A 57,671-nucleotide genomic window follows, 5' to 3' on the forward strand; every position below is an offset into this window, starting at 1 on the left:
TCGGAAAAGAGGGTCGTTTATGTTTGAATATAAGTTTGTACAGGCAACTTTAGGAGGTTTTTTTACTGAAGCTAATCACCACGAAATAATAGATAAATATGCTAAAGAAGGATGGAGATTGGTGCAGGTTCTACCTATGTACTATAATTCACATGGAAAACCAACTGATTATGAAATAATATTTGAAAGGGAAGTAGGCAATTAAAAGACAAGTCGTTCTGACTGGTCTTTTTTTATTGAGTAGAAATTTGTATTAAAAAGGGAAAAAAAGGATAAGAGCAAAATATAGTCTTCTCATTGTTTGGAGAAGTAAAATATAGTAAAATTTGGGTATAGAACGAATGAAATATATCAATTCGTATCTGAAAAAATCGTGAAAAAGGATAAATGAAAATTATCCGAACATAGCTGGAGGACGGGCCGGGACAGTTGATAGCTGCTTACCCTGTTCCAGGCTTATTTTGGCCTTGTTCACTTTTTCACAAAGAAAGGTAGGGTCAAATGATGAAAAAAAAAGTAGGTTCTAAATTTCTCAGTTTGCTTTTAGTGGTGTGTTGTCTCAATTTGATGCTTTTACCAACAGGTATTTTAGCCGCATCAAATAGTAGCATCTTACCACCAAGCAATCTGACGGCTCAACTTACATCACCTGATGATGTAAAAGTAACATGGAATTCCGTATATGGAGCAAATGGCTACAATATATACGGAATAAGTGAGGGACAGCTTAAACAACTGGGAACGACTACATCTACATACTTCACTTTTAATGATCTTCCGGAAGGTACCTATACTTATGTGGTATCCACTCTCAGTGCAGCTGGTGAATCAGGGCCATGCGCACCTGTCTCTGTCGATATTGTTTACCCGGAAATGCAAGCACCCGATACACTTACCAATACTTTTCAGAATATCAACGACGTTACCTTAAATTGGTCAGCAGCATTATATGCACAAACGTATAATATCTACAAAATTTCAGCTGATGGAGAAAGAACTCTGCTTACATCTTCAACAAACCGTACATACACTTTAACCAATGTACCCGCAGGAAGTTGCAACTACGCTGTTACAGCAGTAAATTCTTTATATGGTGAATCTCCTCTCTCATCCGCTTTGGAAGTTAATGTAGTTTTTCCCGTCATAGCAGCGCCGGGCAATTTAACTTCAAAGATTCAAAATGGTACTGATGTTATACTGACCTGGAATTCAGCAACTTATGCTAACAGCTACAACGTTTACGAACTTATTGACGGACAGGAAGTATTGAAAGCAACGGCTAATACAACAACAATAACACTTGCAAATATACCTGCAGGCACTCACACATATGTTATACACTCGGTAAGCTCACGCTTTGGTGAATCCGTGGAAGGTAGCAGGGTCACCGCAACTCTGGGAGATGTTCTAATGCCGCCACCGGGTAACTTTTCCTGTACTGTAAACAATGATAAAGATATAGTTTTAAGTTGGGCAAGTGTGCCTAATGCAACAAACTACAGAATATATCAGGTAATAAACGGGGAAAAAGTTTTAAAAAGCACAGTAACCAGAACAACTGCAACTTTTTCCAATATGACTGCCGGCGACTATACCTATGAGGTTCATTCTTACTCCACTACTTATGGGGAGTCAAAAGAAGGAAATACGCTCACTGTAACAATAAAAGGACAGACAATGCTACCGCCTGCTAATTTACAGTACAGCCTTGCTAATCAGAATGACATAACATTAATTTGGACGGCAGCTGCAAATGCAAACAGCTATCAGATTTATCAGGTAGTTAACGGAGAAAAGCAGTTGAAAAAAACTGTAAGCACAAATTCAGTAACTTTCACAAATATGCCCGAAGGAGAGTACCATTATATCGTTACCTCGGTATCCACACTTTACGGAGAATCTCAAAGTGGGTCGGAAGTTACTTTTTCAATTGTTTTTCCTACTATGAAGGCACCGGAGAATCTGACTTACAAGATTCAGAATGTAAATAATGTTGTACTTTCCTGGAGTGCATCAGATAATGCCAACAGCTATAAAATTTATGAAGTAGCTGACAACCAAAAAACTCTCAAAACAACAGTTAATGTGTTAACTGCCACAATCTCGAATGTATCTGCGGGAGACCATACATATGAGGTTCACTCGGTAAGCAGTCGTTTTGGTGAATCTATAGAAGGCAGTCGAATTTCACTTGCAATAAAACAGGATATGGCAGCACCCTTAAATCTGGAATACAGTATTGCAAATGGAAATGATATTACATTGAAATGGGCAGCTGCAGATTATGCCACCAGCTACAACGTATATCAGGTGGTTAACGGACAAAAAGTATTGAAAAAGAATGTTACAACTACTTCTATTACATTTACAAATTTACCAGCCGGAGATTATGATTTTGTTGTTACTTCAGTATCCGGTGTATTTGGTGAGTCATCAAACGGATCAGAAATTAAATTTTCTTTAATTTTCCCGGTTATGAATGCTCCTACCGATTTGACATACGAAATTCAGAATGTAAATAATGTTGTACTTACGTGGTCGGCTGTTAATTATGCCTATGCTTATAAAGTATACGAGCTGGTTGGTGGAAAAGAGGTACTTTTGACAACCGCATATACACCAACAGCAAGAATATCCAATATAAAAGCAGGTGATCACACATACGTAGTTCACTCAGTAAGCAGTCGATTTGGTGAATCTCTTGAAGGAAGCAAGGTTTCAATGACTATAAAACAAGAAATGCTTGCTCCCACCGACTTGGTATATAGTATTGCTAACGGAAATGATGTTACATTGAAATGGACTGCTTCTCAATATGCAACCGGCTATAATATATATCAAGTGGTAAACGCAGAGAAAAAATTAGTAAAATCAGTTACAACTACATCCGTAACTTTAACAAACTTACTCGCCGGGGATTATCAATATGTAGTTACTTCAACGTCTACGGCATTTGGAGAATCCTCAAGTGGTGCAGAAATTAAGTTGTCTGTTGTTTTTCCGACAATGACTGCACCCGGCAATTTGACATATAAGATTCAAAATTCCAATAATGTGGTATTAACATGGGATGCAGTGAATTACGCTAACAGTTATAAAGTCTACGAAATAACAAACGGACAAAAGGTCCTTAAAACAACCGTTTATTATGCTACTGCAACTTTATCAAATATACTCCCGGGGGATCACACTTATGTGGTTCATTCAGTAAGCAATCGTTTTGGCGAATCTCTAGAAGGAAGTCAAGTCTCACTGAACATTAGTCAGCAGATGTTACCTCCTGATAATCTGGAGTATACTATTGTAAACGGTAATGACATTACATTAAAGTGGTCGGCAGCAGAGGCTGCAAACAGTTACAATATTTATCAGGTTATTGATGGGCAGAAGAAATTAATCAAGAATGTAACAACTACCACTGTAACATTTACGAATATGCCGGCTGGGGAGTATGACTATGTAGTTACTTCTTTATCACGGGTATTTGGAGAATCAGCAGGAGTATCCGAAGTTAACTTTTCATTAGTATTTCCGATTATGGCTGCACCGGATAATCTTATACAAAATATTGTAAATGGTAATGATATAGTTCTAAAATGGAATTCTGCAAATTATGCAACCGGATATAACGTATATCAGATAGTTGACGGGCAAAAATCTTTGGTGAAAACTCTTACCGGAAGTGTTACTACATTAACATTTTCAAATATGCCGTCAGGAAATTATCGTTATCAAGTTAATTCATACAGTACAAGATTTGGTGAGTCACCGGAAGGAAGTTCTGTAAACTTTCAGTTAATCTGGCCTATAGTTGAACCTCCGGTTATCACGTATAGTATTTACGATGTAAACAATATTACACTATCCTGGAAGGCATCAAGTTGGGCAAATGAGTATCGTGTGTATGAGATTAATGGTGGAGACAGACAGTTGCTTTACAAAGGTACTGCACTTAGTTTTAAGATATACAATTTGTCTGAGGCTATTCATACTTATGAAGTTACTGCATACAACACACGTTTTGGAGAATCAGAACCGTCCAACAGAATAACAGAGAATATTATTTTTCCTGAAATGCAGGCTCCTAAAGCAACGGTAAAGGTATTGGATTCAACAACTGCTTCGATATCTTGGAGTTTTGTTACATATGCAAATGGCTACAATGTTTATGAATTAGTAGATGGAGCACCTGTTTTACTTGTAAAGAACCTGAATAATCTTTCCTATCAGGTTAACAATCTTTCGTACAAAGATCATCAATTTTATGTTACTGCATACAGTAATTCCTTTGGGGAATCAGAACCTTCAAATATTGTGACAGCCATACTTATTGTTGATACAAAAGCACCTGTTACAACTTCAAATGCACCAGCCAATTGGGTTAACAAGACTCCTGTAGTTGTAACCTTAACTGCAACGGATAATATGACTGGTGTAGCAAAAACATATTATTCGTTGAATAATAGTGATTTTATTGAAGGAACTACTGTTACAGTTGATAAAGCAGGAGTTAATAAAATTTCATTCTATTCTGTTGACAAGGTTGGAAATAAAGAGGAGGTAAAAACTGCAGAGGTGAAGATTGATAATACCGCACCTGTTTCCACAGCAAAAGTACCTGCCGATTGGTCAAAGGAAGATGTGACAGTTACACTAACTGCAAAAGACGACCAGAGTGGGGTTGCCAAAACATATTATTCAGTAGATGAATCAGAATATCTGGAAGGAACCTCCTTCACAGTAAAAGGTGATGGGATTCACAAAATAAGCTATTATTCCGTAGACACAGCAGGGAATAAAGAAGAAGTGAAAACAGCAGAGGTGAAGACAGACAACACCGCACCTGTTACCAATGCAAAAGTACCTGCCGATTGGTCAAAGGAAGATGTGACAGTTACACTAGCTGCAACAGACGACCAGAGTGGGGTTGCAAAAACATATTATTCAGTAGATGAATCAGAATATCTGGAAGGAACCTCCTTCACAGTAAAAGGTGATGGGATTCACAAAATCAGGTACTATTCAGTAGATGTTGCCGGAAACAAAGAAGAGGCAAAAACTGCAGAGGTGAAGATTGATAATACCGCACCTGTTACTACTGCAAAAGTACCCGCCGATTGGTCAAAGGAAGATGTGACAGTTACACTAACTGCAACAGACGACCAGAGTGGGGTTGCCAAAACATATTATTCAGTAGATGAATCAGAATACCTGGAAGGAACCTCCTTCACAGTAAAAGGTGATGGGATTCACAAAATCAGCTATTATTCCGTAGACACAGCAGGGAATAAAGAAGAAGTGAAAACAGCAGAGGTGAAGACAGACAATACCGCACCTGTTTCCACAGCAAAAGTACCCGCCGATTGGTCAAAGGAAGATGTGACAGTTACACTAGCTGCAACAGACGACCAGAGTGGGGTTGCCAAAACATATTATTCAGTAGATGAATCAGAATATCTGGAAGGAACCTCCTTCACAGTAAAAGGTGATGGGATTCACAAAATAAGCTATTATTCCGTAGATACAGTAGGGAATAAGGAAGAGGCAAAAACTGCAGAGGTGAAGATTGATAATATTACACCTGTTACCACTGCAAAAGTTCCCGACGATTGGTCGAAGGAAGATGTGACAGTTACACTAACTGCAACAGACGACCAGAGCGGAATAGCAAAAACATATTACTCAGTAGATGAATCAGAATTTATTGAAGGAGCCTCCTTCACAGTGAAAGGTGACGGATTACACAAAATCAGTTATTATTCAGTAGACGCTGCGGGCAACAAAGAAGAGGTAAAAACAGCAGAGGTGAAAATTGACAATACCACACCTGTTACCACTGCAAAAGTACCTGCCGATTGGTCAAAGGAAGATGTGACAGTTACACTAACTGCAACAGACGACCAGAGTGGAATTTCAAAAACATATTATTCAATAGATGAATCAGAATATCTGGAAGGAACCTCCTTCACAGTAAAAGGGGATGGGATTCACAAAATCAGCTATTATTCCGTAGATACAGTAGGGAATAAGGAAGAGGCAAAAACTGCAGAGGTGAAGATAAAGAAATCAGAGCCTGTTATAACTTTGGATTTATCCGATGAATACAGTATTTGCACAAATTTGAAACTATCTTATAGTATAGAGAAAAATGGTTATGAAATAGTTAGTGAAAAAATGGTAGTATTTGGTCCTAATGAAACTACTGGAAAAGTTGTAAAGAACAACACTTGCATCAAATTGGATAAACCCGGAAAATACACTGTTACAGTGACAATTAAAGATGCAGATGGTAATATCACTACAGTTGAGAAGCAATTTGAAGTTTATCTGCCTGCAGTTGTCATCGTAACTCCTTGTGTTGTTGTTTTTAATAAAGGTGTACTTACCGTTAACGTTTTGGTACCGGGGCTGGGATGCAAAAAGGAATTTGACCTTGATACTGCTACACTCAACGGAGTAAAAGCTCTTTCAGATAACAAGGGTTATTATATGCAAGCAAAACTCGGACAGTTTAAATTTGACAGATCCGATTTTAAGTGGACTTTCTCATTAAATACTACTATGGAGTTCCGTTGTTACGTAGATGGTTATTTAGTTATCGGACGTACTAATGTAATAGTACTATAAAAAATCTTTTTGGTATTTTAAATTTGCTTCCTTATCGGTTTATCGTGGATGTAACTGATAAGGAAGCATTTTTTATTATTATAATCAAAGTTTTGATTACAATGGGTATTATATGATACAATGTATTAAAATGGATAATTTGAACGTTGACAATTGGATAATTTAGCTTAGTTATACATTAGCAACATATACGAATAACATTTGTTGTACTTTCCCTTTGCTCTCCTTTTTAAAATAAAAAGAGATTCTCTCTTCTTACATTCCCCATGAAATTCGGTAGTAAATTCAAAATTATCCAATATAGCATACAAATAAGTAGGTTTAAGGACTTTAGGTATCCTTTTTGCCTAAATTTTATTATTGGGGGGTGAGTTCTGCAATTTTTACAAAAGATAAAGTTTGCTCAAATATTTAGGGCAATTTATAAAAGCAAAAGAGAAAGAATGTAATTTAATGTTAGACAAAGAATAGGAGGATTTTATATGAAAAAAATGATTCGTTTATTAAGTTTATCTATGGTCTTGATGCTTGTATTCACAATGGCATTACCATTAAATCTTTATGCAGCATCAACAGTTACTGTGGATTGGGATACCAATTATCAAGCAATTGATGGTTTTGGTGTTTCAGAAGCTTTTCATCAGTCAAATAATATTGCTCTTTTAGGAGATACAAAGAAAAAGGAAATTTATGACTTACTCTTTTCAACTTCAAAAGGTGCAGGATTTTCAATTTTCCGTTCTATACTCGGTGACGGCGGAACATGGGGAAATGCTACAGACGGACCAAATAAGACAATGCAGCCATCAGAAACAACTTGGGATTGGAAAGAAACAAACGATGACCAGATATCCATGATAAGAGAAATAAAGTCTGCTTATGGTATTGATAAAATTCTTTATACTGTATGGAGTCCGCCGGCTTGGATGAAATCAAACGGGTCTACTTCAAGAGGCTATTTAAAGACTGATAAATATCAAGCCTATGCAACATATCTAGCAGAGCATATAAAAAACTACAAATCAAAATTCGGAATCGATATTACTCATATCGGGATTTCAAATGAGCCTAACCTGGAGACTGACTATTCTTCATGTACATGGACATCAGCTCAATTCAAGACATTTATGAAGGATTACTTGGTACCAACTTTTGATAAAGAAGGTATTACTGCAAAAGTTATTATGGGTGAACCAATGTCATGTACCGAATCATTTGCAATAGACAGTCTGAATGATGCTACCGCATTGACAAGAACAGATATTGTAGGTTGTCATAATTATGGGTCATCATACACAACTTTCCCAACCACAAAGGCAAAGGGAAAAGGAATATGGCAGACTGAAATATCAGATATGAATGGAAATGATATTACAATTACTGATGGCTTGAAGTGGTCAAAACAAATTTTTGATTTTATGACAATAACTCAGGGAAATGCATGGAATTACTGGTGGGGTGCCTGCTATAAAACTTATAACGGAGAAGGCCTCATACAAATGGACATGAATTCAAAAACTTATAAAATTGCAAAAAGACTGTACACAATCGGTCAATATTCAAGATTTATAAGGCCGGGGTGGCAGAGATTCTCCGCTACTTCAAATCCTGTATCAAATGTATATGTTACTGCATATAAAGATCCTGCTACAGGAAAATTTGCAATAGTTGCTATGAATGACGGTTCTACAAATCAATCGATTACATATACATTAAAGGGATTTACTCCTGACTCGGTGACTCCGTATACAACTTCTTCAACTCAGGATTTGGCTGAAGGTACAAAGATAACTGTAAATGGAGGAAGCTTTACAGCTAATTTAGCAGCAAATTCCATAACTACATTTGTAGGTGGAGGCGATGTGAATCCTGGCATATATGGTGATGTTAACGGTGACAAAGTTGTTGATGCAATAGACTTTGCACTTTTCAAACAGTATCTAATAAAGCAGATTAGCACATTCCCGTCACCAGACGGAATGAAGTTTGCTGATGTTAATGGTGATAACAGCGTTGACGCAATTGACTTTGCATTAATCAAGAAGTATTTGTTGGGTTCAATACCTAAATTGCCTGTATAAGGTTATTCATTAAAATTATATATAAGAAAAAAGGGACAAGGATAAATCCTTGTTCTTTTTTTAATACTTTGGGAGTTTAATATTTTTCAATAGGACATAATACAAATAAACAATTACAGGAGGTTTTTATATGAATAATATTGATGCTGCAATTGACAGAATTAAAATATTGGAATGCCCAACAGGAGAAATAGAAAACCGGGTTGTGGGAATACTTGAAAATTATGGTGTCGCTGATAGAAGTAAAGTTGACATTTCCAGGGCGCAGAACCTTGATAAGGATGAAGCACAGGCATATAAGGTAAAATTTCAAGGAGAGGACAGCTCAATCGTTGTTCTGGCAAAGTCTGGACTGGACGATTATGTTGCAACGGTTGTTGATGCATATAAAAAGTAATTGCAAGTACTTGGAATATTTAAGGAATTCATTTATAATCATCATTATGTATCGCTTTTATAAAAGTATAAATTAAACACTGAACTAATATCCAGTGGGAATTGAATCTCCCACTGAATGAAGTCTTGTTCAATATTAACTTAGGAATGGGAGATAAATTTTGAATGATAAAAATGGATGATTTCACTATTGTCAAAGATAAAAAAGCAGCCAAGATATATATTGATGCCAAAGGCCGGGATTACGACGGTTTGAGTCTTGTAGCACAGTCCTTTGCAAATGATATAAATTTGGTTGCTGCTACAGTACCAACGGTTACAACTAATATTTCTCTATTAGATGGTACAGTAATTGTTGCCGGCTCTATTGGAAATAACGATTTAATTGATGCTTTGATATCAGAAGGCAAGATAGATGTATCACCAATAAAAAATAAGTGGGAATGTTATAGGATTTGTGTTATTGACAGGCCTGTTCCGGGAGTGGACAGAGCTATGGTCATCGTAGGAAGCGATAAGAGGGGAACCATTTACGGTATTTATCACATATCGGAATTGATTGGTGTAAGTCCTTGGGTGTATTGGGGAGATGTACTACCTGAGAAGAAGTCCGTGCTTGATATTCCCGAAGATAAATTGAATTTTATTTCAAAGGAGCCATCTGTAAAATATAGAGGTGTTTTTTTGAACGATGAGTGGCCTTCTTTAGGTACATGGACAACAAATAAGTTTGGTGATTTCAACGAAGATTTATATATAAAAGTTTTTGAATTACTTTTAAGACTTAAAGGAAATTTCCTATGGCCGGCTATGTGGAGTGCAAGATTCAGCGAAAACGGAAAAAGCAGCAGTATTGCCAACGCAAAACTAGCTGATGCATATGGCGTTGTAATGAGTACTTCACACCATGAGCCAATGTTCCGTGCTGGTGAGGAGTGGCAGAAGCACTATAAAAATTACGGAACGAGTAATGAATGGAATTTTGCAAACAATAAAGAAGCTATTACCAAGTTCTGGGAAGACGGGGTTAAACGAAATAAAGACTACCAGAATGTAATTACACTTGGTATGAGGGGAGAACGTGATTCTTCTCTTGGTGGCGGTCTACAGGAAAACATTAACCTGCTGAAAAGTATAATAACCACGCAAAAAGAATTATTAAAAAAGTATGGGCTTGATAATGCTCCACAGGTACTTACCATTTACAAAGAGGTTGAGGAGTTCTGGTATGGAACTGAAACCGTAGAAGGCCTGAAAACTTGGGATGTTCTTGATGATGTAATTATTATGCTGGCAGAGGATAATTTTGGGAATATGCGTACTCTTCCAACACTTGCTGAAAGAAACAGAAAAGCGGGATGGGGTATGTATTACCATTTCGATTATCATGGCGGGCCAATATCCTATGAATGGGTTAATACCGTACCTTTGGAAAAAGTTTGGGAACAGATGACCATGGCTTATGAATATGGTATACAAGACATTTGGATAGTTAATGTTGGAGATTTAAAACCTATGGAATTTCCGATATCTTACTTCTTGAATCTAGCTTATGACTTTGAAACATGGGGAAGAAACGGATTAAATAAAACCGGGGAATTTACAAAAAGATGGGTTAAACAGCAATTCGGTAGTGTTAAAGATAATGAGACATTACAAGGGATAGCAAATGTATTGTCAGGTTATAGCAGAATGAACGGAATCCGTAAACCTGAGACGTTGACTTCTGAAACTTTCAGTACTACATATTACAATGAAGCCCAAAGATTACTGGCTAAAGCAATTAGTCTTGAAAATGATGCTGTAAGATATCACAACCAAATGCGGGAGAACATTAAGGATACATACTATCAGTTGGTTTACTATCCTACAGTTGCATCTGTAAACGTTTTGAAAATGCAAATTTATGCAGGGCTAAATAAGAAATACTATAATCTTAAAAGTGTTCTGGCCAACAGATATGCAGTATTAGTTAAGGAAACAATTACAGCTGATAAGCAAATGCAAAGCTATTACAATGATACTATGTCAGGCGGAAAATGGCAGGGTATTATGAGTTCTGCACATATCGGGTATGTAAACTGGGATTCAACTGGCTGGCATTATCCTGAAGTAAACCGTATAATTCCATCAGCTTCTGCCAATATGATTGTAGACGTAGAAGGGGATGAAAAAGGATACAGCTCAGGAACGGCAGCACTTCCGACCTTTACAAATTTAATGAAAGAGACCTACCATATTACTATTAGTAACGGTGGAAACGATAAGTTTGATTTTAATATAGACACAAGCGGGGATTGGATTAAAGTAAACATTGTAAAGGGTAGTATTACCGATGGAGAGACAATCCAAGTTTCAGTAGATTGGGATAAGGTTGCAGAAACCACAAGTGGTTTAATTAAAATTACAGGTGCGGGACAGACGGTGAATGCAAACGTAATTGCAAAGGTGATTGACGTAGGCAGTTTGCCACAAATGACTTTTGTTGAGACTAATAACGTTGTATCAATTGAAGCTGAGCATACGTCAAACCGTGTTGCAAAATCTGATGTTGAATGGAAGGTTATTGAAAATTACGGGCGTACATTGTCATCTCTTAAAATGTTTCCTATAACTGTTTCCTTTGAAAAAACTGATGATGCACCGTACCTTGAATATATGATCCGCTTGGAGCAGGAAGGAGAGTTTGTATTAACGGGTTATTTTGCTCCAACAAATAACCTGTCTAAAGGAAACAGATTAAAATATGGTGTATCCTTTGATGAATGGGCCCCTATTGTTGTTGATACACTACCCGATGACTTTGCTGCTGGCAACCATGACAATGAAGCTTGGTGTAAAGGAGTTCTGGAAAATATTCATACTACAACTACTATCCACAATTTGGAAAAAGGTATTCATATTCTACGTATTTATGGATTAGATGCAGGTTTAGTGTTGCAAAAACTTGTTTTATCAAAAGGAATGCTTCCTTATTCATATTTAGGCCCGGAAGAGAGCTACTACAAAAAGTAGTATAAAATAAGTGCTGCTGCCCAATGGATAAAAATATTCGTAGGGTAGCAGCTTTTTATTTTCACTAACATTATTTGTACTATGTAGGAATTTATGGTGGTTGATGCTATAATATACTTTATTACTAATAATTTTACAAAATACTCGAATGGAGTGGTGATATGGTGAAAATCAATGAGTTGGAACTTCCACGGAACAGAGGGTTAATAGAAGATTCATATGCTACAATTTTAGCTCCATTTGCGGTTGTAAAACCTAAAGACGGTAGCAGAGAACATGAAGATAAATTGGCAGAAAATGAAAACAGAGGCTCATTTCAGAGAGACCGGGACAGAATTATTCATTCAAAGGCTTTCAGGAGACTTATGTACAAGACACAGGTATTTGTAAATCATGAGGGTGATCATTTCAGGACACGATTGACACATACCTTGGAAGTCGCTCAATTTGCTCGTGGAATTTCTAAATCACTGGCTTTGAATGAAGATCTTGCAGAAGCAATAGCTTTAGGGCATGATTTGGGACATACCCCCTTTGGACATGCTGTTGAAAGATTTTTGAACGAAGAACTTAAAACCAGAGAAATGGGTCATTTTTATCATAATGAGCAAAGCGTAAGAGTTGTTGATTTTATTGAAAGGCGGAGCGATGACTATTTCGGGTTAAATTTAACCAGTGAAGTAAGAGAAGGAATTTTAAAACATAATACTGACCGAAGTGGTATTTATGAAAATTTGAATCCACATAAGCCTTGTTTTTCTCTGGAAGGCCAGGTAGTAGAACTAGTTGATACTATAGCCTATATATGTCATGATTTACAAGATGGTATCGAATCGGGTTTAATAGAAAACGCAATGTCAAAAAATAAAGATTTCGAAACAGATATTAAAGAAATTATTTATATAATTAATGATTTTTTAAAGTCTGAAAATAAAAAAATAGGAGTCACAAAATATTCTGATACCTTCTTTATCGATAGTTTGATTCACAAACTTATTATGAGTGTCACAGAACAAAGTGTTGTAAATTTAGTAGAGAAAAAAATTGAAACCTTAGAAGATGTTAAATCATTAGCCCTAAAAGGAGAGAAACTTATCACTCTTAAAAAAGAGGATGAAGATAGATTTAAAAAGCTTAAAGGTTTAATATATAAGTCAGTTTACGGTATACATACTATTCAAACTATGGACAGCAAGGCTGTAACTGTTGCCAAGGACTTGTTCGAGACATTCACAAACAATCCTAGGTTATTGCCGCCTGAAGAATTATATAAGTATATGCATATCGAGAATCCTCCGAAATACGGTGGGTTTACCAATAATGAAATACATGTAATTTGTGACTATATTGCAGGAATGACAGACAGGTTCGCATTAGAGGAACATGAAAGAATAAAAAATCCGCACATTAAAATTTAATTATCTGGTAGTAAATATCCTGTAAATTTTACCTAAACATTAGAGTATATTTACAGGAGAGATAATATGTACACCAGAGCTGCTCATGACAAAAGAAAACCCGACCAATCCTTGAGTTCACAATATAGCAATATTCAGAAAAAACCTTCCGTGTCGAAGCCTGAGGGTAAAAAGCCAAAAGCAAGGGTAACGGAGTTTTCACAAATAGTAGCACTGCTCCTCAATGACCCCGATTCAGTCACACGTGATGAATTTATGTTCTTTCAGTCAAAGTTGGGCTACAGTCAGACGGTCAGGCTCATGTCAGAGGGCAGAAAACGTAAGCAGCTAGAAAAGCAGGGTAAGAAGGTTGACCAGAAGAAAAGCTCTCTTGCCCTTATGAATAATGATAATAAGGACACCAATAAGGATACCAATAACGACCCCAAAAAACCTCAGGAGGAAAAGACATCGCCTACTGAGGTTAAGTCTGCTGTCAGTGATAAAACAACTAAGCCTAAAGCTGACAAAAATCAGGAAACCTCTGATTCAAATTATGTAAACACGCCTAAGGAAAGCACTAAACAAAAGTCTCATAGTGAAAAACCTCATACTGAAAAATCTCCCCAAGTGAAGAAAACTACTCAAAAAGCAGCACCCAGAAGTCCTGCTCAATTTTCTAAGACCAATGCTATAAAAACTACGGCTCCGAAAACTCAGGAGAATACACAAATAAAACAGACCGTTCAAACCAAGGCTGCGGCTCCCGAGAAAAAACAACCGGAAAAGAAACAGCAGCAGACAGCACCTGCTCCATCCTTTGCAAAGGAAATAGCTTCTATTGCTTCGGCAACAGCGGCGGCAGGGCAAAAAGCCAAAAAAGCTCCTGCGGTAAAAATAAAGGCAGGAGACCCGGGAAGCTTACTGTCGCAGCTTGAAAATGTACCGCCCACACAGGCATTGAATGCATATTCCCAGGTAACAGCCCTGTCTGGAGAGGCACTTAAAGGCCAGACACAGAAAACTCAGAAAACCGTACCGCAAATAAAGGCACCCACAGGAATAACAGCAGTATCCAAAAACAAAAAAACTAAAAAGACTCCCAAGACCTTTAACCATGCAGTACCAACAAGCTTCAAGGCGGAAAAGACAGGAAAAGCACAAGACGGTGCAAAAGACCTTAATATAAACATAAACAGTGAGGCAGAGCCTGACGAAATAATGGCACAAGCAAAGCACCAGGCTGCAAACACACCAGTCATGGAATTTACGGGAGAAGCAGACCCATCACAGATGGAAGGCTACAATGCCGAAATGTCTCAGAACGTACAGTCGGCAAAACAGCAAGAGCTTGGACAAATACACAATGACTTTGGAGAAAACAGTATATTCCCCGATGCAGACAACACAATCCTAAAAGCGAAAAAAGCATTGAAAGGTACAGCTGCCAAAGCCTACAAAGCCCCTAAAGCACTTGAAATACCGGTAGAAATGGAAGCACAGCTGAACAAGACCCTTGGTCCTAAAATGAAAACCAAGCTAACGGAACAAAAAGAAAAATACCAAACCGGACGAGAAAAATTTGATTCCGATGTAAAAGCTGCAAGAGCAGAATCAGATAGCCGAATAACGGCAATGAAGGCAGAAACAAGCAAAAAGCAGATGGAAGAACAAAGAGGTGCCAAAGCAGAAGTAGAACGCCAGAGAAAACAATGGAGACAAGAAATAGATGGGGCAGTGGCAGACTACGACAAGCAGGCAGAAGCAGAGACAAAAAACAAAACCAAAGAAATAAGCAAAATAAAAGAAGACAAAAACAAAGAAATAAAAGAGAAAATGGCAAAAGCAGAAATTGATGCCAATCAGGAATGTAAAACAGCAAAGAAAAAAGCAGAGGACAAAAAGAAAGAGAAAGAAAAGGAAAAAGAAAAAGAAGACAAGCCATGGTATGCAAAGGCCATAGACTGGGTAAAGGATAAAGCACAGAAATTCATAGAAGGTCTAAAGCAGGCGCTGAATTTCATATTTGATGCACTGAGAAAGGCAGTAAAATTCATATTCGATTTGGCCAAAAAGGCAATAAACGGACTAATAGAGTTGGGCCGCAGAATGGTAGTAGGACTCATAAGGGGACTGGGAACCTTCCTAAAAGGACTCGTAAAAATAGTATTTGCTAAATTCCCCGAAATATCGAAAAAAATATGCGGCTTCATAGACAAAACAGTAGACAAGACAGTAAACATAGTAAATACCTTGGCAGAAACCCTGAAAAAAGGAGTAAGTTCAGTACTGGATTTTCTGTCAGGAACACTGGACAAACTGCTGGGATTTGTACAAAGCGCCTACAATGGAATATTGACCTTTACGGGAATGTTAATCTCAGGTCAGTTCGCAGAAATAATGGAGGGAATAAAAGCATTAGGAGAAGCTGCAAAAGCCTCACTGCCCCATATAGAAGGAAAGGTATGGGAACAACTGATAGGAGTAGACCTGACACAGCCTATAGAAGACCAGGCAGCAGAAGGAGAACAGCCACAAGGCCAGACAGCAGAAAAACTATCCGAAAACGATATAGTCATAGAACAAGTGGAGAAAGGGGAAATAACCCCGGAACTACTTGAGGACATAAACCTAAAAGATGGAGAAACAAAGGAGTTGAATGGAAGCTCCAACCCGCATACCACAGAGAGCATAATGGAGGAATTTGATACACAAAAGGCACAAAAAACAGGTAACAGCTTCGCTGACGGAGTAAAAACACGTGCCCAGAATGCAGGAAAGATTATTGACCAGATAAAACAATTTGTAATAAAATGGTTAAAAGATAACTGGTGGAAGCTGCTGCTTGGAGTACTGGGAGCATTGGCCGGAATAGTAGCGGCTGAAATAGTAACAGGAGGAGCAATAACCGCAGCACTGCCTGCAATAATAAACGTAATAACCACGGCAATGAATGCGGCCATGGTAGTGTCCATAATAGATACTATAGCAAAAGCGGCAGGCTACATAGAAACCTACCTGACCCAGGGTTGGGCAAGACACATACAACCTGCAGCAATAGCCCTAGCAACAGCCTTGGCAATGGGATTGGTAGAACTGGCAATGGCACTGGGCTTTAAGTTCGCCGAAAAAGGCATAAAAGCAGCTAAGGGCGGTATCAAAAAAGGAATAAAAGCAACCGCCGGAGGAGCAAAGAAACTGGTTACCACAGCAGGAAAAGGTATTAAGAGCCTGCTTAAATCAGGAGCAAAACTGGTATCCAAAACAGGCAGCATGATAATCGAAAATGGAAAGATAATCATAAAGAGCCTGAAAAATGGATTCTCAAAAGGAGCAAAGAAACTCAAAGGCCTGATAGACAAAATATTAAGCAAATTCAGGTTCAAAAAGTTCAAAATAGAGCGAAAAGGTCAGCATATACGAATATATGGGGAGGTTAATCCGTGGGTACTACTGTATGATGGAACCATAGAAAAAATAGACCGTAAGAATACTCATGCAGGAGACATAATAGAACACGAAGGGAAACGTGGAATAGTAATTACCCGCAACACCAAACCAACCGCCAAAGTCGACGACCTCAATGCATTAAGCCAGGGAGAACGGAAAGCTATTTATGAAAATGCTTTGATGAATGGTGGGAAGGGTAAAGGTGGCTTAATTGATTATGTTAAATTGAGCGATGAACTTGGGAGTAAGATAGAAACTGATGGATACAAGATAATTAATATTGAAGATGCTACAACTGCAAATGCTGATTGGGCTGATATGGGATATGATTTACCCCCAGTAGCGAGTGGGACAAAAGCATATAATGTTGAAGCAGGAAATTACAAATATGCAAGAGTGTTTAAAGAGGGAGTAAATAAACCTAAAAGTCCTTTTATTTTACGAGCAGATGATATTGAAGGTTTAAGTGCTGCAGAAATTGCTGAAAAGTATGCACTACCGCAGGTTCCGGATAAAGTTGTATATCCTAAAATTCCAACTGACATACCTTTGGAGGTAAGTATTGTTGGTCCGCAAGAAAAATGGGGGACTTTAGGCGGAGATGCACAGTATGCAATTAAAAATGCACTTCTAGATGATGATTGGTTTAAAGATATTCACGATTTGAAGTAAAGGAGAAAAGTATGCAACAACTAGATAATAAATCAATAGAAGTCAATAACAAAATAATTAGAGTTGATGTTAGTATAAGTAAAATTTTGGAGTACAAGGACATTTTTGTTATCCTAATCAGAGAACAAAAGGAGATACCCAATAATATTATAGCCTATGATTATTCTGGACAAGAATTATGGAAAATAAATGATATTGTTCAAGCAAAGGTATTAAGAGGTTATGATCAAATAGAAAAAAAATCGGATGATATCTTAGTTGCACATTATGAACTTGGTATTATTTTTGAAATAGATGTGACTAAGAGACAAATAATAGAAAAAACTTATCTGCGATAGGCAAGTAATTATGTAGTATTCGATAACTTTGATAGAATATTAAGTCATATTAATGGTAAATCAATTGATACTTTTCTTAAGGACGAAAAGTGTCTTCAATGTGGTTCAAAAGAATTTGAAAGCAATCTCATTGAACCAGAACAATTCACTGATATTGAAATTCCACAGATTTCACATGAATTTTGGAAAAAATTAAGCAACGAAGATAAATACAAAAAAACTAAAATGAAGCTGCGAGAGATGAAATATATATAGAGTCTTATTAGAGACTTAAATTATAAAATTTCCATTTGTTAGGAGGAAGCTCTAAATACAGAAAGTAATTCTAAGAATATAGAAAGGCAGCCCAAAAAACTGAAGTCAGTGAGAAAATGAAGTTGTGTTAAAATTAGAAAATGGTAAATGGGTCGTTTATGTAACAGATGAAAGAGCTAGTAGTATTACAAAGTCAAGAGATGAATATTTAGATGAAGAAAGCGCATGTGGAGGATTATACAGGAAGTGATATTAATCCATGATATAAATAAAGACCTTATAGCAAAATTTTCGCCACTTCGGTCAATAAAGGGACGAGCTATGTAAAAATATATAATTGATTTCCGATAATATTAATATAAAGCACTTCTTTTATAACAAATTTTTGTTACGAAAGAGGTGTGTTTTTATTGAATTAAAGGGGACTGGGAACCTTCCTGAATGGACTTGTAAAATTATTTGCAAAATTTTTGGCAAAATCGAAAAGAATAAGTAGCTTTATAGACAAAACAGTAGACCCCAAATATGTAAACACCCTGGCAGATATCCTTAAAAGGGAGAAAATTTAGTACTGGATTTACTGGCTACAGCCTTGGCAATGGCACTGGGCTTTAAGTTCGCCGTAAAAGGCATAAAGCAGCTAAGGGCGGTATCAAAAAAGGGATAAAAGCAACTGCCGGAGGAGCAAAGAAGCTGGTTACAACAGCAGGAAAATGCATCAAGAGCCTGCTTAAATCAGGAACGGAACTGGTATCCAAAACAGGCAGCATGAGAGAGCCTAAAAACGGATTTTCAAAGGGAGTAAAGAAACTCAAAGGCCTGATAGACAAAATATTAAGCAAATTCAGGTTCAAAAAGTTCAAAATCCAGGGAAAAGGATTCCACATATACATATATGGGGAGGTCAATCCTAATCTCACAGATGTAATTCACAGTGTCAACTTAGCATTACAAATTTTACAGCTTGCAGTATTTGAACAAGTGTACTAAAATGGGACATACGAATCTAATTCTTTTAAACTTCAAAATTAAAAACCAGAAGTCCGTTATTTACAAATCGCCATGGAGGTAGAAATGTTCATTCATAATATTATTAAGTCAAGCGAGACTATTTTGGAATCTATACATGACGGAATTGCTATAGCAGACAGCGAAGAAAACGTTATATATGTAAATGAAGCCAATTACCGTATTACAGGTATTCAGGCAAGCGAATTTCTGGGTAAAAAGGTAAGTGAAGTTGTTCCTGGTTCGCATATTCCTCAAGTTCTGACAACAGGAAGCAAGCTGATAGGAATAAAAACGAGAGTAAATGATAGAGACGTAATATCTAATATTGTTCCGTTTGTTTATAATGGCAAGGTTGAGGGTGCAGTATCTATATTCAGAGATATTTCTGAAATTAGAGAACTAAACCAAAAGCTTAAAGATGCAAAATCAACAATTAAGCATCTTTATGAAGAATTGGATTTTCTTACTGATGCAGACAGCAATATTGTAGTAGGAAATAATAATGCTATGATTCAGACTCTAAAAACGTCACAAAAAGCCTCAAGGGTAAGTTCTACAGTACTATTGCAGGGTGAGAGCGGAACCGGAAAAGAAGTAATAGCCAGATTTATTCATAAACATGGCACAAGGTCTGCAAAACCATTTATTACAGTAAATTGTGCTGCTATTCCGGAAAGCCTTTTGGAAAGTGAACTATTCGGATATGAAGAGGGAGCCTTTACGGGAGCTAAAAAAGGAGGAAGACCCGGTATGTTTGAGTTGGCTGATACGGGTACTATCTTTCTTGACGAAATAGGGGATATGAACTTCCACCTTCAGGCTAAATTGCTTAGGGTATTGCAAAGCCGTGAGATTATGAGGGTTGGGGGAACACGTCAAAAGCAAATAGATGTAAGAGTTATAGCTGCTACGAATAAAAATTTGATACAAATGGTGCAGGAAAATACGTTCCGTGAAGACCTATACTATAGATTGGCTGTCATAAAGATTTCAATTCCATCCCTGCGTGAAAGGAAAGAGGATGTCCACCTTTATATACAAAATGCGGTAAATAAAATTGGTAAACGTCTTGGAAAGACGGTTTCTGTAACACCAAGAGCAATAAAGCTGCTTACTGAATATTCATATCCGGGTAATATCAGAGAACTGGAAAATATTATGGAGGTTTGCCTTGTAAGCGATGAAGACGGGATTATAGACATAAACGATTTGCCCGATAACGTTTTTCCAATAAAAAAAGAAGTTAAACACAATATAAATCTTTCTTTTAATGAATTTCCATCTTTAAGTGAAGTAGAAGCCTTGGTTTTAAGAAAGGCAATAGAGTCATACAGTTCCAAAGCTGATGTTGCAAAGAATTTAAAAATTTCTAGATCTACTCTTTATAGAAAATTAAAAGAATACGGGCTAGAAGAAGAATTAAAAGAATAATGTATTAAAATGATACATTATCGTAGAAATAAAGCTGCTTGAGTGTTTTAAAATGAGACACGAGGCAGCTTTTTTATTGTATACAACATCGAAATATTGTCTATCCAAGCGTGGAATAAATGATTTTTAATAAAAGACTGAAAGTGTATCAAAATGAATCAGATATCTTTGAGCTTTAATAAATTTGTGCAAAAACTACAAGCAAATATACAAAAATATATAAAAAATTATTAAAAACTAACAATTTTAGAGTCAAAATTTTTGGCATGAATCTTGCTGTTATATATGTATGTAAGTCAATACAAATATGATGGAAGAAGGAGATACAAATGAAACAATACAAGCTGAATGTTGAAACCCCACGTTCTTTTGCGTATGTGAAAAGAAATATTCCAAAAGTAACTGTTGAGCAGCGTGAACGCGCTCTGCAATCCACTCATTATAATGAATTTGCGTTCCCAGCTGGAATGCTGACTGTTGACTGTCTGTCTGACTCTGGTACAACTGCTATGACAGATCTACAGTGGAGTGCAATGTTTCTCGGTGACGAGTCCTATGGCCGTAACAAAGGTTACTATGTACTGCTTGATACAATGCGCGATGTATTTGAGCGCGGTGATGATCAAAAACGTGTTATCGACCTTGTTCGTACTGGTTGCGAAGATATTGAAAAAATGATGAACGAAATGTACCTCTGTGAATATGAAGGTACACTTTTCAACGGTGGTGCCGCTCAGATGGAACGTCCAAACACTTTCGTTGTTCCACAGGGTCGTTGCGCAGAATCACTTTTGTTTAATGTTGTAAGTCAAATTTTGAACACTCGTTATCCAGGTAAGAACTTTACAATACCTTCCAATGGGCACTTTGATACCACAGAAGGAAATATTAAGCAAATGGGTTCCACACCACGTAACCTATACAATAAGGATTTGCTATGGGAAGTTCCGGAAGGCGGAAAATATGAGAAAAACCCATTTAAGGGGAACATGGACATTGAGAAGCTGGAAAACTTGATAAAAGAAGTTGGACCTGAAAATGTTCCGTTGGTATACTCTACTATCACAAACAACACAGTATGCGGACAGCCTGTTTCCATGGCTAACATCCGTACTTGTAGCGAGATAGCTCACAAATACAACATTCCATATATGCTGGATGCTGCTCGTTGGGCTGAAAACTGCTATTTTATTAAGGTAAATGAAGACGGTTATGCCGATAAGTCTATATTTGAGATTGCAAAAGAAATGTTCTCATATTGCGACGGATTCACAGCAAGCTTAAAGAAAGACGGACATTCAAACATGGGTGGTGTATTGGCATTCAGAGACAAAGGTTACTTCTGGAAGAACTTCTCTGATTTCGATGCTGACGGTAATGTAACAAAGGATGTTGGTATAACACTTAAGGTAAAACAAATTTCAACATTAGGTAATGACTCTTACGGTGGAATGAGCGGCCGTGACATCATGGCTTTGGCATGCGGTCTGTATGAAAGCGGACGCTTTGAATATTTGCAGGAACGTGTAGGACAGTGTGAATATTTAGCACAGGGCTTCTATAAAGCTGGTATTCCAGTAGTTCTCCCAGCTGGCGGACACGGTGTATATATTAACATGGATAAATTCTTTGACTACGAACGTGGTCATGATACATTTGCTGGACAGGGCTTTAGTATTGAATTAATTCGTCGTTATGGTATCAGAGTATCAGAACTTGGTGATTATAGTATGGAATATGACCTTAAGACTCCAGAACAACAGAAGGAAGTTTGTAACGTTGTTCGTTTCGCTATCAATCGTAGCCAGCTGTCACAAGAACATTTGGACTATGTTATAGCTGCAGTTACTGAACTGTACAAGGACCGCGATAGTATCCCTAATGTGAAGATAGTTATGGGACATAACCTCCCAATGCGTCACTTCCATGCGTTCCTTGAGCCGGTTTATAACAAGTAATATTTAACAATAGGCAGTCTGTTATAGGAAGCGTGAAAAATCATTTCACGCTTCTTCAATCAAATACAAAGGGGGACTCCTGAATGAGTGCAAACTCAAACGACAAGCATGAGCTCAAACGTGGACTTAAAAACCGTCATATACAGATGATAGCTCTGGGTGGTGCTATTGGTACAGGATTATTTTATGGCTCATCCACTACGATAAAACAAACAGGTCCATCAATATCATTAGCATATGTAATTGGTGGAATAATTATTTTCTTCATCATGAGAGCCTTAGGTGAAATGTCTGTAGATAACCCTGTATCAGGTGCATTTAGTCACTATGCATATGAAAATATAGGTGAATTTCCAGGTTTCCTTTCAGGTTGGAATTATTGGTTTAATTACATTGTAGTAAGTATGGCGGAACTCTCGGTTGTAGGTATCTATGTAAACTTCTGGCTACCAGATATCCCAACATGGTTATCCTCACTAATATTCCTTGTTATTATTACTTTGGTAAATCTAATAAGTGTAAAACTTTATGGTGAATTTGAGTTTTGGTTTGCAATTGTCAAAGTTATAGCAATTATAGCGTTGATTGTTCTTGGATTATTCATGATATTCACTGGTATAGGAAACGGCGGACAACCTACAGGATTTAGTAACCTATGGGCTCATGGCGGATTCATTCCTAATGGTATTTCAGGGTTACTGTTCTCATTGGTTATGGTAATGTTCTCATTTGGTGGTGTTGAACTTATCGGAATAACTGCAGGTGAAGCTGATGATCCATCAAAGAGTATACCTAAAGCAATAAATCAGGTTGTATATAGAATATTGATATTCTATATTGGTGCGCTGGGCGTTATGATGACTATCTTCCCATGGAATAAACTTGGAGAAACTGGAAGTCCTTTCGTTGAAATATTCTCAAAGATCGGTATCCCTGCTGCAGCCGGAATCCTAAATGCAGTTGTGTTAACAGCAGCTGTTTCTGCTTATAACAGTGGCCTTTATAGTAACGGCCGTATGCTTCACGGACTTGCTCTTCAAGGAAATGCACCAAAGGCTCTTGCTAAGGTAAGTAAGAATGGAACACCAGTAGTTGGTGTACTAGCTTCATCAGCATTGACACTAGTTGCAGTAGCATTGAATTTCTTTATGCCTGGAAAAGTATTTTCATACTTAATAGCTATAGCAACTATTGCAGGTATTATTAACTGGACAATGATAATTATTACACAGCTTAAGTTCAGAAAATCAAAGAGTGCTGAAGAAGTAAGTAAATTAAAATTCAAGATGCCATTTTATCCTATATCCTCATATATTGCTCTAGCATTTATGGCTATGATTGTTGTTCTTATGGCAATTATGCCTGATTACAGAATAGCTGTTATTATTGGACCAATATGGATATTAGTTTTATATATTGCATTTAAATTAAAAAAAGGTTCAAGTAAAAAAGCAATTAAATAAAAAATAACAAATAGCAAATAATAAAGAATAATTAAATTTTTAAAGGAGAAGTAAATGCAAAAAGAAGTAATTTTTACTGAAAAAGCTCCTGCAGCAATCGGGCCTTATTCACAAGCTGTTAAGCTTGGAAACATGGTTTATACTTCCGGGATGATACCAGTGGTACCGGAAACCGGTGAAGTGGCTCAAGGAGATGCAGCTGCGCAAACTGAACAGGTTCTAAAGAATCTAAATGAGGTGCTGGTTACAGCCGGTACTAATTTTGATAATGTAATAAAGACAACTGTATTTATTAAGAACATGGGAGATTTTGCAGCAATTAATGAAGTATACAAAAAATACTTTACAGTGAATTTCCCTTCAAGATCTTGTGTGGAAGTAGCAAGACTTCCAAAGGACGTATTAGTAGAAATTGAATGTATAGCCGTAATATAAAGTTTTTATGAAAACTAATTAACCAATAGTCCGGGGCTCAATAGCTCCGGACTATTGGTTGTTGTAGTTGCTGGAGGTAACATATGAATATTGAAATAAATTTAAATCAGAAAATGTCTCTATCTCCGCAGATGCAGCAATCTATGGAGATTCTCCAGATGAGTACACAGGATTTGATGGATTATGTTAAACAATTAGCTGTGGACAACCCGGTGGTAGAGATTGAAGACCAACCTTATGAAAATGACAGATATGAGGTACTTAGGAGAAAACTGGAATGGCTTGACTCTGTAACCCAAGAATATAGAGTTTACAACCATGACTTTGAAGATGATGAAGACAATAAAGATGTGGCGCATTATGTACCAAGTGATGATGAGGATTTATATCATCATTTGCAATCACAATTAAACTTAATGAAAGAACCTCAGAAAATCTATAAAGCAGTGCAATATATGATAGGCTGTATTGATGGAAACGGGTATCTTCAAGAAAAAATAGATGATATTGTAAAGACAATTAACATTGACAAAAGTACAGTAGAAAAGGGCTTACACAAGCTCCAATCAATGGAGCCGGCCGGTGTAGGGGCAAGAAACTTAAAAGAATGTCTTCTGCTTCAATTAGAGAGACTTAATCAAAATGATCCAATTGTTATTACACTCGTAAACAGTTATCTTGAATTACTTGGAAAAAATCAGCTTGATCTCATTGCTAAGAGATTGGATGTTTCAATAGATAAAGTTAAGGATGCATACAAAGTTATTAAAAAGTTGAATCCCAGGCCGGGAATGGGATTTGGAGCCAGAAAAGATATTCATTATCAAACACCGGATTTGATAATTGTAAAATTCAGCGATTACTATGAGGTACTTTTAAATAATTTTTCAGCTCCTCATATTTCAATTAGCAGCTACTATCGGAACGTCCTTGTACAAAATCCTTCCGATGAGGTTAAGAATTATATTTCAGAAAAAATAAAAGAAGCTGATTGGGCTATTAAATGTATATCACAGAGAAATAATACATTGTTAAACGTCACAAGAATGATTGTGGATCAACAAAGGGGCTTTTTTGACAAGGGTGCAAGTTATCTTATACCTATGAATCAGAAAAGTATAGCAGATAAGCTGGAAATACACGAGTCCACTGTGAGCCGTGCCATAAGAGGAAAATATCTTCAATGTTCATGGGGGGTATACGGTCTTGATTACTTCTTTACAAACGGACTTTCTCTTGGTTGTGATTCTCAAATTGTTCCGGATGCTATAAAATCAGATATTAAGAAGATAATTACAGGAGAGGACAGAAAGAAACCTTATAGTGATCAGAAAATTGCAGAAATACTAAACCAAAAAGGAATAAGTATAGCAAGAAGAACGATAACAAAGTATAGAGAGGATATGGATATTCCGAAGGCAGCGATGAGAAAGGAATACTAAGTAAGGATTCAACGACAGATAGACAAAAATCTTGACTTCATAAAATAAATTGTAATAAAATGGATGAAATAATTAAAAATAATCCATTATCTAATTTATTATAATGGATTATCGGGTTGATGTTGGCTGATTGCTTCTTGTAAAGCTTTTAGCCCGATTTTATTATCCCATTGATTAAAATAGCACCTGAACTTTGAACCGCAGGTAATACATTCAACGAATTGTTTTGTGTCCTTCTGCTCTCGGTTATCAAACATAAAAGGAAGAAATTCATTTTTATTTCTAAGCCCGGGAGCGTCGGAATCGATTATATATGAGTAGACATAAGTTGCTTCGTATTTGATTAAAAAATTGCTGTTGTTGCAAACAGGGCATATTAAATTGTTTTCAGACATATGTGCCTCCAAATTATATTTATTATTTAAAATTGCCAGTATATTAATATGTTATTCATAGTTTATTTTAAAAATAAAAAGGAGGCTGTAAAATGGATTATACTATAAGGCCTATACGTGTTGAGGATGCACCGTACATAAATGAGATGTACACAATGGATGGGGTAAGAGAAAATCTTCTAGGGTTATTCAGTGAAAGAATAGATCAAACAGAAGAGTTTATAAAGTCCCTTGGCCAAAATCAATATCATATGGTAGCTGAGACAGATGAAAATGGGGTAAAAAAAGTAGTAGGTACGGTTGCACTGATTGTAAGCCAAACTCCAAGAACCAGGCATACTGCATCTGTAGGAATAATGGTACATAAAGATTATCAGGGAAAGGGAATAGGAACAGCATTATTAGAGAAAATTCTGGATTTGGCAGATAACTGGCTTATGCTTGTACGTGTAGAATTAACTGTATTTGTAGAAAATGAAACAGCTGTAGGCCTGTACAAGACACATGGTTTTCAGATAGAAGGCACAAAAAAGTATATGGCCGTAAGAAACGGTAAATATGCTGACGAATATTTAATGGCAAGGTACAGAAACCTTAATTAAAGTATAATAGCTGCGACATTGAAAAAGAAAAGATTTATTGATATAATAAGAACTAACGTTCTTTGATGAAGCTGATTGGTTTACCGGTCAGCTATTTTATTGATTATCAATTAATATTTTTTGCGGATGGAGGCTAATATACAAAAATATGGGCAAACCCGAGATAAAAATTTCAATCAGAAACCTTGTTGAACTGGTGTTGAGGTCCGGAGATATTGATAACAGGCTTGTTTCCTCGGGCAGAATGCTGGAAGGTACAAAAGTACACCAGAAAATACAAAAACAGGGTGGGGAATCATATAACAAAGAGGTTTCTCTTGTCCATAATTTTGACACAGAAGACTTTATATTCAGACTTGAGGGCCGTGCTGATGGTATAATAGCTGAACCGGGCGGAGTTGTAATAGATGAAATAAAATCCACAACACGTCCCCTTGAATTCATAGATGAAGATTTCAGTCTTCTGCATTGGGCACAGGCAAAGTGCTATGCTTTTATTTATGCGATTCAGAATGAACTTGACAGTATATATGTACAATTAACATATTTTCACATAGAAACTGAGGAAATTAAAAAAATCAGGAAACAGTTTTCATTTGAAGAACTGAAGCTTTTTATTGAAGAATTGCTGGGAAAATATGTGATTTGGGCCAGCATATCAGATTCATGGAATAAAAGAAGAGATACTTCTATAAAAATCCTCGAATTTCCCTTTAAAGACTACAGAAAAGGGCAGCGTGAGCTTGCAGTTGCAGTATATAAAACCATAATGCAGGGCAAAAAACTATTTGCCCAGGCCCCTACAGGTATTGGGAAAACCATATCAACGCTGTTTCCTGCAGTTAAAGCTTTAGGCGAACAACACATTTCAAAAATATTTTATCTCACTGCAAAAACCATTACAAGGCAGGTGGCTGAAGAGGCATTTTCAAAAATGAGAGAGTGCGGTTTGGTATTTAGAACCATAACACTTACGGCAAAGGATAAAATATGTTTCAACAAAGAAGGAAGCTGCAATCCCGATTTTTGTGAATATGCAAAAGGCCATTACAACCGGGTTAACAATGCACTGGAAGATGTGCTGAAAAATTCTGAAAACCTGTCCAGAGATGTAATAGAAGAATATTCGCATAAACATACTGTATGTCCCTTTGAATTCAGCCTTGATCTTTCATTGTGGGCGGATTGCATTATTTGTGACTATAATTACGCATTTGACCCAAGAGTATATCTAAAAAGATTTTTTCTCAACAATACGGGAGATTATGCTTTTTTGGTTGATGAGGCTCATAATTTGGTGGACAGAGCTAGAGAAATGTTTTCCGCTCAAATACTCAAATCAGGGTATCTTGAAGCAAAAAAGCTTATGAAGTCAAGAGTTCCTAGGGTTGCAAGAATATTGAACAAGATAAATTCCTATATGGTGGCTCTCCGTAAACAATGCAAGGATGAAGGTTTTATCGTTAGTAAAACAGAACTAACTGACCTATACAGATTGTTAAATAGTTTTATATCAGAAGCAGAGGAATGGATACTAAAGAATCAAAATAGCAATATAGATGGCTTTGACCAGCTTCTGGAGACTTATTTCAATTCAATAGCTTTTACCAGAATGGCTGATTTTTACGATGAAAGATACGTTACATTTATAGAAACAAAATCAAATGATGTCAGAGTAAAGCTTTTCTGTCTGGACCCTTCTTTTTTGCTTGCAGATGCCGTAAAAAGAGGCAAAGCAGCTGTGTTTTTCTCTGCAACCCTTACACCCCTTAACTATTTTATGGATGTATTGGGCGGGGACAAAGAGGATTATAACATAAATCTTGTTTCACCTTTTACTAAAGAAAATCTTTGTCTTATTGTTAATGATAATATTTCTACAAGATACAAAAACCGTGATAAAAGTTATGATAAAATAGTAGACATAATATGGTCTACTATAAACAAAAAGATAGGGAATTATGTAGTATTTTTTCCTTCATATAAATACATGAACGAGGTTTATACAAGGTTTACAGAGCAATATCCTGAAACCGATACAATAATACAGGAAACCTCCATGACAGAAGAAGAAAGGGAGAGCTTTCTAAACAGGTTCCAATCCGGTACGGGAAAGAGCCTTGTTTCATTTGGAGTTCTGGGAGGAATTTTTTCAGAGGGTATTGATTTGAAGGGAGACAGGCTTATAGGGGCTATAATAGTAGGGGTAGGACTTCCACAGGTTAGTCCCGAACAAGATATAATCATGAATTATTATCAAAACAAAAACCAAATGGGCTTTGAAAACGCATATATGTATCCGGGAATGAACAAAGTACTACAGGCTGCAGGAAGGGTAATCCGTTCAGAACGAGATGTTGGAACAGTGATACTTCTTGACGAAAGATTTTCCAATGGTAGCTACAGGCGACTATTTCCGAGACACTGGGAACATGCTTTGCGTGTGCAGGATACGGTACAGCTTGGAAAATTGTTGGAGTATTTCTGGATTGATAAAAATATTGAATAGGTGAATAGTACATGACACAATCTGAAATAGACAGGGAATATAATAAATCAACAGATATAGCGATTGAAGATGAATTTAAATATTTAAGTCTCGAACAAAGAGAAGCGGTACTTACTGTTAAAGGGCCTGTATTACTTATTGCCGGTCCCGGTAGTGGAAAAACAACTGTAATTGTAAACCGTGTTTATAATTTAATTAAATCAGGTATTAATCCAAAAAGTATTCTGACACTTACCTTTAATAAGGCCGCCCAGCTTGAAATGGAAAGGCGTTTTAGAAAATACTATGGAAGTAGGATAAAAGAAAAAGTACAATTTGCGACTCTTCACAGCTTCTGCAATAGAGTAGTTAGAGACTATGAGATAATGAAAGGGCAGAGCTTAAGGCGTATTGAGGGTACAGATGAAGATATAAATAAGAAAATGCTATTAAAGGACATGTATCACAGCATATACAGTGCAAAAATAAATGATGATGAGCTTGATAACCTTATAAACGAAATAAGCTATATAAAGAATAAGATGATAAAAAATGCCAATGACAGCTTTTTCAGCTCAAAGAAATTCACAAAGGTTTATAAAACCTATGAAGAATACAAGAAAAAAAATCTTATGATTGACTTTGACGATATGCTTACATATGCCTACAGTATTCTTTCAAGATATCCGCAAGTTTTAAAAGAATATAAAAAACAATATAAATATATACAAGTGGATGAAGGCCAGGATTTATCAAATATACAGTTTGCCATTCTCAAGCTGTTGGCAGGGCCGGACGGGAATATATTTATAGTGGCTGACGATGACCAATCTATTTACCGTTTCAGGGGTGCTGAACCCCAGTATATTCTGGATATAAGCCATGAATTTAATAACCTCAGGCTTTTCAGACTTGAAAATAACTACAGGTCTTCCAGTAATATTGTAGACCTTACCAGTAAATTCATAATGAAAAATGATAAAAGGTATTTGAAATCACACAAAACCAATAATAAAAGAGCAGACGACCCAATGATTCTCAGAGCTGAAAGTGAGAGCGAGCAGCAGGATATCTTACTAAAAAAGATAGAAGAGTTGCTTAAGGAAAAGAAGCCAAAAAGCATCGGGGTATTGTATAGAAATAACCTCTCATCAATTCTTATTTCGGATAAATTGCAAAGGAACGGAATATCATTCAGAATCAGGCAGAACAGATTGTTTTATTTCAAACACTGGCTTGTACAGGAGGTATGTGCCTTTTTATTATTCGCACTAGATGGCTGTGATACAGAATCATTTACAAAAATATGCTTCAGAATGAATAGATTTATATCAAAAACCATGCTGGAATGTGCCTTACAGGGTGAAGGAAGTGAAAATGTTATTGACAGAATAATAAATAGTCATGACCTTAAACCTTTTCAGCTTACTGCAATGAGGGAATTAAAAGGAGAATTCGCTTCGTTAGCAAGGAAGAATCCTTGGTTGGCATTGGAGTATATAAAAAATAACTTCAGATATCTGGAAAGTATTAAAGATTACAGTGCCATATCCGGTCAGTCCTTCGATTACCTGAACAGGTTGTATGGGATTTTACATGGAATATCAATTGATTGTCCTACTATTTCTTCATTTCTTATGCGGTTGCATGAGTTGGAACAAATATTTCAGGATGGAGGATATAAGCACGACAGTGAAAAGAATGAAATAACTCTGAGCACGCTGCACTCTTCAAAAGGACTTGAATATGACAATGTATTTATGATAGACCTCATAAACAGCGAGATTCCGGGAGACAAGGTTCTTGAAAACTCTGAAAAAATCGTACTCGAAGAAGAACGGAGACTTTTTTATGTTGGAATGACAAGAGCAAGAAAAAAACTTTACCTCCTCTATTCCGGAACTGAAAATAATGAAATAGTTTTACCATCTGTTTTTGTAAATGAGGTTGTACAACTTTTGCAAAAGGACATAATAGTTAATATAGGTGAAGGGAAATTTGTCAGCCATGCTAAATTCGGCAGAGGAGTAGTAGTTTCAATAGAGCAGGACCCTTTAGCCGATAAAAATATCATCGAAATAAAGTTTTTTAAGGTGGGATGCAGAAAATTTGATTTACAGCTTTGCCTTAACAATAAACTTCTAAAATTTGAATAATGAACACAATACAAGAAGAAGCACAAAATGGTTTGCAAAACATAATACGTTTTGCTATCATAGGTTGATATGGAGGAATTTACATGATTGAAAAATATTATCCTGACTTATATTTTAATAGTATAAGACATATTGATATAAATATACTTAAAGAAAGAGGCATCAAGGGAGTTATACTTGATATAGATAATACCCTTGTACCTATGCATACAAAGGATGCTGACGAAAATGCAATAAGTTGGGTCGCTGAACTGCAAAAAATAGGATTTAAGGTTTGCATACTTTCAAACGCTTCACTTAAAAGGGTAACAAGGTTCAACAAAGAAATGTCGGTAACGGCAATACACAGAGCATATAAACCCGCAGGAAAAGCATTTCTCAATGCTGCTGATAAAATGGGTCTGGAACCGGAAAAGGTAGCGGTTATCGGTGACCAGATATTTACCGATATATATGGGGGAAATAAAGTAAATATGCTTACAGTACTTGTAAAGCCTATAGATAAAAAAGAAATTTTGTATGTAAGGTTAAAAAGGCATATTGAAAAAAGAATCTTAAATCGTTTTAGTAATGTACAAACGTCTAGACTGGAAGTAAGAAATGAATGGAAAAAGAAAAGGCTTCAAATAGAAAAAAGCCGGTTAAAATGACATTGGGGAGGCAAGCCAATGAACTTGGTTGAAATTGTTAACGGAAAAACACAGTTGTATGGTGTGCTCGGTAATCCAATTGAGCATACAAAGTCACCTTTTATTCATAATACACTATTTAAAAAATTTGGAGTAAATGCTGTATATTTACCTGTACTTGTTGAAAACGGAAAGTTGGAACAGGTCATGGATGGATTAAAAGGTATAAACTTTTTAGGTTTTAACGTAACTGTCCCATATAAAAAAGACGTTATAAAATACCTGGATGAGGTTTCAGCAGAGGGTATGCTTATGGGCGCAATTAATACCGTAAAAAAGCAAAATGGAAGGTTCATAGGAACTAATACAGATGCTGAAGGTTTTGTCAGGGACTTTTGCGATGGTTTTGAAACCACATTTAAAGGTAAGAGAGTAATGCTACTGGGAGCTGGAGGAACGTCAAGGGCTATTGCTGTTAAGCTTGCAACCGAGGGTATAGAGCATCTTACAATAGTAAACAGGACAGAAGCCAACGCAAAAAGCATTTCTGATCTTGTAAACAGCAATTTCGGAAACATTGTTAATACAATGCTCCCGGAGAAAGACAAACTTGATAAAGAACTTGAAAATAACCAGATTGTTATAAATACAACACCTGCCGGCATGAGTACATACCTTGATTCAACTCCATTTGATATTGATTTCAACTTTAACGGAACTCAGCTGGTATATGATGTACTATATGTCCCTAAGAAAACAAGATTTCTAATACAGGCAGAAAATGCGGGATGCAAAATAAGAAACGGATTTGGTATGTTGATAAATCAAGGGGTTTCATCCTTTGAGATTTGGACGGGTATGCAGGTGGAAAGAAAACAAACCAACGAACTTTTAAAAATTATAGAAAATATAGAGGGATTTTGAAAATATTACCGAAATGATTAATGTATGTAATTTTATAAGTCGGTATAAGGGGATGAAAGTATGGTAACGTTGAAAAATTATATGGAAGAAGTTGTATTCAATCTGATAGACGGCGTCCTGGACGATATTAACATGTGCAAATGTGAATTGTGCGTTAAGGATATAGCTGCTCTTGCTCTTAACAGCCTTCCTCCGAAATACATTGCCTCTGAAAAAGGTGAGCTGTATTCAAAAGTAAACAGTTTAAGAAACCAATTTGAGGTAGATGTCATTTCAGCTATTACAAAAGCAGCAGTTCTTGTTAAAGAAGCACCCAGACACAAATAACTCAATAACTATTTATTTCCCATAGATTTATTGCTTTCTCTACGGGAGGAAATAATCTTGTAAATTACAAATAGGACTATGCAGATTAAAATCAGTGCTATTACTATATTTTCAAAACCCTTAAAATACGGCCTGATTTTAGTCTCATAATCCTTCCCGAACACAAAACCAAGATAAATCAGAGTAAAATTCCATGGAAGCATCCCGATTGTTGAGAAAATAATAAACTTAAATTTATTTATTTTAGCAATTCCTGCAGGTAAAGAAATAAATGTTCTGATTACAGGAAGAAGTCTTCCGAGACATACAGCCAGCATACCTCTTTTTTTAAATACCTCTTCCGCTTTATAAAAATTCTTTTCCGATACAAAAAAGTACTTTCCGTATTTCAGTATAAAAGGCCTGCCGCCATAAGAACCAACAAAATATGCAATCATAGAACCAATAAGACTACCCACAGCCGCAGCGATATTTGCTTCCAGCAGGGTAATGCTGCCCTGAGAAGCCATCATTCCTCCAAATGGCAGTATAATTTCACTGGGAAGAGGAATACAACTGCTTTCAAAGAGCATCCAAAGCCCAATTCCCCAGATTCCCATACCTTCAATAATATCTATTAAAGGCATTAAAATATTATGAATAATAGTAGTCATTTTTATACTCCTTAATTTTATCCCTTTGATGTTCCTTTAGTGTCAGTATCAGTATTTGAGGGATTTTGTTTCTTAATAACAGGCTTTTTTTTCACAGCTGGAGGAGCCTTTACCTCATCCTCATCATCGTTACTTTCATCAGGAACATAAAGTTCACCTGATGGCGTTGCAATTCCATTGGCGGAATAAAAATAATTTTCAACTATCTCAGCCGCAGGAAGAGATTCTTTTGACTCAATATTGATTAAATTACCGTTGTATACGTAGTACCATCCTTTATTTATAACCTTGTCTTCACCGTCAAGACGGAAAGAATTAAAGTTATCAGGCGAAATACTTATGAGCCCGGAGGACATCTTTAATGCATCTGACAAAGTCATATTGGTTATAATATTTTCAAAGGCATAATTAAGCACGGGATTTAGCTTTGGAATATTTTGTACCTTTAGCTTTTGTTTTATAAATTCCTTTATAAACTTCATCTGCATTTCAGTTCTCTTTATATCACTGCCGTCATAAAATTCTTTTAACTCTTGTGTGTAACGTTCACCGTTCGGTTTCCTGAAACGGAGTAATTGTTCAACCTTGTCACCGTCCAGCAACTGAGAGCCTTTTTTCAAATTTATATGAAGATTTTGGGTTGGATCATCATACTTCATATCAACTGGAACGTCAAAATAAACTCCCCCAAGCATATCTGTAATCTTTTTGATTGCGGAAATATTGATATGAACATAATAGTTGATATTGATTCCGGTTAAGTTACTTACAATCTCGGAAGCATATCTTGCACCTTCGTGGTTTCTTCCTCCTGCTGCATATGCTGCATTGATTTTTGGAAGTATATTGTTTTTTAGTTTAACCTTAGTATCTCTCGGTATTGTAACGATACTTATCTGGTTTTTTTCGGGATTATAATTTGCTACCAGCATTGAATCCGTATTACCGCTTGACTTGTCACCAACAAGCAGGAAGAAATTCATAGGTTCTTTATTGGTAGTGGCGTTAAGTCCTTGAAGTATCGCAGGAATAGCATTGTTACCGGTTGCTCCTGTAACGCTGTTTGCATAGTAAAGAAAAACTGTTCCCATACCAAAAAGAAACAAGCCTACTACTATAGTAATTATATAAGTAAATTTTCTAGTGTTCATTATCAGACCTCTTAATAGTTTATTGTTTACAGTCAGCAATTATTATATCATATATTTATAGAAAATTTCTAAAAATAATCTATTCTGGTGGATAATTAAAAGTTTGTTCAAAATTAAACATGTTTAAAACAATAAAATAAACCCTGTATAGTGCTAAATGTGTCGAATTTCTTCATTTACTTTAGACTGATAATACTTTATAATAATAAACAATGTATGCTGATTGTAATTAAGTATTACAATAATTAATCAAATAGAGATGGGGGAATATCAATGAAAAAGCTCATGCTCGGCAATGAAGCCGTGGCAAGAGGAGCATATGAGGCAGGCTGCTCAGTAGCGGCTGCTTATCCGGGAACTCCTAGTACGGAAATTACTGAGTACATATCAAAATATGACGAAATATATTCAGAGTGGGCACCAAATGAAAAGGTGGCACTCGAGGTAGCTATAGGTTCATCCATCGGAGGAGCAAGATCCATATGTTCCATGAAACACGTAGGACTTAATGTTGCAGCAGACCCTCTTTTTACGGTATCTTATACCGGCGTAAACGGAGGTCTTGTTATAATGGTTGCTGATGACCCTGGGATGCACAGTTCTCAGAATGAGCAGGACAGTAGGTTCTATGCAAGATCATCAAAGGTTCCTATGCTTGAACCTTCCGACTCTCAGGAATGTAAGGACTTCGTAAAACAGGCATTCTCCATAAGCGAGACATTTGACTGTCCTGTAATCGTCAGACTTTCCACGAGGGTATCCCATTCCCAAAGTGCTGTTGAACTGAGTGATAAAGAAGATTACAAGCTTAAACAATACTCGAAGGATGCAAACAAATATGTCATGATGCCTGCTATGGCAAGAAAAAGGCATGTTGAAGTTGAAAAAAGAATGGCTGCTTTGAGAGAATTCTCAAATGAAAGCGGACTAAACAAAGTTGAAATGGCAAGCAAGGACATCGGGGTTATAACCAGTGGAATTTCATATCAGTATGTAAAAGAAGCCATGCCTGATGCATCCGTATTAAAGATAGGAATGGTACACCCAATTCCTGAAAAACTTATTGCTGATTTTGCAGCAAGTGTAAAAACCCTTTATGTAGTAGAAGAATTGGAGCCATTCTTTGAAAATCAAATTAAGAAAATGGGTATAAAAGTTATCGGTAAGGAAAAGCTTCCTGTAATCGGAGAGTTCAGTGCTCAACTGGTTGCGGAAAAACTCCTTGATAAAAAGTTTGATTCTCAGGAAGCTTCCAATAACGCCGTTCCGGTAAGACCACCGGTAATGTGTCCTGGATGTCCTCATAGAGGCATGTTCTATGTTCTCAAAAAATTGGGTCTGACCGTCAGCGGAGACATCGGCTGTTATACTCTTGGTGCATTGCCTCCTAACGAAGCAATGGACATATGCGTGTGCATGGGTGCCAGCATTGGTGTGGCACACGGACTTGAAAAAGCACGTGGGGCCGAATTCAGGAAAAAAACCGTAGCTGTAATCGGAGACTCAACTTTTATACATTCAGGCATTACGGGTTTAATAGATATCGTATATAATAAAGGTAACTCCACTGTAATTATTCTTGATAATTCAATTACAGGAATGACTGGTCACCAGCACAATCCAACAACCGGATTTACAATCAAGGGTGAGCCTACAAAACAGGTAGATCTTGAACTTCTTTGCAAATCTGTGGGTGTTGACAGAGTTACGGTTGTAGATCCTTTTGATATAAAGGAATTCGAGAAGGTTGTAAAAGCTGAAACAGATGCAGATGAACCTTCGGTAATAATTTCTCAGCGCCCCTGTGCACTTTTAAAACATGTTAAATATGAAGGAAGTCACAGAATAATACAGGATAAATGTAAAAAGTGTAGAATGTGCATGAAAATAGGATGCCCGGCTATAGTAGAAAAGGGCGATCACCTTGAAATAAACCCTGCACTTTGTGTGGGTTGCAAGCTCTGCACAAAGATATGCGGATTTGGTGCTATCGAAAGGGCAGGTGAATAAGGTGAAAAAATTAAATCTACTTATAGTTGGTGTTGGCGGACAGGGAACACTCCTCGCCAGCAGAATACTGGGAACAGTTGCATTAAAACTGAATTTTGACGTTAAGGTCTCAGAGGTACATGGTATGTCCCAGAGAGGCGGCAGCGTTGTTACATATGTAAGGTATGGAGAAAAGGTATATTCTCCTCTGATAGAAAAAGGAGAGGCTGATCTCATTATTGCCTTTGAACAGCTGGAAGCGCTCAGGTGGGTGGAGTATCTCCATAAGGATGGCAAGATGATAGTAAATGAGCAGGAAATTGATCCAATGCCTGTAATTATAGGAAAGGCTAAGTATCCTGAAAAAATACTCGATACATTAAATACATCTTATAGAATTTACTCACTTGACGCACTTAAAATAGCCAGAGAATGTGGAACAATAAAAGCGGTGAATATTGTTCTGTTGGGAGTAATGGCGAAATTAGCAGGTATTGATAAAAACATATTTATGGAAGCCATAAACGAGGTTGTTCCTGCAAAGGTACTAGATGTAAATATCAAAGCCTTTGAGGAAGGTTACAATTATCATTATTAAGAATTTAAGCCTATTGCTTTTGTGTGGGGCTACATTTTGTAAGTAAACCCTGAAAGCCATTCCGAGTGGGATGATGGCAAAGAATATATAAATTTATATTTATTCTTGGGAGGGTGAAATGTTATGTCATATTGGAACCAGGCATACGAATGTATGTCCAGAGAAGAAATGCGTAAGGTTCAATCGGAAAGATTAATTAAAACTGTAAAGCTGGTATATGAAAATGTACCAACTTACAGAAAGAAGATGCAGGAAAAGGGTATGTTACCGGGAGATATCAAGTCTGTTGATGATTTGAAAAACTTACCCTTTACCTATAAGCAGGATTTGAGAGATACATATCCATACGGACTCTTTGCAGTACCTATGAGTGAAATTGTCAGAGTCCATGCATCTTCGGGAACAACTGGTAAGAAAACGGTTGTAGGTTATACGAAAAATGACCTTGATGTTTGGTCTGAGGTCATCGCCAGAACATTTACAGCTGCCGGAGCAGTGAAGGACTCTTTTCTGCAGATATCTTACGGTTACGGATTATTTACAGGAGGACTCGGTGCTCATTACGGCGGAGAGAAACTGGGAGCAACGGTTATACCTACTTCATCAGGAAACACAAAGCTACAGCTTTCAATTATGCAGGATTTCGGCACAACTCATCTTGCATGTACTCCTTCTTATGCTTTGTATTTGGCTGAGGAGATGGAAGAACTGGGAATCAAGAGAAGCGATTTAAAGCTGCAGGCCGGTATTTTCGGGGCGGAGCCTTGGTCGGAAAGTATGAGGCAGGAAATACAGGACAGACTAAAAATTAAAGCTTTTGATATATACGGATTAAGCGAGGTAATAGGGCCGGGAGTTGCATGTGAATGTGAATATCAGAGCGGTATGCATATACCCGAAGACCATTTTATCCCTGAAATTATTGATCCAGAGACAGGAGAAGTCCTTCCTGAAGGCTCAGAAGGAGAAATTGTCTTTACGACTATTACAAAAGAAGGACTTCCATTAATAAGGTACAGAACCAGAGATCTTTCTTCGTTGAATTATGATAAATGTGAATGTGGACGTACAGAAGTAAGAATGAACAAGGTTGCCGGTAGAACAGACGACATGCTCATAATCAGAGGTGTAAATGTTTTCCCTTCACAGGTGGAAAGTGTTCTATTATCAATTGGCGAGACGGCACCTCATTATATGCTGGTAGTTGATAGAAAAGACAATTTGGATACACTTGAAATTCAGGTTGAAATCACTCCAAGCTTATTCTCAGATGAAGTAAAAAGGCTGGAAGATGTAGAAAAGAAGATTTCTAAGGAAATTAACAGTACTTTAGGAATAGGTGCAAAAATCAAGCTGGTTGAACCCAAAACCATTCAGCGCAGCGAAGGCAAAGCAAAAAGAGTTATTGACAAAAGGGTTATTTAATAAGGGTTAAGTTATTCATTAACAATTATAAAGGAGGCCTGTTAACCATGCTTGTTAAACAGATTTCAGTTTTTTTAGAAAACAAATCAGGAAGGTTGGCTGATGTAACCAGAACACTTGCGGATAATAACATTAATATCTGTGCCATGTCTATAGCCGATACTACGGATTTTGGCATATTGAGACTTATTGTTAATAAGCCGGAAGATGCTGAGCGTTTTTTAAGTGAGCAGCAGTTTACGGTAAGCTGTACCAGCGTTATAGCAATCGGTGTTGAAGATAAACCGGGAGGACTTGCAAAGTCATTGGACATTCTTCAGGATAATGGTATAAGCATTGAGTACATGTATGCTTTTGTAGGAAAAACAGGTAATGAAGCATTTGTTATTTTGAGAGTTGAAAACCCTGAAACGGCAATAGAAACTTTATTGAAATACGGGATAAAAATACTACCAAGCGACAAGATTTATTGTGCATAAATAATAAGTTATAAAGGGCTGCCTCTCATATATTGAGGTAGCCCTTATATTATCCCAAAGTATGTAAAATATCCTGAACGGATACTTTACATATTTTATCCGGAAAACAATCTTCCTCAGAACAAACGGAAACGATATGGTCATCGTCAATTTCAAATAGACTGAAAAAGCAATTTGAAAGATTATTGGCATCTTTCGTTGTGAGAGATATCCTGCCTGAATCTATGTTAAAAGAAAAAGAATCGAGAGGTAGTGACAATCCCCTTCCGTCAGCTTTTATGTAACTTTCCTTCAATGTCCACAGCATAAAAAAGTACCTGGTACGGTAATGTGCCGGTTGGCTCATAAGACTTTCATACTCATTCTGTGAAAAAAATCTTTTTGCAATGTCAAAATCGGCTTGTTTTATAAGTTCCACATCTATTCCACAGGGTTTATCTGAAAGAATACAGACAACCCAATCACCGGAATGGGATATATTATAAAAAACAGACTGGTTCACAATTGCAAGGTATGGTTTATTAAAAGAATCCGTTTTGAAACTAACATCTTCATTTTTATAGTTTAAGTCTTTACATACAGCATACCTGGCTATGACTTCACCAAGAAGACATCTTATAGAATCCTCCTTAAATAAAAACCTTTCCATTTTTGCTTTTCTCTCATCAGAAATTAATCTTTTTAATAAATTAATATTATCATCAGTGCATGCAGAAACTTTTATCCCATATAAATTAACCAAGAAACCCCAACCTTTCATAACAGCATGCTTTGCTTATACGCCGAATTCTATTCTAACAGAGATTTACATATTTGTGAAGTTTATATAAGGATTAAGTAGGAACTATGGAAATCCTAAACTGTATAATATATAATATATGGGTTAAGTAAAAAAGTTTGGAAAATATTTAAACTATTTTATCAAGAGGAGTACTATGAAAAATTCAATTAATCTGTTTTGCTTTCCATATGCAGGGGGTTCCTCAAGCATATATTCCAAGTTAAAACATTTTGCTGACAAAAATATAAAAGTGAGGCCTGTGGAACTTGCAGGGAGAGGACAAAGGATAAGCGAGCCATTATACAAAAATATGGCAGAAGTAATAAATGATGTTTACGATAAAATATCATCGTCTGTAGATGAACAGCCCTTCGTTTTATTTGGACATAGTATGGGAAGCTCCATTGTACTTGAGCTAGCACAAAAGATCCTTAAAAACAAAAAAACAGAGCCGCTGCACCTTTTTATTTCAGGTCGATGTCCTCCTGCACTTTATAAGAATTGTAAGAAAATATATGATTTACCGGATGAAAAATTTATACATGAGGTTTATGAACTCGGAGGTACACCCAAAGAGGTTTTTGAAAACAAGGAATTGCGTCATTTATTTTTGCCTATTCTAAGGTCGGATTATAAATTGGTTGAAGAATATGATTATATTGAAAAAGATGAGAAATTAAGCTGTGACATAACAGTTTTTAATGGGAAAGATGACAAAATGACCAGCTTGGAAGGAATGAAGAGATGGGAAGATTTTACATATGGTAAAACTGACATAATTGAATTTGATGGCGGACACTTTTTTCTGCATAATCAAATGGAGCAAATCATGAATATAATAAATAAAACTTTAAATCGTTAATATTCAAAATAAATGTCGGAACCGTAAAGTCCTTTGGTTCCGACATTTTAACTGATTGTTAGGTAAAAATAATTATTTCTTCATAGAATTCGTATAATTATTGATAATTGTATCACACCAATCATCAAATTCTTTATCTTCAGTCTGGAGTTCTGGATGGGAAAGAATATTTTCCAAAACAAATCTGGCTCCCTGATCAAAACGCACAGTTGCATTAAAACCGGGTACCAACCTTTTTATTTTTGAATTGTCGAATACGACTGTGTTTGACTTATCACCCAAAAGGGATCCTGTGAAATCATAGTCGCTGCAAGCTGCAAGATAATCGGTTGCAATGTGTACAGCATTGAGATTTACCCCTAAAGTAGAAGCGAGTATCTGATATATCTGGTTCCATGTAAGGCTTTCATCAGACGTAATGTGAATCGCTTCACCAATAGCATGGATATTACCCATTAAGCCTATAAAACCTTTAGCAAAATCAGTGTTATATGTCAGAGTCCATAAAGAACTTCCGTCACCGTGAATAATCACAGGCTTGTTTTCCAACATTCTCTTTATTACCTGCCAGCTGCCGTTATTTCCATGAACGCCAAGAGGAATGCTACGATCGTCGTAAGTGTGGCTGGGACGTACAATAGTCACTGGGAATCCGTTGTTGCGGTATTCTGACATTAGAAGTTCCTCACAAGCAATTTTATTACGAGAATATTCCCAATAGGGGTTTGCAAGTGGTGTTGATTCGGTTATTCGAAAATCAGACAGAGGCTTTTGGTAAGCTGAAGCAGAACTAATAAATATGTATTGCTTTGTTCTGCCTGAGAAAAGTCTGATATCACGTTCAACCTGTGAAGGTACAAATGCAATGAAATCTGCCACAACATCAAAATTCTCATCTTTTATAAGGGAACTTACAAGTGCTTCGTCATTTATATCAGCCCTTAGGAGTTTTGCTCCTTCAGGTATCCTTTCTGATCTGTTACCCCTGTTAAGGAGATAAAGTTCCCAACCCTGTGCAACCAAAGAGGACGAAATTGCCGAACTGATAATGCCTGTTCCACCGATAAATAATGCCTTCATAATAATTCTCCTTTGATTTTATAAATTCAATCATTTGTACTGGTAAATAATTTATAAAAGTATTATATAACGATAATTAAAATAAATACATAATTACATGGTGAAAAAGTACTTGAAAGCCCACATAATTATGTTATAATTAAATTGATTAATTGAACTCAAATTTCTTTTCTGCAATTCCATTTCTTAAATTAATTCCTTTTTTTTAATGTTTGCTTACTATTTTGTTTTCATGTTGTATAATAAATAAATACGGTTTATTTACTTTATAACGGAGGCACAAATATGAGAGCAGAAATATTAGCCGTTGGTACAGAGTTGCTCATGGGGCAGATTGTTAATACCAATGCACAGTATATATCCTCAAAACTGCCTGAAGCAGGGGTTGGTGTATATTATCATAGTGTAGTAGGTGATAACCCAGATAGATTGGAAGACTCTTTGAAACTTGCTTTGGAACGGTGCGACATTGTCATTACGACAGGCGGTCTGGGACCTACACAGGATGATTTGACAAAGGAAACTATTTCACGGGTCTGTGGTAAAAAGCTGGTTATTCATGAAGATAGTCTAAATAAAATAAAGAACTATTTCAGCAGGCTTGGAAGGCAGATGACGCCCAATAATGAAAAGCAAGCCTATATGCCCGAAGGTTGTATAGTTCTTAAAAATAATAATGGTACTGCACCGGGATGTATAATAGAAATGGGAGAGAAGGTAGTTGTAATGCTCCCGGGACCGCCGGTAGAGATGAAGCCAATGTTTTTGGATTATGTTATGCCCTATTTTAAAAATAAGGGTGCTTACTCACTGGAATCAGTAATTTTAAGGGTTTTTGGTATCGGTGAATCGGCTATGGAAACTAAAATAATAGATTTGATTGATGGCCAAACAAACCCGACTATTGCCACGTATGCCAAGGAAGGCGAGGTTACGATAAGGGTAACTGCCAGTGTTCAAAAGGGAGAAAGTGCAGAACAAATACTGATGCCTGTTAAAAATGAGATTAAGAGAAGAACCGGAGAAAATCTGTACTCTGATAAGGATGAAACTTTGGATGCTGTGGCTGCAGGACTTCTTTTGGAAAATAATATTACAATTGCAACTGCCGAGTCCTGTACAGGAGGGCTTATTTCAGAGATGCTTACTGACGTACCGGGTATTTCCCGGGTGTTTATGGGGGGAGCAGTAACATATTCCAATGAAGCAAAAATGGAATACCTTGGAGTAAAGGAGCAAACAATCAAAGCTCACGGAGCAGTCAGCCGTGAAACAGCAGCAGAAATGGCCGAGGGCATCAGAAAGCGTTTAAAGACTGACATTGGTATATCCGTTACCGGAATAGCCGGGCCTGGCGGAGGTACTGCTGAAAAACCGGTTGGGTTGGTCTATATAGGTCTTTCCTGCGACAGCGGTACAATCACAAAAGAGCTGAGACTTTCAGGTAATAGAAAAAAGATCAGAACGATTACTGCATTAAATGTGTTTGACTTAATAAGAAGACATGTTTTAAAGCTGGAAATTGATCTTTGATAATTGATATACACAGGAAAAGGACTGCCAGATGGGCAGTCGGGAGGGTTGAATTTGAGTTCAAATAATAAAAAATTAACAGGTGCCGCAATAATAGTAATGGCATCGTTGGTTGTAAGCAGAATAACGGGTTATCTCAGAACAATACTTATTAATAATCTGCTTACGGCAGCACAGTCGGATTCATTGCTGGCAGCGTTCAGAACGACTGACTTGATGTACAATTTATTAATCGGAGGGGCAATTTCCGCTGCACTTGTTCCCGTACTATCAGGATACATAGCTAAAGATGAGGAAGAAGACGGCTGGAAAGCTATCGGAACTTTTGTAAACGTTGTATTTGTAACCATGATTGGTGTATGTATACTTGGAGTAATATTTGCTCCCGCTGTTGTATCCATGACTGCGTCAGGCTTAACGGGCGAAAAAAGAGAGCTGACAATCCAGCTTACCAGAATACTGTTCCCGTCAGTTGGTTTTATGATGCTTGCAGGAATAACAAACGGAGTCCTTTATTCATATAAGAGGTTTGCTTCCGCTGCATTTGCACCGTCAGTTTACAATCTTGGAACTGCACTTAGCATACTCATACTTAGCAGATTTGGTGTAAGATACGTTGCATTCGGCGTATTGGCAAGTGCAATCATATATTTCATAATGCAGATATCCTTCGCATGGCCCAATTTAAAGTATTACAGGCCTAAAATTCTTTGGCAGAATCAGGGGTTCAGAAGGCTGTTCAAGCTTGCAATACCATCTCTTGCAGCATCTGCCATAGCACAAATAAATATACTTATATCACTGAACTTTATATCAATGTTCAGAAATGACGGAAGCATAACGGCATATTACAATGCAAATGATTTATGGCAGCTGCCCTACGGCATATTTGCAATGGGACTTGGAACAGCTATTCTTCCTACACTTTCAGAAAAACTGGCACTTAAAAAGGTAGGAGAATTTAAGGAAATACTTGATAATGGTTTTCGAACAATTCTGTACCTTATAATACCGTCATCAGTGGCATTTATAGTCCTTTCTCAACCTGTTGTCAGCGTTGTTTACAAATGGTCGCAAGTTATCGGGAAAGAGAGAATCATAACGGCAGGCAGTATATTATTACTGTTTACGGCTGCAATGATCGCCCAGTCAATGCTTGCTCTTCTGAACAGAGCTTTTTATGCGGATAATGATACCAAGACGCCTCTTTACATTGGTACAATATCTATTGTACTAAACTTTGTTTTCTGTTACATATTTATGAAAGCTACAGATCTGGGCCCCGCCGGAATGTCATTATCATATTCCATACAAAGCGTGGTAAATATGGCTATTATGATGGTGATAATATCAAAACGAATGAATGGAATGGGATGGAAAAAACTGCTTAACTATTCATTAAAGCTGTTGGGAGCTGCGGTTATAATGGGGGTAGTATTATTCATATTAAACAGATTTATCCCTGTTGATTTTACAAAGCCTTTTGTAATGCACTCAAAACTGATTGAAATAGCAGCCTTGGGAATAGAAATTGTAGTAGGGGCATCGGTTTATTTTGCATTTACCATGTTGTTTAAGGTTGACGAGGCAGTTGCAGTTAAGAACAAATTTATTGGGAAAATTAAGCACTTAGTAAAAAAATCATAAGTAACAAAATATTTTAAATTTAACAGTTGACTGTAGATAAAATAAAATATATAATTAAAAAAGAACAAATGTTCGAACGATAAAGGAGGTCACCCCGTGTTAGAAAAGAAAAAAGCATTAGAGATGGCTTTGGGCCAGATAGAGAAACAGTTTGGCAAAGGTGCGGTAATGAAGTTGGGCGAAAATTCGCATATGAATATAGAGAGTATTCCTACAGGGTCAATGAGCCTTGATCTGGCACTCGGAGTAGGAGGAGTTCCCAGAGGAAGAATAGTGGAAATTTTCGGGCCTGAGTCATCAGGTAAAACAACAGTTGCACTGCATATTATTGCAGAGGCTCAAAAAGCCGGAGGCGAAGCTGCATTTATTGACGCAGAACATGCCCTTGATCCTGTGTATGCAAAGAAACTTGGGGTTGATATAGAAAATTTGATAGTATCACAGCCTGATACAGGTGAACAGGCTCTTGAGATTACAGAAGCACTTGTAAGAAGCGGTGCCATAGATGTTATTGTAGTTGACTCTGTTGCTGCTCTTGTGCCTAAGGCGGAAATTGACGGAGAAATGGGAGATTCACATATAGGATTACAAGCAAGGCTCATGTCACAGGCACTGAGAAAATTAGCCGGTGTTATTAGTAAATCAAAGACAACAGCTATATTTATTAATCAGCTTCGTGAGAAGGTTGGTATAATGTTCGGTAATCCGGAAACTACGCCGGGTGGTAGGGCATTAAAGTTCTATTCCTCAGTAAGGCTTGATGTCAGAAGAATAGAAGCCATTAAGCAAGCTAATGAAGTTGTTGGTAACAGAACAAGAGTAAAGGTTGTAAAAAACAAAGTTGCACCTCCATTCAAAGAAGCAGAGTTTGATATCGTTTATGGTGAGGGTATATCAAGAGAAGGTAGTATACTTGACATAGCTGTTAGCATGGATATTGTCAACAAGAGTGGAGCGTGGTTCTCATACAACGGTCAGCGTATAGGCCAGGGCCGAGAAAATGCAAAACAATATCTAAAAGAAAATCTTGCTATGTGCAGTGAAATTGAGAAACTTATCAGAAGCAATTTTATTGTAACTGCTGCTCCACAAAATGAAGGACCCGAAGAAGACGAAGATATTGCACTTGATGAAATTGAATAAGTGATATATAGAATAAAAGAAGAATAATTAGAGTCATTATAAGGCATGCCGGAGGATTAATTCCATACAGGCATGCCTTATATATAGTATGGACGTACTATGGGAATACTAAATGGAGGCTGTTATGCGGATTACATCAATAGAAAAAAGTAATAAGAATAAATCCATGGCAAGTGTCTGCATTGATAATAAGCAAGAATTCGTCTTGCCCCTGAAACGTATTGATGCTCTTAACCTTACCATTGACAAAACCATCGAGCAGGAAACGCTGGATTACATACTTAAATATGAGGTTTACGCCGCTGCAAAGAATTCTGCGGTAAAATTTCTTTCACTAAAGCTCAGAACTTCTTATGAAGTAATAGAAAAGCTTAGTGAACTTGGGTATGAGGAAAGTACAATAAGCCAAGTGATAAAAGATTTAACTGAAATAGATTACATAAATGATTACAAATATGCAGCTAAGTACATATCCGAAAAAACAAAGCTGAAGCCAAAGTCTATAAAGCTAATGGAAATGGAACTGGAAAATAAGGGGATTCCTAACGATATAATATGCAGTGTTATTGAAGAATTAAACCCTGATGATGATCAGGTAGCTTTGGAATTACTCAAAAAAAGGTATTCCAAATATAGTGAGTATGATGAGATTTTGATTAAAAAAATGAAATCTTATCTTGCAGGCAGAGGGTTCAGTTATAATCAAATTTCAAAAGCAATAAGTAAATACTTACCAGAAGACTGATGTAATGCGGATTTCAACTGCAACAAAAATTAAATATTTGCAAATTATTTACCTAAAACATTGACAATCTGTAATTATTATTAAATAATTTTTAATAGAACTTTTTAGAGTATTAAAACAACAAATATACGATCTTAAAATCGAAACATGGAGGGTTTTGGGTGAAAAAAAAGATAGGCATCGTCTCATTGGGGTGCCCCAAAAATTTAGTAGACAGCGAGATAATGCTGGGTATGCTGTCACATGCGGATTATGAAATTGTAAACAACAAGGAAGATGCTAATGTACTTATAGTAAATACATGCGGGTTTATCGAATCCGCTCAGCAGGAATCCATAAATACAATTTTAGAAATGGCAGATGAAAAGGGACGCAATTGTGAGGTACTTATAGTTACCGGTTGTATGGCAGAAAGGTATAAAGAAAAAATACTTGAACAGATACCGGAAGTAGACGCAGTTCTGGGCACGGGTAATTATAAAGAAATAGCTGAAGTAATTAATCTTGCTTATATGGGCGAAAAGACAGTATCTTATGGAAAGCTGGACGAAACTGATTATCTTGACCAAGAGAGAGTAATTTCGTCAGCCAAACATTCTGTATACTTGAAAATATCAGAAGGATGCGATAATCGCTGCACATACTGTATAATACCGTTTCTCAGAGGTAAATACAGGAGCCGTAAAATGGAGTCATTAGTTAGAGAAGCTGAGCTTTTAGCTGAAAAAGGTGCAAAGGAAATCATTATTGTTGCACAGGACAGTACTCGTTACGGTATTGACTTATATGGCAAAAAAATGCTTCCTGAGTTAATCAGAAAGATATCGGATGTTAGCGGAATAGAATGGATAAGGCTTTTGTATTGCTACCCTGAGGAAATAGATGATGGGCTTATTGAAGAAATAGCTAAAAATCCAAAGGTGTGCAAATACCTTGATATACCGATTCAACATGCATCTGATAAAGTATTAAAGCAAATGGGAAGAAGAGGCACTATTTCTGAGATTAAGCAGGTACTGAATAAATTAAGAGAAAAAGTTAGCGGTATTACTATCAGAACATCACTGATTGTTGGATTTCCAGGTGAGACAGAGGAAGATTTTGAAGAATTGATTGCTTTTCTAAAGGAATTTAGGCTGGATAGAGTAGGCGTATTTACTTATTCCAAAGAAGATGGTACACCTGCAGCGAAGCTGAAAAGCCAAATACCAAAGCATATTAAAAGAAATAGGCAAAAAAAGATTCTCGAGCTTCAAAATTCAATCAGTAGGGAAATAAATCAAGACAGGAATGGAAAAGTCTACAAAACTATAGTTGACGGTATTGCTGATGATGGTATATTCTATTATGGACGTACTTATGCAGAAGCTCCTGAGATTGACGGGGTAATTTATTTCACCAGTCCTGAAGAGCTTTCAATAGGTAGTTTTACAGATGTAAAGATTCTTAATTCCGAAGATTATGATTTGATAGGAGAGGTCATAAATGAATTTACCAAATAAAATAACTATATCAAGGATATTTTTAGTTCCGTTATTTATGATTTTTGTTATACCAATTCCTGATGCTACAGTTAATTTTCAGCTTTTGTCTTTCTTGAAAGATGAAATGTTGTCAGTTAATAATTTTATAAATAATTATGGAAGTTATGTTGCTGCTGCGTTATTTATTTTGGCTGCAAGCACTGACGGGGTTGACGGATATATTGCCAGAAAGCATAAACTTGTTACTGCTTTTGGAAAATTTCTTGATCCAATAGCCGATAAATTACTAATTACTGCAGCATTGATTGCTTTGGTTCAACAGCAAGTTGTAACAGGTTGGGCAGCTATGATTATAATCTCCAGAGAACTTTTAGTTACAGGATTACGTTTGGTTGCCGCAGGAGAAGGACAGGTTATTGCAGCAAACAAGTCAGGAAAAGTTAAAATGGTATTCCAAACTGTTGCAGTTTCGGTTTGTCTTTTAAAGAATTGGCCATTCTCAATATTTACAGATGTGCCGGTTGACTCCTACCTGATGTTTATAGCTGTTATAATAACTATATATTCAGGAATTGACTTCTTTGCAAAGAACTTAAAAATACTTAAGTCTGGCGGGATGTAAAACCAATCATCTATATTGATATACAAATGTAGCCGTAGGAAACTGCGGCTATTTATTATGTCTTAGGTCTTAGTGGTAGAGAGGTTCGGTAAAGAAAGAACCAAAATAAAAACATGTTTATGTAAATTTAATATTAGTACCTGCGGGAAATTTAATATTATCAGAAAATAGTTGCAATAATAGTAAAGTTAATATATAATCCTATTATCAGCAATTAGTATCTGGTAATAATTATAGATAATAATTATAAGGGGTGGTTGTAAGTGAGCAGATCTTCTTCTCACAAACAGCAAAGGCAAAAGACTCTGCTTGAAAAAATTAAGTACGACCCATTTTTAACAGATGAAGAATTAGCTGATTATTTTAAAGTGAGCGTACCAACAATCAGACTCGACCGACTGGAACTTTCAATTCCAGAGCTGCGTGAAAGAATTAAAAATGTTGCCGAGAGCAATCAGGAAAAATTGAAGTCACTTAAAAGCAGGGAATTTATCGGCGAATTAATAGATTTACAGCTTGGGCAAAATGCAATTTCACTTATGGAAACCAACAGTACAATGGCATTTGAAAAAACTCATATTGTACGGGGACACTATATTTACTCATTGGCAGAGACCCTTGCTATTGCAGTAATAGATTCACAGGTAGCCTTAGTTGGAGTGGCAAATATAAAGTACAAGATTCCTGTTTATGCAGGGGCAAGAATTATAGCAAAAGCAGAGGTCAGGGAGTCTAAGGGAAACAGGTTTATTGTCTGGGTCAAAATATACGAAAAAAACGTTGAAGTATTCAGAGGAAAATTTATACTGGTATCTCTTAATGAAAATACAATTAAAGAAAAAATATGAAATTGTTTAAGTATATTCTGAATATTTATTTAATGATACTTTTGGAGAGTGACAAAGATGATTAACATTATTGTTGATGCGATGGGTGGAGATAATGCACCTGATGCTATAATAGACGGTTGTGTTGAAGCAATAAATATGAAAGAAGGCTTCAATATTACTCTTGTTGGTAAAAGCGAAATTATAGAAAATAATTTAAGTAAAAAGGAATTTAATAAAGATAGAATAAACATTGTCAATGCAACAGAGGTTATAACAGGAGAGGATACTCCTACAAAGGCAATAAGAAATAAAAAGGATTCCTCCATGGTTGTAGGTATGAGGCTCTTAAAAGAAAATAAGGGTGATGCATTTATATCAGCAGGTAATACCGGAGCTATTATGACAGGGGCACTATTGATTGTAGGTCGTATAAAGGGAATCGACAGGCCATCACTTCCGGCATTGGTTCCGTCAAAAAAAGATATGGTTCTGATAATAGATGCAGGTATGAATACCGTTTGCAGACCAATAAATTACTTACAATTCGGCATAATGGGTTCCATTTATATGAAACTGATTTATAAAAAAGAAAACCCAAAAGTCGGCCTTTTGAATGTAGGGTCGGAAGATGCAAAGGGAAATGATACTCTCAAGCAGGCATTCAGTATTCTTTCTTCTTCTCAAATCAATTTTGTGGGAAATACCGAAGGGAACAATATCCCGGGCGGAGATGTTGACGTAGCTGTTTGTGACGGCTATGTAGGAAATGTTGCTTTAAAGCTTTATGAAGGTGCGGGATCTCTGTTTCTTGGAGAACTTAAAAAAATATTTACATCAAATTTTTTAACAAAGCTTTGTTATCTGATGCTTAAACCGTTTTTTAAGAATTTTAAAAGTAAATTCGATCCTGATGAACTTGCAGGAGCTCCTGTTTTAGGTGTTAATGGATTGGTAATAAAGAGTCATGGTTCATCGAAGGCAAAAACAATAAGATATGCAATTTTAAATAGAGCTATACCGTTAATAGAAAATGGCGTAGTAAATGAAATTAAAGAACAATTCAAGAATATGGAGGTGGACTCTTCCGATGATAAAATCGACTAAGAGTGTAGGGATAATAGGTACAGGAAGCTTTGTACCCGAAAAAGTACTTACCAATAATGATTTGGAAAAATTGGTTGATACATCAGACGAATGGATTATAAAAAGAACAGGAATATCAGAGAGACGCGTCTTAGATGTTGACGTTCCTAATTACACGATGGGAATTGAGGCAGCAAAGAGGGCTTTGGAAGATGCAGGCCTAAATGCTGAGGACATTGATTTGATTATTCTATCAACCGAAGCCCCTGACTACATGTCGCCATCAATGGCATGTATTATTCAAGGCGCTATTGGAGCTGTGAATGCTACTGCATTTGATATAAATGCAGCTTGTACAGGGTTTATTTACTCTTTGTCCGTTGCACAGCAGTTTATTGCAAATGGAGTTTATAAGCATGCTTTAGTAATTGGTTGCGAAGGTTTGTCAAAAATTGTTGACTGGAAAGACAGAAATACCTGTATTCTATTCGGTGACGCTGCCGGTGCGGTAGTACTTGGAGAAGTTGATGAAGGATATGGAATACTTGATTCATTCCTTGGATCAAACGGAGCTGAAGGTATGAATATAACAATTCCAAACCTGTATTTATCCGAAGAAGAAAAGGAAAAGAGAATAGAAGGAAAATACAATTCAATATGGATGGATGGCAAAGAGGTATTTAAATTTGCCGTAAAGGCCATGTCAACTGCAACAATGCATGTTTTAGATAATCTAAATATGGATATAAATGAGCTTGATTTCATTTTTCCACATCAGGCAAATACCAGAATTATTGATGGTGCCATAAAGAAACTTGGTATTACAGATGATAAAATACACTACATTATAAATAAATACGGTAATATTTCATCAGCATCCATCCCTGTAGCAATGGATGAAGCCAAAAGGGAAGGAAAGTTGAAAAAAGACGACAAAATGGTTCTTGTTGCTTTTGGCGGAGGACTGACCTGGGGGTCAATGGCTGTTAAGTGGTTTAAATAGCAAATAATTAATGTATTATTCTTTATAATGAGTAGGAGGATTTATATGGGTAAAGTAGCTTTTTTATTTCCTGGGCAAGGTGCTCAGTACGTAGGAATGGGTAAGGAAATCGCAGACGAATATAACAGTGCCGGTAAAATATTTGACGAAGCAACAGAGGCATTGGGTTTTGATGTCAGGGAAATGATATTCAACAGTGATGATGAAACATTAAAGATAACTGAAAACACCCAGCCAACTATTGTTACTACCAGTATTGCCTGCATGCAGCCTCTTTTGGAAAAGGGTATCAAACCTGATTTTGTGGCCGGTTTGAGTCTTGGTGAATATGCTGCCCATGTTGCAGCAGGTACAATTAGCTTCAAGAACGCTGTTTCTCTTGTTAAAAAAAGAGGAAAGTATATGCAGGAGGCTGTACCTGTAGGAGTTGGAGCTATGGCAGCAATTATAGGACTTGAAAATAATGATGTAATAGAGTGTTGTAAAGAGGCATCACAAATAGGTATTGTTGAACCGGCTAATTTCAACTGCCCGGGTCAGATAGTCGTGGCAGGAGAAACTGCAGCTGTCGAAAAGGCAGCGGAGCTTTGCAAGGCTAAAGGAGCTAAGAGAGCAATGTTGCTGCCTGTCAGTGCACCATTCCACTGCAGTCTTTTAAAGCCTGCAGGAGAGAAACTTGCAGTTGAACTTGATAAGGTATCCTTGAATGACATAAAGATTCCTGTGGTAACAAATGTTACAGGTGATGCTGTTACAGATAAAGGTATGGTCAAGGATCTTTTAATAAGACAGGTTAGCACCTCCGTACTTTGGGAAAAATGTATAAGAACTATGCTTGCCGATGGTGTGGATACATTTGTAGAAATAGGCCCTGGAAAGGCTTTGAGCGGCTTTGTAAAGAAGATTGACAAAAACGTGACAGTAATAAATGTTGAGAATTTGGAAACCTTGAATAAAGCGTTTGAAGTACTGGCTTAAAATACTTAATAGTTGTTTGGTTTGGAGGTGTACACAAAATGCAATTTGAAGGGCGAACTGCTGTTATAACCGGGTCATCAAGAGGAATCGGAAAGGCCATTGCTGAAAAACTCGGTAAACTCGGAGCAAATGTTGTTCTCAACGGAACAACAGATAAAGTTCTGGACACGGCTAAAGATCTGGAAGCCATGGGAATAAAGGTTGCAGCAGTTGTAGGTGATATAAGGAATGCAGAAGATGTGAAGACCTTGATAAATACTGCGGTAAATACCTTCGGAGGTATTGATATTCTTATAAACAATGCAGGTATAACAAAGGATAAGCCAATGGCGATGATGTCAGAGGACGATTGGGACAGCGTACTTGATATTAATCTAAAGGGTGCTTTTCTTTGTACTAAAACTGCAGCAAAATTGATGCTGAAAAAAAAGTATGGCAGAATAGTTAACATCTCATCAGTTGCCGGTAATTACGGAAATCCGGGGCAGGCAAATTATTCAGCATCAAAAGCAGGACTTATCGGTTTGACAAAAACCACCGCAAAGGAATTTGCACCAAGAGGGATTATCTGTAATGTAGTGTGTCCGGGTGCAATTGTCAGTGATATGACGGAAATATTACCGGATGATTTAAAGAAGAAGTATATAGAAAAGATAGCACTCGGAAGGTTTGGGACGCCGGAAGAAGTAGCTAATGTTGTGGCTTTTCTAGCTTCTGAAGAAGCCGGTTATGTAACAGGGCAGGTTATAGATATTGACGGTGGATTAGTTATGTAATAATATTATGTTTGGATATGCCGGGTATTCGGCTATTCAACTTAATAATTATTAAATTGCATACCAAAGTTAAAAATGTATGCATTATAGAACCATCCTTTGGAAGGAGGTGAATGTATGGTTTTTGATAAAGTTAAAAAATTGATTGTTGAGCAGTTGGGTGTTGAAGAAGAAGATATAACTATGGAAGCTTCCTTCATAGATGATCTTGGAGCTGATTCTCTTGATATAGTAGAGCTTATAATGGCTCTTGAAGAGGAATTTGGTCTTGAGATACCTGATACCGAAGCAGAGAAGATCACAACAGTTAGTGATGTTGTTGAATACATCAAAAGTAATACTTAAAAAAGTCCCCAATAGGGGCTTTTTTAATATTATATGACCTAACATCAATTTTTCTAATGTCTTATAGACGTTTTGATATATAATCTAAAATTTCAGATCTTTGTATATTTTAAAAATTCACCTTTTGGAGGTTTATGAAAATGAAAAGACGTGTAGTTATAACAGGGGCTGGGGTAGTATCTTCACTTGGTTTTGGATTGGATCAATTTTGGGGTTCAATAAAAGAGGGAAGAAACGGTATCAGTGAAATAACCAGAATTGATGTTTCAGAAATGTCAACAAAGGTTGGTGCTGAGATTAAGGATTTTGATCCTACTTTATTTATTGATAAAAAAGAAGCCAGAAGAATGGATAGATACAATCAGTTTGCTATGGCTGCTTCAAAAATGGCGGTAGAAAATGCAAATCTTGATTTGGATTCTTTGAATAAAGATAGATGCGGTGTTATTGTTGGCTCCGGAATTGGCGGAATAGAAACGTTCGAAGAACAGCACAGCGTTCTTCTTAGCAAAGGACCGGGAAGAGTTAGTCCGTTTTTTATACCGATGATGATCTCAAATATGGCTTCCGGACGTATAGCTATTCAATACGGATTCATGGGTTTCAATGAATGTGTTGTAACAGCTTGTGCAACGTCTAATAATGCTATAGGTGATTCATTCAAGGTTATACAGCGTGGAGATGCTGATTTAATGCTGACCGGCGGTGCAGAAGCATCTTTGACATCTATCAGTTTTGCAGGCTTCTGTAATATGGGAGCAATGAGTAAAAACCCTGATCCTGCAACAGCCTCAAGACCTTTTGACAAGGACAGAGACGGGTTTGTTATGGGCGAAGGTGCCGGAGTTTTAGTACTGGAAGAACTTGAACATGCACTTAATAGAGGGGCAAACATACTGGCAGAAGTTGTTGGATACGGATGTACTTGTGACGCTTACCATATAACTGCTCCTCATCCGGAAGGATTAGGCGGTATAAAGAGTATGCAGATGGCAATTAATGATGCAGGCATAAAGCCTGAAGAAGTTAGCTACATCAATGCTCATGGAACTTCTACTCCTTTAAATGATCCAGGAGAAGTAAATGTTGTAAAAACAGTATTTGGCCATCATGCCGCTAATCTTGCAATGAGTTCAACCAAGTCAATGACAGGACACTTATTGGGTGCAGCAGGTGCGATTGAAGCAATAGTTACAGCAATGGCTATTCACGACAGCTTCCTGCCACCAACAATAAATGTTCAAAACCAGGATCCTGAATGTGATATTGATTGTGTACCAAATAAGGGAAGAGAAGGTGACATTAAATATGCACTTTCAAATGCACTTGGCTTTGGCGGTCACAATGCAACAATCTGTTTAAAGAAATATGAATAATTACAAAGTGTTGATGATATTAATATAAAAGTGTAAAATAACAGGTGGGGTTTTTCCCTCCTGTTATTTTTTTGAATATGACTAATTATTTGATAAATTGAATTAAGATTTGAGCGTTATTGGAGGACTATAATGGAACAAACCGATTATGATAATAGAATTTCTGAGCTTGAAAATATAATAGGACACAATTTTAAGAACAAAGACATTATATTTGCTGCTATTACTCACAGCTCATATGCAAATGAAAAGAAGGCAAAAAAGTTAAAATATAACGAGAGACTTGAATTTTTGGGAGATTCAGTTTTAGGTCTTACAATAAGCGAATATTTGTTCCAAAAAAGGCCAAACCTTCCGGAAGGAGAGTTATCCGTAACCAGAGCTAAAATTGTATGTGAAAATTCATTATCCCAATGTGCCACTGACATAAGCCTAGGAAAGTATCTTTTACTTGGAAAAGGGGAAGAACTGTCAGGAGGGAGAGAGAAAATTTCTTTGCTTTCAGATGCATTTGAGGCACTGATAGGAGCATTATATATTGACGGAGGGTTTGAAACCGCCAAAGCATTTGTATACAAATACATGGATAAAATCATAAAGTCATGTATTGAAGGAAAACTTTTTTACGATTATAAGACGCAGCTGCAGGAATTAGTTCAACAAAACGGCGAACAACAAATTTCTTATAGTGTTACCGACCAATTTGGCCCTGACCATAATAAGACATTTATTACGGAAGTAAAGATAAATGGTGCTACTCAAGGGCAGGGAAAAGGACACTCTAAAAAAGAAGCTGAACAAAATGCAGCAAAAGATGCCTTGAATAATCTAAAAACTAAATAAGGCTAAGGAGTGTTTGCAAATTAAGAAGCATATAGTAATTCCCATTTTCGTACCACACAAAGGTTGCCCATTTGATTGTATCTTCTGCAACCAGAAAATTATTAGCGGCCAAACAAATGAGGCCAGTGAAGAAGATATCCGCCGTACCATTGAAAGTCACTTGGAAACCAGCGGTAATGCTTTTGTAGAAATAGGTTTTTACGGCGGCAGTTTTACAGGGATATCACTAAAAGAGCAGGAATGGTATCTCAAGATTGGATATAGCTACATTAAGGACGGAAAAGTAAATCAAATAAGGCTTTCAACCAGACCTGACTATATAAGTTCAACGATTTTGGATTTACTTGAAATATACGGTGTAAAAACTATAGAATTAGGCGTTCAGAGCCTGGATTACGATGTTTTGAAATGCACCAACAGAGGACATGGCATTGAAGAAGTAAAAAATTCTGCAAAAATGATTAAGGACAGAGGCTTTTCGCTTGGTGTTCAAACAATGATAGGACTTCCCGGGGATACCAGATTAAAGGCAATTGCAACTGCCCAAAAGGTGGTGGAACTGTCCCCGGATATTGTACGCATTTATCCTACACTTGTAATTGAGAATACTTATTTGCAGAAGATGTATAACGATGGACTATATCAGCCTCTTACAATTGAAGAGGCGGTGGATATTTCCGCCGAACTGCTGGATATATATGAACAAAACAATATCAATGTTATAAGAATAGGCCTGCAACCCACAGATAATAT

At 36.7% G+C, this 57,671-nt stretch carries 46 protein-coding genes (1 of these 46 running past the window's edge); 41 read left to right on the top strand and 5 right to left on the bottom strand.

The features are described 5' to 3' along the window. Window positions 1-19 precede the first annotated feature (19 nt). The 15 genes from CLO1100_RS08300 (at window position 20) to rpoN (ending at window position 25,971) form a co-directional block, all read left to right on the top strand. Window positions 20-205, top strand: coding sequence for a DUF4177 domain-containing protein (locus tag CLO1100_RS08300; RefSeq protein ID WP_014313309.1), 186 nt, complete (start codon window positions 20-22; stop codon window positions 203-205). A 296-nt stretch (window positions 206-501) separates the two neighbouring features. Beyond that, window positions 502-6,627 (top strand): hypothetical protein, encoded by a 6,126-nt coding sequence (locus CLO1100_RS08305; protein ID WP_014313310.1) that lies wholly within the window; start codon window positions 502-504, stop codon window positions 6,625-6,627. A 482-nt stretch (window positions 6,628-7,109) separates the two neighbouring features. After that, on the top strand, window positions 7,110-8,708 hold the full coding sequence (locus tag CLO1100_RS08310; RefSeq protein WP_014313311.1) for a dockerin type I domain-containing protein: 1,599 nt from the start codon (window positions 7,110-7,112) through the stop codon (window positions 8,706-8,708). A 130-nt stretch (window positions 8,709-8,838) separates the two neighbouring features. Beyond that, window positions 8,839-9,105, top strand: coding sequence for a hypothetical protein (locus CLO1100_RS08315; protein ID WP_014313312.1), 267 nt, complete (start codon window positions 8,839-8,841; stop codon window positions 9,103-9,105). Window positions 9,106-9,269: 164 nt separating this feature from the next. After that, window positions 9,270-12,119 carry a glycosyl hydrolase 115 family protein gene (locus CLO1100_RS08320; RefSeq protein ID WP_014313313.1) on the top strand — a complete coding sequence of 950 codons (2,850 nt, stop codon included), beginning with the start codon at window positions 9,270-9,272 and terminating at the stop codon, window positions 12,117-12,119. 161 nt (window positions 12,120-12,280) lie between these two features. Then, entirely contained in the window at window positions 12,281-13,537 is a 1,257-nt protein-coding gene (gene dgt, locus CLO1100_RS08325; RefSeq protein WP_014313314.1) for a dGTP triphosphohydrolase, read from the top strand. Window positions 13,538-13,603: 66 nt separating this feature from the next. After that, a complete protein-coding gene (locus tag CLO1100_RS08330) occupies window positions 13,604-17,638 on the top strand; it encodes a hypothetical protein (RefSeq protein ID WP_014313315.1) in 4,035 nt (1,344 codons plus the stop codon). Between the two features lie 11 nt (window positions 17,639-17,649). Beyond that, the gene (locus tag CLO1100_RS08335; RefSeq protein WP_014313316.1) at window positions 17,650-17,976 is read left to right on the top strand and encodes a hypothetical protein; all 327 of its coding nucleotides are present in this window, start codon (window positions 17,650-17,652) and stop codon (window positions 17,974-17,976) included. Window positions 17,977-18,355: 379 nt separating this feature from the next. Beyond that, window positions 18,356-18,481 (top strand): hypothetical protein, encoded by a 126-nt coding sequence (locus CLO1100_RS21240; protein WP_278244405.1) that lies wholly within the window; start codon window positions 18,356-18,358, stop codon window positions 18,479-18,481. Window positions 18,482-18,999: 518 nt separating this feature from the next. After that, window positions 19,000-19,221: a hypothetical protein gene (locus tag CLO1100_RS21020; protein ID WP_041700194.1), complete on the top strand. Its 222-nt coding sequence runs from the start codon at window positions 19,000-19,002 to the stop codon at window positions 19,219-19,221. An 84-nt stretch (window positions 19,222-19,305) separates the two neighbouring features. Then, on the top strand, window positions 19,306-20,673 hold the full coding sequence (locus CLO1100_RS08345) for a sigma-54-dependent Fis family transcriptional regulator (protein WP_014313317.1): 1,368 nt from the start codon (window positions 19,306-19,308) through the stop codon (window positions 20,671-20,673). A 329-nt stretch (window positions 20,674-21,002) separates the two neighbouring features. Further along, window positions 21,003-22,631, top strand: a complete 1,629-nt coding sequence (locus CLO1100_RS08350; protein ID WP_014313318.1) for a tryptophanase — start codon at window positions 21,003-21,005, stop codon at window positions 22,629-22,631. Between the two features lie 83 nt (window positions 22,632-22,714). Next, window positions 22,715-24,094, top strand: a complete 1,380-nt coding sequence (locus tag CLO1100_RS08355; protein ID WP_014313319.1) for an amino acid permease — start codon at window positions 22,715-22,717, stop codon at window positions 24,092-24,094. Between the two features lie 54 nt (window positions 24,095-24,148). Continuing rightward, a complete protein-coding gene (locus CLO1100_RS08360; RefSeq protein WP_014313320.1) occupies window positions 24,149-24,529 on the top strand; it encodes a RidA family protein in 381 nt (126 codons plus the stop codon). 83 nt (window positions 24,530-24,612) lie between these two features. Beyond that, window positions 24,613-25,971: an RNA polymerase factor sigma-54 gene (gene rpoN, locus CLO1100_RS08365; protein ID WP_014313321.1), complete on the top strand. Its 1,359-nt coding sequence runs from the start codon at window positions 24,613-24,615 to the stop codon at window positions 25,969-25,971. A gap of 98 nt (window positions 25,972-26,069) precedes the next feature. Here the strand turns inward: rpoN and CLO1100_RS08370 are convergent, their stop codons facing one another. Next, the gene (locus CLO1100_RS08370; RefSeq protein WP_014313322.1) at window positions 26,070-26,366 is read right to left on the bottom strand and encodes a hypothetical protein; all 297 of its coding nucleotides are present in this window, start codon (window positions 26,364-26,366) and stop codon (window positions 26,070-26,072) included. Between the two features lie 92 nt (window positions 26,367-26,458). On the opposite strand from CLO1100_RS08370, the gene CLO1100_RS08375 reads away from it, so the two are divergent. The 6 genes from CLO1100_RS08375 (at window position 26,459) to CLO1100_RS08400 (ending at window position 33,492) form a co-directional block, all read left to right on the top strand. Then, window positions 26,459-26,968: a GNAT family N-acetyltransferase gene (locus CLO1100_RS08375; protein WP_014313323.1), complete on the top strand. Its 510-nt coding sequence runs from the start codon at window positions 26,459-26,461 to the stop codon at window positions 26,966-26,968. Window positions 26,969-27,116: 148 nt separating this feature from the next. Continuing rightward, complete coding sequence (locus tag CLO1100_RS08380) at window positions 27,117-29,477, top strand: ATP-dependent DNA helicase (RefSeq protein WP_014313324.1); 2,361 nt, start codon at window positions 27,117-27,119, stop codon at window positions 29,475-29,477. A gap of 11 nt (window positions 29,478-29,488) precedes the next feature. After that, window positions 29,489-31,612 (top strand): ATP-dependent helicase, encoded by a 2,124-nt coding sequence (locus CLO1100_RS08385; protein WP_014313325.1) that lies wholly within the window; start codon window positions 29,489-29,491, stop codon window positions 31,610-31,612. Between the two features lie 83 nt (window positions 31,613-31,695). Beyond that, window positions 31,696-32,262, top strand: coding sequence for a YqeG family HAD IIIA-type phosphatase (locus CLO1100_RS08390; protein WP_014313326.1), 567 nt, complete (start codon window positions 31,696-31,698; stop codon window positions 32,260-32,262). An 18-nt stretch (window positions 32,263-32,280) separates the two neighbouring features. After that, on the top strand, window positions 32,281-33,165 hold the full coding sequence (gene aroE, locus CLO1100_RS08395) for a shikimate dehydrogenase (protein ID WP_014313327.1): 885 nt from the start codon (window positions 32,281-32,283) through the stop codon (window positions 33,163-33,165). 60 nt (window positions 33,166-33,225) lie between these two features. Beyond that, window positions 33,226-33,492 carry a late competence development ComFB family protein gene (locus tag CLO1100_RS08400; protein ID WP_014313328.1) on the top strand — a complete coding sequence of 89 codons (267 nt, stop codon included), beginning with the start codon at window positions 33,226-33,228 and terminating at the stop codon, window positions 33,490-33,492. A gap of 8 nt (window positions 33,493-33,500) precedes the next feature. On the opposite strand, the gene CLO1100_RS08405 is transcribed toward CLO1100_RS08400, so the two are convergent. Together CLO1100_RS08405 and CLO1100_RS08410 are read right to left on the bottom strand one after the other, a co-directional pair. Then, window positions 33,501-34,145: a DedA family protein gene (locus CLO1100_RS08405; RefSeq protein ID WP_014313329.1), complete on the bottom strand. Its 645-nt coding sequence runs from the start codon at window positions 34,143-34,145 to the stop codon at window positions 33,501-33,503. Between the two features lie 17 nt (window positions 34,146-34,162). Then, on the bottom strand, window positions 34,163-35,296 hold the full coding sequence (locus CLO1100_RS08410; RefSeq protein WP_014313330.1) for an LCP family protein: 1,134 nt from the start codon (window positions 35,294-35,296) through the stop codon (window positions 34,163-34,165). A gap of 273 nt (window positions 35,297-35,569) precedes the next feature. Here CLO1100_RS08410 and iorA point away from each other — a divergent pair, with 273 nt between their 5' ends. From iorA to CLO1100_RS08430, 4 genes are all read left to right on the top strand, one after another. Then, window positions 35,570-37,306 (top strand): indolepyruvate ferredoxin oxidoreductase subunit alpha, encoded by a 1,737-nt coding sequence (gene iorA, locus CLO1100_RS08415; protein WP_014313331.1) that lies wholly within the window; start codon window positions 35,570-35,572, stop codon window positions 37,304-37,306. Window position 37,307: 1 nt separating this feature from the next. Next, the gene (locus tag CLO1100_RS08420; protein WP_014313332.1) at window positions 37,308-37,883 is read left to right on the top strand and encodes an indolepyruvate oxidoreductase subunit beta; all 576 of its coding nucleotides are present in this window, start codon (window positions 37,308-37,310) and stop codon (window positions 37,881-37,883) included. Between the two features lie 123 nt (window positions 37,884-38,006). Further along, a complete protein-coding gene (locus CLO1100_RS08425) occupies window positions 38,007-39,308 on the top strand; it encodes a phenylacetate--CoA ligase (RefSeq protein WP_014313333.1) in 1,302 nt (433 codons plus the stop codon). 47 nt (window positions 39,309-39,355) lie between these two features. Further along, window positions 39,356-39,787 carry an ACT domain-containing protein gene (locus CLO1100_RS08430; RefSeq protein ID WP_014313334.1) on the top strand — a complete coding sequence of 144 codons (432 nt, stop codon included), beginning with the start codon at window positions 39,356-39,358 and terminating at the stop codon, window positions 39,785-39,787. Window positions 39,788-39,836: 49 nt separating this feature from the next. Here CLO1100_RS08430 and CLO1100_RS08435 read toward each other — a convergent pair whose 3' ends face one another. Next, on the bottom strand, window positions 39,837-40,436 hold the full coding sequence (locus CLO1100_RS08435; protein WP_242836708.1) for a 4'-phosphopantetheinyl transferase superfamily protein: 600 nt from the start codon (window positions 40,434-40,436) through the stop codon (window positions 39,837-39,839). A gap of 286 nt (window positions 40,437-40,722) precedes the next feature. On the opposite strand from CLO1100_RS08435, the gene CLO1100_RS08440 reads away from it, so the two are divergent. Beyond that, entirely contained in the window at window positions 40,723-41,430 is a 708-nt protein-coding gene (locus CLO1100_RS08440; protein ID WP_014313336.1) for a thioesterase domain-containing protein, read from the top strand. Window positions 41,431-41,502: 72 nt separating this feature from the next. On the opposite strand, the gene CLO1100_RS08445 is transcribed toward CLO1100_RS08440, so the two are convergent. After that, window positions 41,503-42,510 carry an SDR family oxidoreductase gene (locus tag CLO1100_RS08445; RefSeq protein WP_014313337.1) on the bottom strand — a complete coding sequence of 336 codons (1,008 nt, stop codon included), beginning with the start codon at window positions 42,508-42,510 and terminating at the stop codon, window positions 41,503-41,505. 285 nt (window positions 42,511-42,795) lie between these two features. Here CLO1100_RS08445 and CLO1100_RS08450 point away from each other — a divergent pair, with 285 nt between their 5' ends. The 15 genes from CLO1100_RS08450 to CLO1100_RS08520 form a co-directional block, all read left to right on the top strand. Next, on the top strand, window positions 42,796-44,043 hold the full coding sequence (locus CLO1100_RS08450; protein WP_014313338.1) for a competence/damage-inducible protein A: 1,248 nt from the start codon (window positions 42,796-42,798) through the stop codon (window positions 44,041-44,043). 54 nt (window positions 44,044-44,097) lie between these two features. Beyond that, the gene (gene murJ / locus CLO1100_RS08455) at window positions 44,098-45,690 is read left to right on the top strand and encodes a murein biosynthesis integral membrane protein MurJ (RefSeq protein WP_014313339.1); all 1,593 of its coding nucleotides are present in this window, start codon (window positions 44,098-44,100) and stop codon (window positions 45,688-45,690) included. A 96-nt stretch (window positions 45,691-45,786) separates the two neighbouring features. Further along, window positions 45,787-46,833, top strand: coding sequence for a recombinase RecA (gene recA / locus CLO1100_RS08460; protein ID WP_014313340.1), 1,047 nt, complete (start codon window positions 45,787-45,789; stop codon window positions 46,831-46,833). 124 nt (window positions 46,834-46,957) lie between these two features. After that, on the top strand, window positions 46,958-47,578 hold the full coding sequence (locus CLO1100_RS08465; RefSeq protein ID WP_014313341.1) for a regulatory protein RecX: 621 nt from the start codon (window positions 46,958-46,960) through the stop codon (window positions 47,576-47,578). Window positions 47,579-47,739: 161 nt separating this feature from the next. Beyond that, window positions 47,740-49,080: a 30S ribosomal protein S12 methylthiotransferase RimO gene (gene rimO, locus CLO1100_RS08470; RefSeq protein ID WP_014313342.1), complete on the top strand. Its 1,341-nt coding sequence runs from the start codon at window positions 47,740-47,742 to the stop codon at window positions 49,078-49,080. Further along, a complete protein-coding gene (pgsA, locus tag CLO1100_RS08475; RefSeq protein ID WP_014313343.1) occupies window positions 49,064-49,684 on the top strand; it encodes a CDP-diacylglycerol--glycerol-3-phosphate 3-phosphatidyltransferase in 621 nt (206 codons plus the stop codon). The genes rimO and pgsA overlap by 17 nt, the downstream gene beginning before the upstream one ends. A 263-nt stretch (window positions 49,685-49,947) precedes the next feature. Then, complete coding sequence (fapR, locus tag CLO1100_RS08480) at window positions 49,948-50,532, top strand: transcription factor FapR (RefSeq protein ID WP_014313344.1); 585 nt, start codon at window positions 49,948-49,950, stop codon at window positions 50,530-50,532. A gap of 60 nt (window positions 50,533-50,592) precedes the next feature. Beyond that, the gene (gene plsX / locus CLO1100_RS08485) at window positions 50,593-51,618 is read left to right on the top strand and encodes a phosphate acyltransferase PlsX (protein ID WP_187288930.1); all 1,026 of its coding nucleotides are present in this window, start codon (window positions 50,593-50,595) and stop codon (window positions 51,616-51,618) included. Continuing rightward, window positions 51,602-52,600, top strand: coding sequence for a beta-ketoacyl-ACP synthase III (locus CLO1100_RS08490; RefSeq protein WP_014313346.1), 999 nt, complete (start codon window positions 51,602-51,604; stop codon window positions 52,598-52,600). Before plsX ends, CLO1100_RS08490 begins: the two co-directional genes overlap by 17 nt. A gap of 45 nt (window positions 52,601-52,645) precedes the next feature. After that, window positions 52,646-53,578, top strand: coding sequence for an ACP S-malonyltransferase (gene fabD / locus CLO1100_RS08495; protein WP_014313347.1), 933 nt, complete (start codon window positions 52,646-52,648; stop codon window positions 53,576-53,578). Window positions 53,579-53,616: 38 nt separating this feature from the next. Then, window positions 53,617-54,354 carry a 3-oxoacyl-[acyl-carrier-protein] reductase gene (gene fabG, locus CLO1100_RS08500; RefSeq protein WP_014313348.1) on the top strand — a complete coding sequence of 246 codons (738 nt, stop codon included), beginning with the start codon at window positions 53,617-53,619 and terminating at the stop codon, window positions 54,352-54,354. Window positions 54,355-54,471: 117 nt separating this feature from the next. After that, window positions 54,472-54,699, top strand: a complete 228-nt coding sequence (acpP, locus tag CLO1100_RS08505; protein WP_004620396.1) for an acyl carrier protein — start codon at window positions 54,472-54,474, stop codon at window positions 54,697-54,699. 140 nt (window positions 54,700-54,839) lie between these two features. Next, window positions 54,840-56,075: a beta-ketoacyl-ACP synthase II gene (gene fabF / locus CLO1100_RS08510; RefSeq protein ID WP_014313349.1), complete on the top strand. Its 1,236-nt coding sequence runs from the start codon at window positions 54,840-54,842 to the stop codon at window positions 56,073-56,075. Between the two features lie 132 nt (window positions 56,076-56,207). Continuing rightward, window positions 56,208-56,918: a ribonuclease III gene (gene rnc, locus CLO1100_RS08515; RefSeq protein WP_014313350.1), complete on the top strand. Its 711-nt coding sequence runs from the start codon at window positions 56,208-56,210 to the stop codon at window positions 56,916-56,918. A gap of 13 nt (window positions 56,919-56,931) precedes the next feature. Continuing rightward, window positions 56,932-57,671: the 5' portion of a radical SAM protein gene (locus tag CLO1100_RS08520; RefSeq protein ID WP_014313351.1), read on the top strand. 277 nt of this gene lie beyond the right edge of the window; only the first 740 of its 1,017 coding nucleotides appear in the window; the start codon lies at window positions 56,932-56,934; the stop codon falls past the right edge of the window.

This window comes from Clostridium sp. BNL1100, from assembly GCF_000244875.1.
Lineage (GTDB): Bacteria > Bacillota > Clostridia > Acetivibrionales > DSM-1351 > Ruminiclostridium.

Excerpts from the sequence above, each read along its gene's own strand:
- dgt (WP_014313314.1), top strand. The coding sequence starts at position 12,281 with ATGGTGAAAATCAATGAGTTGGAACTTCCACGGAACAGAGGGTTAATA.
- CLO1100_RS08385 (WP_014313325.1), top strand. The coding sequence starts at position 29,489 with ATGACACAATCTGAAATAGACAGGGAATATAATAAATCAACAGATATA.
- CLO1100_RS08320 (WP_014313313.1), top strand. The coding sequence starts at position 9,270 with ATGATAAAAATGGATGATTTCACTATTGTCAAAGATAAAAAAGCAGCC.
- CLO1100_RS08345 (WP_014313317.1), top strand. The coding sequence starts at position 19,306 with ATGTTCATTCATAATATTATTAAGTCAAGCGAGACTATTTTGGAATCT.
- CLO1100_RS08375 (WP_014313323.1), top strand. The coding sequence starts at position 26,459 with ATGGATTATACTATAAGGCCTATACGTGTTGAGGATGCACCGTACATA.
- CLO1100_RS08425 (WP_014313333.1), top strand. The coding sequence starts at position 38,007 with ATGTCATATTGGAACCAGGCATACGAATGTATGTCCAGAGAAGAAATG.
- CLO1100_RS08465 (WP_014313341.1), top strand. The coding sequence starts at position 46,958 with ATGCGGATTACATCAATAGAAAAAAGTAATAAGAATAAATCCATGGCA.
- CLO1100_RS08305 (WP_014313310.1), top strand. The coding sequence starts at position 502 with ATGATGAAAAAAAAAGTAGGTTCTAAATTTCTCAGTTTGCTTTTAGTG.
- CLO1100_RS08350 (WP_014313318.1), top strand. The coding sequence starts at position 21,003 with ATGAAACAATACAAGCTGAATGTTGAAACCCCACGTTCTTTTGCGTAT.
- CLO1100_RS08370 (WP_014313322.1), bottom strand. The coding sequence starts at position 26,366 with ATGTCTGAAAACAATTTAATATGCCCTGTTTGCAACAACAGCAATTTT.
- rpoN (WP_014313321.1), top strand. The coding sequence starts at position 24,613 with ATGAATATTGAAATAAATTTAAATCAGAAAATGTCTCTATCTCCGCAG.
- CLO1100_RS08445 (WP_014313337.1), bottom strand. The coding sequence starts at position 42,510 with ATGAAGGCATTATTTATCGGTGGAACAGGCATTATCAGTTCGGCAATT.
- CLO1100_RS08360 (WP_014313320.1), top strand. The coding sequence starts at position 24,149 with ATGCAAAAAGAAGTAATTTTTACTGAAAAAGCTCCTGCAGCAATCGGG.
- CLO1100_RS08310 (WP_014313311.1), top strand. The coding sequence starts at position 7,110 with ATGAAAAAAATGATTCGTTTATTAAGTTTATCTATGGTCTTGATGCTT.
- fabF (WP_014313349.1), top strand. The coding sequence starts at position 54,840 with ATGAAAAGACGTGTAGTTATAACAGGGGCTGGGGTAGTATCTTCACTT.
- acpP (WP_004620396.1), top strand. The coding sequence starts at position 54,472 with ATGGTTTTTGATAAAGTTAAAAAATTGATTGTTGAGCAGTTGGGTGTT.
- CLO1100_RS08450 (WP_014313338.1), top strand. The coding sequence starts at position 42,796 with ATGAGAGCAGAAATATTAGCCGTTGGTACAGAGTTGCTCATGGGGCAG.
- CLO1100_RS21020 (WP_041700194.1), top strand. The coding sequence starts at position 19,000 with ATGAGAGAGCCTAAAAACGGATTTTCAAAGGGAGTAAAGAAACTCAAA.
- CLO1100_RS08490 (WP_014313346.1), top strand. The coding sequence starts at position 51,602 with ATGATAAAATCGACTAAGAGTGTAGGGATAATAGGTACAGGAAGCTTT.
- CLO1100_RS08435 (WP_242836708.1), bottom strand. The coding sequence starts at position 40,436 with ATGGAAAGGTTTTTATTTAAGGAGGATTCTATAAGATGTCTTCTTGGT.
- CLO1100_RS08315 (WP_014313312.1), top strand. The coding sequence starts at position 8,839 with ATGAATAATATTGATGCTGCAATTGACAGAATTAAAATATTGGAATGC.
- fabD (WP_014313347.1), top strand. The coding sequence starts at position 52,646 with ATGGGTAAAGTAGCTTTTTTATTTCCTGGGCAAGGTGCTCAGTACGTA.
- CLO1100_RS08430 (WP_014313334.1), top strand. The coding sequence starts at position 39,356 with ATGCTTGTTAAACAGATTTCAGTTTTTTTAGAAAACAAATCAGGAAGG.
- CLO1100_RS08380 (WP_014313324.1), top strand. The coding sequence starts at position 27,117 with ATGGGCAAACCCGAGATAAAAATTTCAATCAGAAACCTTGTTGAACTG.
- CLO1100_RS08405 (WP_014313329.1), bottom strand. The coding sequence starts at position 34,145 with ATGACTACTATTATTCATAATATTTTAATGCCTTTAATAGATATTATT.
- CLO1100_RS08335 (WP_014313316.1), top strand. The coding sequence starts at position 17,650 with ATGCAACAACTAGATAATAAATCAATAGAAGTCAATAACAAAATAATT.
- CLO1100_RS08330 (WP_014313315.1), top strand. The coding sequence starts at position 13,604 with ATGTACACCAGAGCTGCTCATGACAAAAGAAAACCCGACCAATCCTTG.
- CLO1100_RS08400 (WP_014313328.1), top strand. The coding sequence starts at position 33,226 with ATGGTAACGTTGAAAAATTATATGGAAGAAGTTGTATTCAATCTGATA.
- fabG (WP_014313348.1), top strand. The coding sequence starts at position 53,617 with ATGCAATTTGAAGGGCGAACTGCTGTTATAACCGGGTCATCAAGAGGA.
- CLO1100_RS08300 (WP_014313309.1), top strand. The coding sequence starts at position 20 with ATGTTTGAATATAAGTTTGTACAGGCAACTTTAGGAGGTTTTTTTACT.
- pgsA (WP_014313343.1), top strand. The coding sequence starts at position 49,064 with ATGAATTTACCAAATAAAATAACTATATCAAGGATATTTTTAGTTCCG.
- CLO1100_RS08410 (WP_014313330.1), bottom strand. The coding sequence starts at position 35,296 with ATGAACACTAGAAAATTTACTTATATAATTACTATAGTAGTAGGCTTG.
- CLO1100_RS08355 (WP_014313319.1), top strand. The coding sequence starts at position 22,715 with ATGAGTGCAAACTCAAACGACAAGCATGAGCTCAAACGTGGACTTAAA.
- aroE (WP_014313327.1), top strand. The coding sequence starts at position 32,281 with ATGAACTTGGTTGAAATTGTTAACGGAAAAACACAGTTGTATGGTGTG.
- CLO1100_RS08390 (WP_014313326.1), top strand. The coding sequence starts at position 31,696 with ATGATTGAAAAATATTATCCTGACTTATATTTTAATAGTATAAGACAT.
- CLO1100_RS08440 (WP_014313336.1), top strand. The coding sequence starts at position 40,723 with ATGAAAAATTCAATTAATCTGTTTTGCTTTCCATATGCAGGGGGTTCC.
- rnc (WP_014313350.1), top strand. The coding sequence starts at position 56,208 with ATGGAACAAACCGATTATGATAATAGAATTTCTGAGCTTGAAAATATA.
- iorA (WP_014313331.1), top strand. The coding sequence starts at position 35,570 with ATGAAAAAGCTCATGCTCGGCAATGAAGCCGTGGCAAGAGGAGCATAT.